57 protein-coding genes (1 of these 57 running past the window's edge) are annotated in these 55,510 nt (G+C 63.7%); 35 read left to right on the top strand and 22 right to left on the bottom strand.

Translation table 11 applies throughout. The annotated features are described in order from the left end of the window. The 3 genes from XH88_RS11775 to XH88_RS11765 form a co-directional block, all read right to left on the bottom strand. A protein-coding gene (locus tag XH88_RS11775) for a chloride channel protein (protein WP_271615520.1) crosses the window boundary here: on the bottom strand, positions 1 to 948 show its 5' portion. The gene continues 840 nt to the left of window position 1, outside the view; the window shows 948 of its 1,788 coding nt (coding positions 1-948); its start codon is at positions 946 to 948; its stop codon lies off the left edge, out of view. Between the two features lie 8 nt (positions 949 to 956). Further along, complete coding sequence (locus XH88_RS11770) at positions 957 to 1,610, bottom strand: L-fuculose-phosphate aldolase (RefSeq protein ID WP_271615519.1); 654 nt, start codon at positions 1,608 to 1,610, stop codon at positions 957 to 959. Between the two features lie 171 nt (positions 1,611 to 1,781). After that, positions 1,782 to 2,408 carry a MarC family protein gene (locus tag XH88_RS11765; RefSeq protein ID WP_271615518.1) on the bottom strand — a complete coding sequence of 209 codons (627 nt, stop codon included), beginning with the start codon at positions 2,406 to 2,408 and terminating at the stop codon, positions 1,782 to 1,784. A gap of 149 nt (positions 2,409 to 2,557) precedes the next feature. Here XH88_RS11765 and XH88_RS11760 point away from each other — a divergent pair, with 149 nt between their 5' ends. The 4 genes from XH88_RS11760 (at position 2,558) to XH88_RS11745 (ending at position 6,260) form a co-directional block, all read left to right on the top strand. Beyond that, positions 2,558 to 3,127, top strand: coding sequence for a YciE/YciF ferroxidase family protein (locus XH88_RS11760; RefSeq protein ID WP_271615517.1), 570 nt, complete (start codon positions 2,558 to 2,560; stop codon positions 3,125 to 3,127). 186 nt (positions 3,128 to 3,313) lie between these two features. Next, on the top strand, positions 3,314 to 3,697 hold the full coding sequence (locus XH88_RS11755) for an Hsp20/alpha crystallin family protein (RefSeq protein ID WP_092299959.1): 384 nt from the start codon (positions 3,314 to 3,316) through the stop codon (positions 3,695 to 3,697). A gap of 8 nt (positions 3,698 to 3,705) precedes the next feature. Beyond that, positions 3,706 to 6,099, top strand: a complete 2,394-nt coding sequence (lon, locus tag XH88_RS11750; RefSeq protein WP_271615516.1) for an endopeptidase La — start codon at positions 3,706 to 3,708, stop codon at positions 6,097 to 6,099. Between the two features lie 5 nt (positions 6,100 to 6,104). Further along, positions 6,105 to 6,260 (top strand): hypothetical protein, encoded by a 156-nt coding sequence (locus XH88_RS11745; RefSeq protein WP_271615515.1) that lies wholly within the window; start codon positions 6,105 to 6,107, stop codon positions 6,258 to 6,260. Between the two features lie 71 nt (positions 6,261 to 6,331). Here the strand turns inward: XH88_RS11745 and XH88_RS11740 are convergent, their stop codons facing one another. From XH88_RS11740 to XH88_RS11715, 6 genes are all read right to left on the bottom strand, one after another. Then, on the bottom strand, positions 6,332 to 6,634 hold the full coding sequence (locus XH88_RS11740; protein WP_008139488.1) for an HU family DNA-binding protein: 303 nt from the start codon (positions 6,632 to 6,634) through the stop codon (positions 6,332 to 6,334). Between the two features lie 333 nt (positions 6,635 to 6,967). Further along, positions 6,968 to 8,200 (bottom strand): acetyl-CoA C-acetyltransferase, encoded by a 1,233-nt coding sequence (locus XH88_RS11735; RefSeq protein ID WP_271615514.1) that lies wholly within the window; start codon positions 8,198 to 8,200, stop codon positions 6,968 to 6,970. A 162-nt stretch (positions 8,201 to 8,362) separates the two neighbouring features. Beyond that, positions 8,363 to 9,826, bottom strand: coding sequence for a GH1 family beta-glucosidase (locus tag XH88_RS11730; protein ID WP_271615513.1), 1,464 nt, complete (start codon positions 9,824 to 9,826; stop codon positions 8,363 to 8,365). 157 nt (positions 9,827 to 9,983) lie between these two features. Continuing rightward, complete coding sequence (locus XH88_RS11725; RefSeq protein WP_271615512.1) at positions 9,984 to 10,391, bottom strand: hypothetical protein; 408 nt, start codon at positions 10,389 to 10,391, stop codon at positions 9,984 to 9,986. A gap of 187 nt (positions 10,392 to 10,578) precedes the next feature. After that, positions 10,579 to 13,017, bottom strand: a complete 2,439-nt coding sequence (locus tag XH88_RS11720; protein ID WP_271615511.1) for a TonB-dependent receptor — start codon at positions 13,015 to 13,017, stop codon at positions 10,579 to 10,581. Between the two features lie 176 nt (positions 13,018 to 13,193). After that, the gene (locus XH88_RS11715) at positions 13,194 to 14,552 is read right to left on the bottom strand and encodes a histidine kinase (RefSeq protein WP_271615510.1); all 1,359 of its coding nucleotides are present in this window, start codon (positions 14,550 to 14,552) and stop codon (positions 13,194 to 13,196) included. Positions 14,553 to 14,747: 195 nt separating this feature from the next. Here XH88_RS11715 and XH88_RS11710 point away from each other — a divergent pair, with 195 nt between their 5' ends. Both XH88_RS11710 and fghA read left to right on the top strand, forming a co-directional pair. Continuing rightward, positions 14,748 to 15,368, top strand: a complete 621-nt coding sequence (locus XH88_RS11710) for a response regulator (protein WP_271615509.1) — start codon at positions 14,748 to 14,750, stop codon at positions 15,366 to 15,368. Between the two features lie 71 nt (positions 15,369 to 15,439). Continuing rightward, the gene (fghA, locus tag XH88_RS11705) at positions 15,440 to 16,285 is read left to right on the top strand and encodes an S-formylglutathione hydrolase (RefSeq protein ID WP_271615508.1); all 846 of its coding nucleotides are present in this window, start codon (positions 15,440 to 15,442) and stop codon (positions 16,283 to 16,285) included. Positions 16,286 to 16,480: 195 nt separating this feature from the next. Here fghA and XH88_RS11700 read toward each other — a convergent pair whose 3' ends face one another. Beyond that, positions 16,481 to 17,050, bottom strand: coding sequence for a DUF3280 domain-containing protein (locus XH88_RS11700; protein ID WP_271615507.1), 570 nt, complete (start codon positions 17,048 to 17,050; stop codon positions 16,481 to 16,483). 59 nt (positions 17,051 to 17,109) lie between these two features. On the opposite strand from XH88_RS11700, the gene XH88_RS11695 reads away from it, so the two are divergent. The 6 genes from XH88_RS11695 to XH88_RS11670 all read left to right on the top strand — a co-directional run bounded on the left by XH88_RS11695 (position 17,110) and on the right by XH88_RS11670 (position 21,953). Then, on the top strand, positions 17,110 to 18,291 hold the full coding sequence (locus XH88_RS11695) for an ABC transporter substrate-binding protein (RefSeq protein ID WP_271615506.1): 1,182 nt from the start codon (positions 17,110 to 17,112) through the stop codon (positions 18,289 to 18,291). Then, positions 18,276 to 19,259 (top strand): YVTN family beta-propeller repeat protein, encoded by a 984-nt coding sequence (locus XH88_RS11690; protein WP_271615505.1) that lies wholly within the window; start codon positions 18,276 to 18,278, stop codon positions 19,257 to 19,259. Before XH88_RS11695 ends, XH88_RS11690 begins: the two co-directional genes overlap by 16 nt. After that, positions 19,256 to 20,062 (top strand): ABC transporter ATP-binding protein, encoded by an 807-nt coding sequence (locus XH88_RS11685; protein ID WP_271615504.1) that lies wholly within the window; start codon positions 19,256 to 19,258, stop codon positions 20,060 to 20,062. The genes XH88_RS11690 and XH88_RS11685 overlap by 4 nt, the downstream gene beginning before the upstream one ends. Beyond that, entirely contained in the window at positions 20,059 to 20,907 is an 849-nt protein-coding gene (locus XH88_RS11680; protein WP_271615503.1) for an ABC transporter permease, read from the top strand. Before XH88_RS11685 ends, XH88_RS11680 begins: the two co-directional genes overlap by 4 nt. Then, complete coding sequence (locus XH88_RS11675) at positions 20,904 to 21,515, top strand: hypothetical protein (RefSeq protein ID WP_271615502.1); 612 nt, start codon at positions 20,904 to 20,906, stop codon at positions 21,513 to 21,515. Before XH88_RS11680 ends, XH88_RS11675 begins: the two co-directional genes overlap by 4 nt. Before the next feature lie 135 nt (positions 21,516 to 21,650). Next, positions 21,651 to 21,953 carry a copper-binding protein gene (locus XH88_RS11670; RefSeq protein WP_271615501.1) on the top strand — a complete coding sequence of 101 codons (303 nt, stop codon included), beginning with the start codon at positions 21,651 to 21,653 and terminating at the stop codon, positions 21,951 to 21,953. A gap of 63 nt (positions 21,954 to 22,016) precedes the next feature. On the opposite strand, the gene XH88_RS11665 is transcribed toward XH88_RS11670, so the two are convergent. Then, the gene (locus XH88_RS11665; RefSeq protein WP_271615500.1) at positions 22,017 to 22,568 is read right to left on the bottom strand and encodes a PQQ-dependent catabolism-associated CXXCW motif protein; all 552 of its coding nucleotides are present in this window, start codon (positions 22,566 to 22,568) and stop codon (positions 22,017 to 22,019) included. Continuing rightward, positions 22,565 to 23,443, bottom strand: coding sequence for a substrate-binding domain-containing protein (locus tag XH88_RS11660; protein WP_333909246.1), 879 nt, complete (start codon positions 23,441 to 23,443; stop codon positions 22,565 to 22,567). Before XH88_RS11660 ends, XH88_RS11665 begins: the two co-directional genes overlap by 4 nt. Positions 23,444 to 23,705: 262 nt before the next feature. Here XH88_RS11660 and XH88_RS11655 point away from each other — a divergent pair, with 262 nt between their 5' ends. Then, the gene (locus tag XH88_RS11655) at positions 23,706 to 24,497 is read left to right on the top strand and encodes a quinoprotein relay system zinc metallohydrolase 2 (RefSeq protein WP_442868437.1); all 792 of its coding nucleotides are present in this window, start codon (positions 23,706 to 23,708) and stop codon (positions 24,495 to 24,497) included. Between the two features lie 52 nt (positions 24,498 to 24,549). After that, positions 24,550 to 25,368 (top strand): quinoprotein dehydrogenase-associated SoxYZ-like carrier, encoded by an 819-nt coding sequence (locus XH88_RS11650; protein ID WP_271615497.1) that lies wholly within the window; start codon positions 24,550 to 24,552, stop codon positions 25,366 to 25,368. 185 nt (positions 25,369 to 25,553) lie between these two features. Here the strand turns inward: XH88_RS11650 and XH88_RS11645 are convergent, their stop codons facing one another. Beyond that, positions 25,554 to 25,913, bottom strand: coding sequence for a hypothetical protein (locus XH88_RS11645; RefSeq protein WP_271615496.1), 360 nt, complete (start codon positions 25,911 to 25,913; stop codon positions 25,554 to 25,556). A gap of 86 nt (positions 25,914 to 25,999) precedes the next feature. Here XH88_RS11645 and XH88_RS11640 point away from each other — a divergent pair, with 86 nt between their 5' ends. The 5 genes from XH88_RS11640 to XH88_RS11620 are packed head-to-tail and all read left to right on the top strand — an operon-like array spanning position 26,000 to position 29,656. Beyond that, positions 26,000 to 26,974 carry an ABC transporter substrate-binding protein gene (locus XH88_RS11640; protein ID WP_271615536.1) on the top strand — a complete coding sequence of 325 codons (975 nt, stop codon included), beginning with the start codon at positions 26,000 to 26,002 and terminating at the stop codon, positions 26,972 to 26,974. Between the two features lies 1 nt (position 26,975). Further along, positions 26,976 to 27,713, top strand: a complete 738-nt coding sequence (locus tag XH88_RS11635) for an ABC transporter permease (RefSeq protein WP_271615495.1) — start codon at positions 26,976 to 26,978, stop codon at positions 27,711 to 27,713. Next, positions 27,703 to 28,431: an ABC transporter ATP-binding protein gene (locus tag XH88_RS11630; RefSeq protein WP_271615494.1), complete on the top strand. Its 729-nt coding sequence runs from the start codon at positions 27,703 to 27,705 to the stop codon at positions 28,429 to 28,431. Before XH88_RS11635 ends, XH88_RS11630 begins: the two co-directional genes overlap by 11 nt. 47 nt (positions 28,432 to 28,478) lie before the next feature. Continuing rightward, complete coding sequence (locus XH88_RS11625) at positions 28,479 to 29,282, top strand: pentapeptide repeat-containing protein (protein WP_271615493.1); 804 nt, start codon at positions 28,479 to 28,481, stop codon at positions 29,280 to 29,282. 26 nt (positions 29,283 to 29,308) lie between these two features. Then, positions 29,309 to 29,656 carry a hypothetical protein gene (locus XH88_RS11620; RefSeq protein ID WP_271615492.1) on the top strand — a complete coding sequence of 116 codons (348 nt, stop codon included), beginning with the start codon at positions 29,309 to 29,311 and terminating at the stop codon, positions 29,654 to 29,656. 4 nt (positions 29,657 to 29,660) lie between these two features. Here XH88_RS11620 and XH88_RS11615 read toward each other — a convergent pair whose 3' ends face one another. After that, complete coding sequence (locus tag XH88_RS11615; protein ID WP_271615491.1) at positions 29,661 to 29,870, bottom strand: hypothetical protein; 210 nt, start codon at positions 29,868 to 29,870, stop codon at positions 29,661 to 29,663. A 230-nt stretch (positions 29,871 to 30,100) separates the two neighbouring features. On the opposite strand from XH88_RS11615, the gene XH88_RS11610 reads away from it, so the two are divergent. Both XH88_RS11610 and XH88_RS11605 read left to right on the top strand, forming a co-directional pair. Further along, the gene (locus XH88_RS11610) at positions 30,101 to 31,165 is read left to right on the top strand and encodes an efflux RND transporter periplasmic adaptor subunit (RefSeq protein ID WP_271615490.1); all 1,065 of its coding nucleotides are present in this window, start codon (positions 30,101 to 30,103) and stop codon (positions 31,163 to 31,165) included. Further along, the gene (locus XH88_RS11605) at positions 31,155 to 34,289 is read left to right on the top strand and encodes an efflux RND transporter permease subunit (RefSeq protein WP_271615489.1); all 3,135 of its coding nucleotides are present in this window, start codon (positions 31,155 to 31,157) and stop codon (positions 34,287 to 34,289) included. Before XH88_RS11610 ends, XH88_RS11605 begins: the two co-directional genes overlap by 11 nt. 230 nt (positions 34,290 to 34,519) lie before the next feature. Here XH88_RS11605 and pqqA read toward each other — a convergent pair whose 3' ends face one another. The 3 genes from pqqA to XH88_RS11590 all read right to left on the bottom strand — a co-directional run bounded on the left by pqqA (position 34,520) and on the right by XH88_RS11590 (position 35,671). Further along, complete coding sequence (pqqA, locus tag XH88_RS11600; protein ID WP_012029362.1) at positions 34,520 to 34,600, bottom strand: pyrroloquinoline quinone precursor peptide PqqA; 81 nt, start codon at positions 34,598 to 34,600, stop codon at positions 34,520 to 34,522. Positions 34,601 to 34,834: 234 nt separating this feature from the next. Next, positions 34,835 to 35,164, bottom strand: a complete 330-nt coding sequence (locus XH88_RS11595) for a hypothetical protein (protein WP_271615488.1) — start codon at positions 35,162 to 35,164, stop codon at positions 34,835 to 34,837. A gap of 114 nt (positions 35,165 to 35,278) precedes the next feature. Continuing rightward, entirely contained in the window at positions 35,279 to 35,671 is a 393-nt protein-coding gene (locus XH88_RS11590) for an EF-hand domain-containing protein (RefSeq protein ID WP_271615487.1), read from the bottom strand. A gap of 346 nt (positions 35,672 to 36,017) precedes the next feature. Here XH88_RS11590 and XH88_RS11585 point away from each other — a divergent pair, with 346 nt between their 5' ends. Genes XH88_RS11585 through XH88_RS11575 form a run of 3 tightly spaced genes read left to right on the top strand, consistent with a single transcriptional unit; the run spans position 36,018 to position 38,971 of the window. Next, positions 36,018 to 37,682 (top strand): methanol/ethanol family PQQ-dependent dehydrogenase, encoded by a 1,665-nt coding sequence (locus XH88_RS11585; protein ID WP_271615486.1) that lies wholly within the window; start codon positions 36,018 to 36,020, stop codon positions 37,680 to 37,682. Between the two features lie 12 nt (positions 37,683 to 37,694). Then, entirely contained in the window at positions 37,695 to 38,048 is a 354-nt protein-coding gene (locus XH88_RS11580) for a c-type cytochrome (RefSeq protein WP_271615485.1), read from the top strand. After that, positions 38,045 to 38,971, top strand: a complete 927-nt coding sequence (locus tag XH88_RS11575) for a substrate-binding periplasmic protein (RefSeq protein WP_271615484.1) — start codon at positions 38,045 to 38,047, stop codon at positions 38,969 to 38,971. The genes XH88_RS11580 and XH88_RS11575 overlap by 4 nt, the downstream gene beginning before the upstream one ends. 60 nt (positions 38,972 to 39,031) lie before the next feature. Here XH88_RS11575 and XH88_RS11570 read toward each other — a convergent pair whose 3' ends face one another. Next, a complete protein-coding gene (locus XH88_RS11570; protein ID WP_271615483.1) occupies positions 39,032 to 40,000 on the bottom strand; it encodes a helix-turn-helix domain-containing protein in 969 nt (322 codons plus the stop codon). Between the two features lie 514 nt (positions 40,001 to 40,514). On the opposite strand from XH88_RS11570, the gene xoxF5 reads away from it, so the two are divergent. From xoxF5 to XH88_RS11535, 7 genes are all read left to right on the top strand, one after another. Next, a complete protein-coding gene (gene xoxF5 / locus XH88_RS11565; protein ID WP_271615482.1) occupies positions 40,515 to 42,320 on the top strand; it encodes a lanthanide-dependent methanol dehydrogenase XoxF5 in 1,806 nt (601 codons plus the stop codon). Positions 42,321 to 42,430: 110 nt separating this feature from the next. Beyond that, a complete protein-coding gene (locus tag XH88_RS11560; protein ID WP_271615535.1) occupies positions 42,431 to 42,919 on the top strand; it encodes a c-type cytochrome, methanol metabolism-related in 489 nt (162 codons plus the stop codon). A gap of 61 nt (positions 42,920 to 42,980) precedes the next feature. Then, entirely contained in the window at positions 42,981 to 44,090 is a 1,110-nt protein-coding gene (locus tag XH88_RS11555; RefSeq protein ID WP_271615481.1) for an S-(hydroxymethyl)glutathione dehydrogenase/class III alcohol dehydrogenase, read from the top strand. A gap of 31 nt (positions 44,091 to 44,121) precedes the next feature. Then, positions 44,122 to 44,685, top strand: coding sequence for an S-(hydroxymethyl)glutathione synthase (gene gfa, locus XH88_RS11550; RefSeq protein WP_271615480.1), 564 nt, complete (start codon positions 44,122 to 44,124; stop codon positions 44,683 to 44,685). Between the two features lie 607 nt (positions 44,686 to 45,292). Next, positions 45,293 to 45,745, top strand: a complete 453-nt coding sequence (locus tag XH88_RS11545) for a (2Fe-2S)-binding protein (RefSeq protein ID WP_271615479.1) — start codon at positions 45,293 to 45,295, stop codon at positions 45,743 to 45,745. Between the two features lies 1 nt (position 45,746). Next, positions 45,747 to 48,059: a xanthine dehydrogenase family protein molybdopterin-binding subunit gene (locus tag XH88_RS11540; protein WP_271615478.1), complete on the top strand. Its 2,313-nt coding sequence runs from the start codon at positions 45,747 to 45,749 to the stop codon at positions 48,057 to 48,059. 53 nt (positions 48,060 to 48,112) lie between these two features. After that, entirely contained in the window at positions 48,113 to 48,370 is a 258-nt protein-coding gene (locus XH88_RS11535) for a hypothetical protein (RefSeq protein WP_271615477.1), read from the top strand. Positions 48,371 to 48,463: 93 nt separating this feature from the next. Here the strand turns inward: XH88_RS11535 and XH88_RS11530 are convergent, their stop codons facing one another. From XH88_RS11530 to XH88_RS11515, 4 genes are all read right to left on the bottom strand, one after another. Beyond that, on the bottom strand, positions 48,464 to 50,188 hold the full coding sequence (locus XH88_RS11530) for a methanol/ethanol family PQQ-dependent dehydrogenase (protein WP_271615476.1): 1,725 nt from the start codon (positions 50,186 to 50,188) through the stop codon (positions 48,464 to 48,466). A gap of 117 nt (positions 50,189 to 50,305) precedes the next feature. Beyond that, a complete protein-coding gene (locus XH88_RS11525; protein WP_271615475.1) occupies positions 50,306 to 50,962 on the bottom strand; it encodes a QcrA and Rieske domain-containing protein in 657 nt (218 codons plus the stop codon). A 263-nt stretch (positions 50,963 to 51,225) separates the two neighbouring features. Then, a complete protein-coding gene (locus XH88_RS11520) occupies positions 51,226 to 51,690 on the bottom strand; it encodes a group III truncated hemoglobin (RefSeq protein ID WP_271615474.1) in 465 nt (154 codons plus the stop codon). Positions 51,691 to 51,819: 129 nt separating this feature from the next. After that, positions 51,820 to 52,671, bottom strand: a complete 852-nt coding sequence (locus XH88_RS11515) for a 3-hydroxybutyryl-CoA dehydrogenase (protein ID WP_271615473.1) — start codon at positions 52,669 to 52,671, stop codon at positions 51,820 to 51,822. 795 nt (positions 52,672 to 53,466) lie between these two features. Between XH88_RS11515 and XH88_RS11510 the strand changes: the two genes are divergently transcribed. From XH88_RS11510 to XH88_RS11495, 4 genes are read left to right on the top strand one after another with little or no spacing between them, the layout of a single operon-like run. Continuing rightward, positions 53,467 to 53,811 (top strand): ArsR/SmtB family transcription factor, encoded by a 345-nt coding sequence (locus tag XH88_RS11510; protein WP_271615472.1) that lies wholly within the window; start codon positions 53,467 to 53,469, stop codon positions 53,809 to 53,811. A gap of 11 nt (positions 53,812 to 53,822) precedes the next feature. Further along, positions 53,823 to 54,320: an ArsI/CadI family heavy metal resistance metalloenzyme gene (locus XH88_RS11505; protein WP_271615471.1), complete on the top strand. Its 498-nt coding sequence runs from the start codon at positions 53,823 to 53,825 to the stop codon at positions 54,318 to 54,320. Positions 54,321 to 54,337: 17 nt separating this feature from the next. Continuing rightward, positions 54,338 to 54,748, top strand: a complete 411-nt coding sequence (gene arsC / locus XH88_RS11500; protein ID WP_271615470.1) for an arsenate reductase (glutaredoxin) — start codon at positions 54,338 to 54,340, stop codon at positions 54,746 to 54,748. Beyond that, on the top strand, positions 54,748 to 55,434 hold the full coding sequence (locus XH88_RS11495; RefSeq protein ID WP_271615469.1) for an aquaporin: 687 nt from the start codon (positions 54,748 to 54,750) through the stop codon (positions 55,432 to 55,434). The genes arsC and XH88_RS11495 overlap by 1 nt, the downstream gene beginning before the upstream one ends. Positions 55,435 to 55,510 lie beyond the last annotated feature (76 nt).

Genomic DNA, 55,510 nt, shown 5'->3' with positions numbered 1-55,510 from the left:
GTCGTGGAAGAGATCGAGCACCATAGCGCCGTGGCCGGCCGCGAGCACCTGCGGCGTGACGAGGGCGAAGCTGCCGACGATGAGACCGCCGAGCACCGGTCGCAGCCAGACCGGCAGCCAGGCGAACAGCCGTTCGAACGCCGGAGAGGACCGCATCACGGCGATGCCGACGCCGCTGGTCGCGAGAGCCAACCCGATCAGGGCCAGATATTGCTCGACGCCGACGGCGCTGACCTTGGGGATTTCGAGCGAGTAAGGCGCGCCGCCGAGCCATTGCGCGGTGAGCGCGCCCGCCAACGACGCCGCCAGGATCGGCGCGGCGCTGCCGACCGCATAGACGCCGACGATCAGCTCGCAGGCGTAGAACGCGCCGGTGATCGGCGCGCCGAAGGCCGCCGCGATCGCCGCCGCAGAGCCGCAGCCGACGACCAGGCGGAGGTCGTTGCGGCGAAGATTGAAGAATTTCCCGAGCAACGAGGCGATACCCGAGCCGATCTGGGTATAGCCGGCCTCGAGGCCGACCGAGGCGCCGCAGCCGTTCGAGATCAACGTCTGGCTCGACACCACGACGCTGTCGCGCATCGACAGATTGCCGCCACGCAGCGCATTGGCCTCGATCGGGTCGACCGCGCTGGAAATCTTCAGCCGTCGCCGCCACCATTCCATGACGCCAAGCGAGAGGCCGCCCATCGCCGGGGCGATCATCGCTGCCCAGGGACTGATATAGGTGTTGGCCGACAGACGCACGTCGATCGGGATGCCATAGATGATGACGTGGGCGATCTGCGCGATCTCGGCCATCAGCGTCACGATCGCGCCGGCCAGCGTGCCGATCACGAGCGCGAGCGGGATCAGGTAGAACTCGTTGCTACGCAACAGCGCGCGCAGCCGCACCATGGTACGGTTGGTGCCCTTGCCGTCGACGAAATATCTGATCCGCGCGAACACTGCCCGCCCTAGCCTTCCGATAGGCCGTAGCCGGCCATGCGCTGGCGGACTCGTTCGATCTCGGCGCTCGACAAGAGCGGCGGTTTACCGATCTGGAGACAGCCGTGATATTGCCGCGCCAATGTCTCGACCTCGACGGCGAGCCACATCGCCTTGTCGAGCGTCTTGCCGACGGCGATCATGCCGTGATGGTCGAGCAGGCAGGCGAGCCGCCCCTCCAGCGCGCGCACCGCATGCTCGGACAGTTCCGCCGTGCCGAAAGTGGCGTAGGGTGCGCAGCGGATGCTGTCGCCGCCGGCGGCCGCGATCATGTAGTGCACCGGCGGGATCTCCACGCCCATGATCGCCAGGATGGTGCAATAGGTCGGATGGGCGTGCACGACGGCGCCGATGTCGGCACGCGCCTTCAGAATGTCCAGATGGAAGCGCCACTCGCTGGATGGCTTCTGGTCGGCGGCATGCGAGCCGTCCAGCCCCATGAAGACGATCTGGTCCGGCGTCATGGTGTCATAGGGCACGCTGGTCGGCGTAATCAGCAGCCCATTGCCAAAACGCACGCTGATATTGCCTGATGTCCCCTGGTTGATGCCGAGCGCGTTCATGCGACGGCAGGCGTCGATGATGGCCTGTCTCTTGCCGAGCTCGTCCCCTGTCATCGACATCTCGATCTCGTCTCCACCTTCTTCGCGATGGGCGCTTGTTAGAGGGGAAGTACGTCAAAGCAATGTGGCAGCGCAAGCGAAAGCGGACCTGTTCGGGCGCGGCCTTGCCTGCGCCCTCGTCGCACCATGAAATCGAGTGTAAAATCAATGGATTAACAGTTCGTCACAGTCCTAGGAGAGGCTGGCCCGGACGGCCGCGACCCCATTGATCACGAACTGAACCGAATAGGCCGCGAGCAGCATGCCGAGCACGCGCGAGAGCACGGCATTGCCGGTGCGCCCCAGCGTCCGCGCGATCAGGTGCGCCGAGACGAAGCAGAGCATGCAGAGCAGGCTGACGGAGAGGACGACGGCCATGATGATGGCGAGCCTGGCGCCATAGCCGGCATCACCGGCCAGCAGCAGCGTGGTCGCGATCGCCCCGGGACCGGCCATCATGGGGATGGTGAGCGGAAACACGGCGACGTCGGAGGCGTGCTCCGCGGTTGCCTTGTCGGCCTCCCGCGCCTCGCGATGCGGCCGGTCGCCGAAGATCATCTGATAGGAGACGCCGAACAGCAGCAGCCCTCCGGCGATCTGAAACGCGGGGATGCCGATCCCGAGTTGGCGCAACAGCCAGTTTCCGACCAGCGCGATCACGACCAGGATCGAGGCCGCGATGAACGGCGCCCGCAGCGCGGCCGTCCGCTTGATCTTGTCCGGCATGCCTCCGGTCGCGGCCAGAAACGCCGGTGCCAGGCCGACGGGATCGACCACCAGCAGCAGCGTGACGAAGGCGGACAGGGCGAAGTCGAGCATGGGTCAGGTGTCTCGGCGAGCGTGGTTGTGGCGGCCAGCCATAGCGGCTCGCGCGGGCCTTCGCGAGGAACATTTGCTTGCCCCGGCTCTTGATCGCGTGAGGATTGAGGAAGCGCATGCCTTCCCGTGTCGCCTCATGAGGAGGATTTATGGCTAAGCAAGCAAAGAAACGTGCATCCAGGAAAAGGACCGCATCGCGCCGCCCGCGTCAGGCGCCCAAGATGCTGAGCGACCTGTTTCTGGAAACGCTGAAGGACATCTATTTCGCGGAGAACAAGATCATCAGGACCCTGCCCAAGATGGCCAAGGCCGCGAACTCAAAGGACCTCGCGGCCGCCTTCAACAAGCATCTGCGGGAGACGCAGGGCCAGGTCAAACGTCTCGACCAGATCTTCAAGATGCTGGGCAAGCCGGCACGCGGCAAGCCCTGCGAAGCGATCAACGGCATCACCGAAGAGGGCGCCGAGATCATGAAGGACTTCAAGAACGCTCCTGCCCTCGACGCCGGCCTGCTCGCCGCGGCACAGGCCGTCGAGCATTACGAAATCTCCCGCTACGGCACGCTACGCACCTGGGCCGAGGAACTCGGCATGCAGGACGCGGCAAGTCTGCTTCAGGAGACGCTGGACGAGGAAGAGGCGACCGACCACACGCTGAGCGAACTCGCCACATCGGTCATCAATCTCGAGGCGGAAGCAGACTACCCGGCTGCCGCCTGATTTCAGGGCCCGTCCAATTGTTGCCTTCGACGCCGCGGAACATCTCCGCGGCGTCGATGCGTCTGACTGCAAGGGGTCTCCCCGCCTTCGAGGACCAGGCATGCTGCAAGCGCGCGATGCTGGAATTTGCGGGAACCATCCCCATATCCCCGTTTTCCAACCGCAGCGCCTTCCCCGAGTCTTGCCATGCAACCCAAAAACCCCTTCGACTGGATGCTGTCCGAGGCCCTGGACCAGCTGACCCGCGGCGAACGCATGCGCCAGCAGTTCGGCCGTCAGGAAGCGTGCTGGGAGCCGCCGATCGACGTGCTCGAGACCGAGCATGAGCTCCTGATCCTGGTCGCGCTTCCCGGCGTCAATCCCGACAATGTCGAGACGGTGATCCATGACGGCGTGCTTATCATCTCCGGCCAGCGCACGCTGCCGCCAGAGCTTCGCAACGCCCGCATCCATCGGCTCGAGCTGCCGCAGGGGCGCTTCGAGCGGCGCATCGCGCTTCCCCTTGGCCGCTACGCCATCAGCCGCTTCGTGATGGACGGCTGCGTCGCACTGCGCCTTGCCAAATCCTGAGGTCGATCATGACCACCGAACAGATGAATACCGCACAGCCCAATTCCCAGAACGGTTCCGACGTGAAGATTCCCGAAGACGCACTGATCATCATCCCCGTGCGGGAGATGGTGCTGTTTCCCGGCGCCATCGCGCCGATCGCGATCGCACGGCCGAAGTCGGTCGCCGCCGCACAGCAGGCGCTGCGCGAGCAGCGGCCGATCGGCATCGTCATGCAACGCAGCCCCGAGATCGACGAGCCCGGTCCGGACGATCTCTATCGGGTCGCAACCATCGCCAACATCGTGCGCTACATCACCGCGCCCGACGGCACCCATCACATCGTCTGCCAGGGCGTGCAGCGCGCGCGGATTCTCGACTTCCTGCCGGGGACGCCGTTCCCGGCCGCGCGCATCCAGCAGATCCCCGAGCCGACCACGTCCTCGCCGGAGATCGAGGCGCGGGCGCTGAACCTGCAACGCCAAGCCATCGAGGCGATCGAGCTGCTGCCGCAGGCGCCGCCCGAGCTGGCCGCGATGTTCCAGGGCACGACCGCGCCCGGCGCGCTGGCGGACCTGGCGACGTCGTTCATGGACATCAAGCCGCAGGACAAGCAGGAGGTGCTGGAGACCATCGACCTCGCTCTGCGCGTCGAGAAGGTGTCGAAGCACCTGGCCGAACGGCTGGAGGTGCTGCGCATCAGCAATGAAATAGGCCAGAAGACCCGCGCCAGCTTCGACGAGCGGCAGCGCGAGGCGATCCTGCGCGAGCAGATGGCAACCATCCAGCGCCAGCTGGGCGAAGGCGACGGCAAGGCCGCCGAGGTCGCCGAGCTGACGGCTGCGATCGCCAAGGCCGACATGCCGCCGGAGGCGGACGCGCATGCCAAGAAGGAGCTGCGCCGCTACGAGCGCATGCCGGAGGCCGCAGGCGAAGCCGGCATGGTCCGCACCTATCTGGATTGGCTGATCGAGTTGCCCTGGGCGCTGCCCGCGGAGAAGCCGATCGACATCAAGGAGGCGCGCGCCATCCTGGATGCCGACCATTTCGGCCTGGAGAAGATCAAGAGCCGGATCATCGAATATCTGGCGGTGCGCAAGCTGGCGCCGCAGGGCAAGGCTCCGATCCTGTGCTTCGTCGGTCCACCCGGCGTCGGCAAGACCTCGCTCGGCCAATCCATCGCACGCGCGATGGGGCGCCCCTTCGTGCGCGTCAGCCTCGGCGGCGTGCATGACGAGGCCGAGATCCGCGGTCACCGCCGCACCTACATCGGCGCGCTGCCCGGCAACATCATCCAGGGCATCAAGAAGGCTGGCGCAAGGAACTGCGTCATGATGCTGGACGAGATCGACAAGATGGGCCGTGGCGTGCAGGGGGATCCCTCGGCCGCCATGCTGGAGGTGCTTGACCCCGAGCAGAACGGGACGTTCCGGGACAATTACCTGGGCGTGCCCTTCGACCTGTCGCGCGTGGTCTTCATCGCGACCGCCAACATGCTGGACCAGATCCCGGGTCCGCTGCTGGACCGCATGGAGCTGATCAGTCTCGCCGGTTACACCGAGGACGAGAAGCTGGAGATCGCACGGCGCTACCTGGTGCGGCGGCAGCTCGAGGCCAACGGCCTCACGGCCGAGCAGGCCGAGATCGAGCCGGAGGCGCTGAAGCTGGTGGTCAAGGGTTACACCCGCGAGGCCGGCGTGCGTAATCTTGAGCGCGAGATCGGCAAGCTGTTCCGCCATGCCGCGGTGCAGGTCGCCGAAGGCACGGTCGCCAAGATCGTGGTGACGACGAAGGACATCGCCACCGTGCTTGGCCAACCACGCTTCGAGGGCGAGATCGCCCAGCGCACCAGCATTCCCGGCGTGGCCACCGGCCTTGCCTGGACGCCGGTCGGCGGCGATATCCTGTTCATCGAGGCCTCGCGGGTGCCCGGCAAGGGCGGGATGATCCTGACCGGCCAGCTCGGCGACGTCATGCGCGAGAGCGTTCAGGCGGCGATGACGCTGGTGAAGAGCAGGGCCACGCAGCTCGGCATCGATCCCCAGCTGTTCGAGAAGAGCGACATCCACGTTCACGTCCCGGCGGGCGCGACCCCGAAGGACGGGCCGAGCGCGGGTGTGGCGATGTTCACGGCGCTGACGTCGCTGCTTACCAATCGCACGGTGCGCAGCGACACGGCGATGACCGGCGAGATCTCGCTGCGCGGCCTGGTGCTGCCTGTTGGCGGCATCAAGGAGAAGGTGGTGGCTGCGGCCGCCGCCGGATTGAAGCGGGTGATGCTGCCGGCGCGCAACAAGCGGGACTACGACGACATCCCGAAGAGCGCGCGGGACAACCTCGAATTCATCTGGCTGGAGCGCGTCGACGAAGCCATCGCCGCCGCGCTCGAACCGGTCGCAGCCAAGGTCGAAGCGGCGGAGTGAATGCGATGAAGAAACTGCTGGAAGATGCGAGGAAATCGCGGAAAGCGCAGCGGCTGCGCCGGCTGCTCGATCGTGCCATCGACCGGGTGCACGATGCGCTCGCGGGACCGGAGCCACGGTTTGCGCCGATCCCGGTCCGGGTGAAGCGCCGCAAGGGTTGAGCCCTCCGTCTCAGGCCCTCGCGGCTGCCCCAGACAAAAGGCCCCCTCCATACGAGGGGGCCTTTGCGTTATCAGGCCACGGCGTCCTTGGCGGCCTTGACCGGGCGGGCGCGGACGATCTTCCGGGCCGGCTTGGCCTTGAACATCATCTCTTCACCCGTGAACGGGTTGGTGCCCTTGCGCGCCTTGGTCGCGGGCTTCTTGATGACCACGAACTTGGCGAAGCCCGGCACCAGGAACAGGCCGTTCTTCTTGAGCTCCTTGTGGCCGACGTCGGTCAGCGTCTCCATGACGCTCTTGACGTCGCGCTTGGAAAGCTCGGTGGCGGTCGCAATCTTTTCGATCAACTGCGATTTGGACATTTGGGCTGGCATCGTGTCTCCTCTGATTCGTTGCCGGTTGCATATTAGACCAACCGGCGAAGGCCTATAGCCTTCTGCACAGTTTTGTCGCGATTTTACGGGCTTTTTTGGCCCCTCGTGACAAAAACCCCTGCATTTTAGCGGCTTCCGGAGCGGAAGGCAGCTTCGGCAACGGTTTTTGCCTTGTTTCAAAGGCCCGCAAGCAGCCTTGCTAAAGCTGATTCGATGCTTTCGACAAGCGACGACCGGCCTCTTTGCCGGACGAGGAACGCGATTCACCCTGAAAAATAAGGCTGGATCGTCGCACTGCGGCGCTTTCTCCCTGTTTTTCCGCGGTTCGGCGAGCTAGATGCGCTCGATGATGATCGCTGGCGCCATGCCGCCGGCCGCGCACATGGTGACGAGACCGCGCCTGAGGTCGCGCCGTTCGAGCTCGTCGAGCACGGTCCCGATCAGGATCGAGCCAGTCGCGCCGATGGGGTGGCCGAGCGCGATCGAGCCGCCATTGACGTTGACCTTGGCACGGTCGAGCTTGAGATCACGGATATATTTTTCCGCCACGACCGCGAAGGCCTCGTTGATCTCGAACAGGTCGATGTCGTCGATGGTCAATCCCGCCTTCGCCAGCACCTTGCGCGTGGCCGGCACCGGCGCGTTCAGCATCAAGGTCGGCGAGTCCCCCATATTCGCCATCGCAACCACGCGGGCGCGGGCTTTAAGGCCATGCGCCTTGGCGTAAGACGGTGACGCCAGCAGGATCGCCGCGGCGCCGTCGACGACGCCGGACGAGTTGCCGGCGTGATGCACGAAATCGATGTCGAGATCGGGATATTTCTGCAGGATCAGGCCGCGATAGGTCGTGCCCTTGTCGTCCAGCGCATAGTCGGCGATGGCCGGGAACGCCGGCTTCAGCGCAGCGAGCCCTTCCATCGTGGTTTGCGGCCGCGGATATTCTTCGTGGTCCAGTGCGAGGCTGCCGTCTTCGCGATGCACGGGCACGAGGCTCTTTTTGAAGTGGCCTGCGGCAATCGCCTGCGCGGCGCGCTTCTGGCTCTCCAGCCCGAGCGCGTCGACGTCCTGCCGCGTGATGCCTTCCAGCGTCGCGATGGCATCGGCGCAGACGCCCTGATGCGACTGCGGATGCCGCGCCCGAAGCCGCAAATTGCCGGAGTCCATCATCATCGGACCGCCGCCGCGGCGCCCTTCCATCGACATCATCTCGCAGCCGCCGGCGATGACGAGGTCTTCCGCGCCCGCCATGATCGAGCTTGCCGCCATGTTGACGCTGGTGATGCCGGAGCCGCAAAAGCGATCCAGCGTCACGGCGCTGGCGCGCACGTCATAGCCGGCATCGAGCGCCGACATGCGGCCGAGATCACCACTTTGCGTCGCAACCTGCGCGCTGCAGCCCCAGACGATATCGTCGACATCTGCCGTGTTGATGCCGGTGCGATCGGCGAGCGCGCGCAGCACGGTGGCACCTAACTGCTGCGGATGAATTCCGGAGAGGGCTCCCTTGCCCGCCTTGCCGACGCCGCGAGGCGTGCGGCAGGCATCGATGATCAGCGCGTCGGTCATGGGCGTGTCCCCTTGTTATGAGTGTTGGTGGCGGTTTTGAATCAGGGGCATGACGGAGTCAATGCGCGGCGTTTACGCCCCTCGCGTGCATTTTCCGCGACGCGAAAGCATTCGCCACGTCATGGCCGGCCGGGCATGACGGCCTCTGCATTGTTGAAGCGACTACGCCCCCGCCGCGTTGTTCGCGATCACGTTGCGATAGAAGCTCGCACTCAGCTTTGGCGTCCGCACCTGGGTTTCGAAATTGACATGATAAAGCCCAAAGCGCTTGTTGAGCCCGAACACCCATTCGAAATTGTCCATCAGGCTCCATAGAAAGTAGCCGCGCACCGGAACGCCCTCGGCGGTGGCGCGCTGGAGCTGGGCGAGATAGTTGCGCAAGTACATGATACGGTCCGTGTCACAGATCTTGCCGTCTTGCATGACCTGGTCGTCGCCGGAGGCGCCGTTTTCGCTGATATAGATCTCATTCGTCTTCCAGATTCTGGCAGCCAGCTTCGGCACCCAGTAGATCGTCTCGGGGCCGACGCGCAGCCAGTCCGAATTCATGTGCGGAAACGATTTCGGGATCGGCAGCGGCATGAAGCCCGCGCCCTGGTCGGTCGCGACGATGTAATGCTGCGGCGCGTAGATGTTGAGGCCGAGGAAGTCGACCGGCGAGGAGATGATCTTCAGTTCCGCGTCCGTGTATTTTGGTGCATTGGCGCCGGCATATTTCAGAAATGCGTCGGTGTAGCGGCCGGTCATGATGACGTTGAGATAGCCGGCATTCAGCTCGCGCAACGCGATCTCGGTGGCACGCACATTCTCCGGCGTATCGATCGCGGGAATGCAGGCATCGACGTTCTCGGCCGGGCCGACACGCGTGCCGGCGCGGCCATGGGCGCGCACCGCCTGCACCGCGAGCCCGTGCGCGAGCGCGGTGTTGTGCCTGATCTGGTTCACGTCGGCTTGCGGCAAGGTGAGGCCCGGCGCGTCGATGCCGATGCCATAGCCGAAATAGACGAAGCGGCCGCTCTCGTTCAGCGTGAACACGTTCTTGACGCGATCGGTCAGCTGCTCGGCGACATAGGCCGAATAGTCGCCGAAGATCTTGCAGGTCTCGGTCGAGCGCCAGCCGCCGAACCGGTCCTGGAGCGATTGCGGCAGGTCCCAATGATAAAGCGTCAGCCACGGCTCGATGCCGTTCTTCAGGAGCTCGTCGACCAGGCGATTGTAGAAGTCCAGTCCTTTCGGATTGGGCTTGCCGTCACCGTCCGGGAACACCCGCGGCCATGCCACCGAGAAGCGATAGGCCTTGCAGCCGAGCTCCTTGATGCGTGCGATGTCGTCCTTGTAGCGATGATAATGCTCGACGGCGCGATCGCCCGTGGTGCCGTCCTCGATCTTGCCGGGGATGCGGACGAACTTGTCCCAGATCGAGGCCCCCCGCCCGTCCTCATTGACCGCCCCCTCGACCTGATAGGACGACGTCGCCGTACCCCAGACAAAGCCCGTCGGGAAACTTGCCACGTTGCGCGACTCCGTAGCCGGCCTGGCGTCGGCGACCTCAAGCGGGCCCGTCATTGCAGCTGCCGACACCCCCGCGATTTTCGCGAACTGGCGACGCGAGACCTTGTCCGACATTGACGCTGCCTCGAATTGATTGATGCGGCGGCACAATGACGGGACGCAGGCGGTTTGAGAAGCGCCGGCACCAAATTTTTGAGGATGCAGAATTGCGCTGCTCCCGGGCGCGACATGTCGAAGCAGGCGATGCGGCCGGCCGCGCCGGCTCCTGCGCTCAGCGCGATCGTTTCGGCAGCTTTGGCAGCTTATCGGGATTGAAGACCGGAATCTGCGTTGCCCGTTCGGATGCCGCCGCCGGCTGTTCCGTCAGAATGAGCGTTCCCTGAAGGATGACTCCCCGCGCCTGCCCTGATGTCGCCGTATAGGTCGCAATCTTGCCGGGGCACGTCCCCTCGATGTCCAGCGTGAGCTCATCATAGACGCCGAAGACCGTGTCACGTCCCTCAGTATGACGCTTCGTGGACACGGTCGCGGTGAAGCGATCGCCATCGATCTTACAAGAGCCGTGATACGTCATCAGGCTGTCGCGGCCCCAAATCTGGCCGTCTGCGACATGGACGATGCCGGTGCCTTGGTCGAGCGGCGTCTGGAACCATGCCGCATAGGTACCGTCCTTCAGCATGGGAGCAGTCTCCCTTGGTCTTCCTGTGCTGATCATCGGCACAACTAGCGCTAAGAAACCATTAATTGCACAGCCCGTGCCAATCCGGGGACGTGGACAAACCGTTACTCCATTCGTCCAGACCCGCGGCAACTGCCGCGCCTTGCGCCCAATCCGCGGTGGAGGGCGCCCGCACTCCCGACCTGCCTCAGAATGTCACCCGCATCCCGGCATAGAACGCGCGCGGCCGTGCCGGGCTCAGCGAGCGCGGGTCGGTGAAGGGGGCTCCGCCATTGCTGAAATTGGGCACCGCGGTGGTGTCGAAGAAGGTGCCGTAGGTCGCGTAGCGGTTATCGAAGATGTTGTCGACCCTGCCGTAGACCTGCACGTTCTTGGCGACCTGGTACGACGTGTGCAGGTTGAACACGGCGTAGGACGGCAGCTTGGCCTCGACATTGGCTTCATCGCCGACCAAATACTGGCTGGAAACCCATAGCGCCTCGCCACCGATCTTCCAGACGTCGGTCACGGCATATTCGACACCGGCCTTGATGCGGTGGCGCGGCACGGCCGGAATCTGGTTGCCGGGCACGACCTGGATGAGGCCGCCATTGGGCTTGGCCGTCGGGCTATTGGACGACAGCTCGAGAGCGTCGAGAAAACGCGCGTCCACGAAGGCGTAGCTGGCATGAAACTGAAGCGCTTCCGATTTCAGATTGACCTCGGCCTCTAAACCCTGCCGGCGTGTCGCGCCGACGTTCTGGAAGAAGCCAAACCCCTGCCGCCCCGCCACGGGCAGACCCATGATGTCGTCATAATTGGTGGCGCGGAAGCCGCCGACCTTCCAGCCGAGCGTGCCGATGTTCAGTTCCTTCGTGCCGCGCAGGCCAGCTTCGACCGTCTTGGACACCACCTGCTTCAGCGGCGGATCGGAGACCAGAAAGGACGCGATGAGGCACGGATTATTCGGATCGGCGCAACCGAGCTCGAGCGGGGTCGGCACCCGGTTGGCCTCGGAGTAGCCGGCATAGGCGGTGAGCTCCGGCGTGATCTTGTAGGTGCCGCCGATCACAGGGTTGAAGCGGTCATAGGTGTGATCGCCGTTGAGATCGATGCCGAGCTGGTCCTCCAGCGTGACATGGGCGTGGTTGAAGCGGCCGCCGCCGGTGATGGCGAAGGCATCGGTCACGTTGAAGGTGTCGAGCGCATAGAGGCCGGTATATTGATTGACAGTGCGCAGCGACACCGGCCCCATTTCGCCGGTCGCGGGCGTGCCGGATTTGCCGAGAAGAATTCCGCTGCCGGTGACGACGAAGTCCGAGCCGATGGTCCCAAGTTCGGCCGTGGCGTTGAATCGCGTGACGCTGGCATCGAAGCTGGCGCCGAGCACGAAACGGTTCTCATGATCGAACAGCCTGTCCGTGTTGGTCGCCTGGCCGGAGACGCCTGACGTGGTCGACCGTGTCGTCGTTCGGTCGAGCTCGCCGAGCAGTGTTCCCGAGGGGAAGGGATTGGTGAGCTGGGCACCATTGAGACCGTTCGCCGGCGTCGTATTGTCGTCAAAGCAGAGCAAGCTGGCCACGGCGCATTCCTGCACATTGGTAGGGTTGCCGTCGGCCACGCGCTGCTCGAACACGCGCGCATGCGCGGTGCCTTCGAACGTCCAGGTCGGCGTGGCGTCGACCTTGCCGGTGAGGTTGACGTAGCCGACCCGGTTGTTGGTGGTCTGGGGGTTGGTGTAGATCGCGCCCCAATATTGCTGCAACAGCTCGGCGGGAACGGTGGCGGACGCGCCGAAATTGTTGTTGGCGAGCCCCATATTGACGTGGAATTCGCTGTCCCCACCCTTGTAGCCGACATCGCCGTAGAAGCGTCGCACGTCCGATTGCGAGGAGGTGCGGAAGCCGTTGTCGTGCAGGCCTTCGAGCGCGGCATAGACGCCGTAATTGGCGTCGACCTGCTTGCCCCATTGCGCCGAGCTCTGGATGCGCCCGAACGAACCACCCATCGTGTCGATCTCGGCGCCCTGGTAGGTAAAGCCGTCCTTCATTTGCAGATTGACGGCGCCGCCGAGTGCATTGAGCCCGAAGGCCGGATTGTTGGTCACCACGGTGACCGACCGGATCGCAGCGGTCGGGATCAGGTCCCAATTGACGCTGTCAGTAAACGCCTCGTTGATGCGCACGCCATTCTGGTAGACAGCGAGCCCTTGCGGTGTACCTGTGATCGGCGAGGCGACAAAGCCGCGAAACTCGACATTCGGCTGGAACGGATTACCGCTCACCTCGGTGATGTTGACGCCGGCGACGTTGTCGCGCAGCGCATCCGTCACGTTCAGCGAGCCGGTCCGCTTGATCTGGCTGGCATCGACCGCATTGATGCTGGAGGGAATCTTGTCGACGTCGAGGCCCTTCGCATTGCCGGGCGCCGTTGGATAGACGTAGATGCGACTTTTGGGTTTGCCGGAGTTCACGACACGTGCCGCCGTTCGCGGCGCGCTTCGTCGCGCAGCTGGCTGCGGCGCCACCACCTCGACCGCGGGCAAATTCTGGACGTTGGTGTCTTCATCCGTCGCGGCCATGCCCGCGTCGGTCCAAAACACCAGCCCCGTCGACATAGAAGCGATCAAAAGCTTTCGCGCGCCCATCCCCTGCCCGTCCCCATTCCCACGCGTCGGCTGTTTTGAACGTCGCCGATTGCCTGGAGAAGTGTAGTCGCCCCTTACGGATGCACCAGCCACAAAAGGTCGGGCAATATCCGCACCCATTTTCCCGACCAAATCGGGAATTCTTCCCGATTTGAAATTTTCCTCATCGGACATGGTCAGGCCTCTGCAGTCGGAACCAGTGCCTCGATGGTGACGCCGCCCTCGCCCGACACCACGTTGAGCGTGCCGCCCAGCGCCAGGATGCGCTCGCGCATGCCGACAAGACCGAAGCCGAGTTTCTGGCCGGGCTCCATACCGTGACCGTTGTCGCTGATCCGCACCCGGGCACAGAAGCGGCCGTCGCGACCCGGCTGCTCCGCCGGCTCGATCACCACCTTGATCGCGGTCGCGCCGGCGTGGCGGAATGCATTGGTGAGCGCCTCCTGCACGACGCGGTAGATGGTGAGGTCGGCGGTCTCCCCCATGACGCCGAGCGCTGGCGAGACTGTGGTCTCGATCCTCACGTCGGGACGCGATTCCCGCCACAGCCGCGACAGCGATTCCAGCGCCTTGCCAAGACCAAGCTCGGCAAGGCCGACCGGCCTCAAGCGCTCCAGCACGCGACGGGTGAACTGCTGCAGCGCATTGATCTGCTCGAGCAGTGCGCCACCGTGCTTTCGCACGGCCTCTGCACTTGGCGCCCGTCCGTCGGACAGCTTCGCCAGCGCGCTGGCATGCGCGCGCAGCGAGAACAGATACGGTCCAAACTCGTCATGCAGCTCGCGCGCGATCTCCTTGCGCTCGACGTCCTGGAGCGATACCGCGCGCTCGGCAAGCCGCCGCTTGTCCTCGACCGCCTCGCCAAGGGTTGCCGCCAGATGATTGAGTTTTGTGCAGATCGCCGCGAGCTCGGGCGCGCCGCCAGGCGTGACGCGCGCATCGTAGTCGCCGTCCTCGATCTCGGCCATGGTTTGCGCCAGCGACTCGAGCGGCGCGAGCGCCCGGCCGACCACATTCATCATGACCAGAAACAGCACCAAAGCGATCACTGATCCGACCTCGAGCTGCGTGAGAATCGCATCCCAGATCTCGGCGATCTCGTCATTGGGATGCGAGGTGATGACGAGCGAGCCTGACCTGCCATGGACAGAGACCGGCACGCTGACAGCGGTCTGCTCGGGATGAACCAGGTTGACGAACCAGGCCGGCGGCCCGGGCGTGTCATCATCGGTCTCGGGCCGCGGCGGCGTCAGCGGGTTCCCGCCGGCATCCCGGAGCGCGATGCTGACATGGCGCAGGCGATTGAGGTCACGCGCGATCTGGTTCAGCCGGGCATCGGGATCCGGCGCCTCGTTGAGATCGGCAACGATCATTTCGATGAATTCGCGCGCCAGCCGGATCACGCTCTGGTCCTCGGCCTGCACGCGGGGAGCGGCCTCCGCAACCTGGCGGGCGATGTTGACGGCGAGCCCGAGCGCAAGCAGCAGCGCCAGCAGAAGGTTGATGCGCCCGCGCAAGGATAGATTTTGCCACATTGCTTTCGTCTGCCCTACCCAAGGACCGCGTGCGCCTGTCCGATAGCGTTGACAGAGGCAAAGCGCCCGATATCTAATCGGAAGCGTACAGCAATCCCGGCCGGGTTGCATGACCGGAGACACTTCCTCGTTCGGCATCATGCGGCGCGAAAACAGGCAAGTTCGACCGGAACGCGCTGTCACGGGGAAACGCCTATGCGCATTCTGATCGTCGACGATCATCCCATTGTCGCCTCCGGCTGCCGCGCCGTATTGGCCGACGAAGGCGAGATCGAGATTCTGGAAGCCGCCGATGCCGAGGATGGCGAGAGCATCTTCATCGTCGAGCGCCCCGACCTTTGTGTCATCGACATCAACCTGCCGACCGTTTCCGGCTTCGAACTTGCGCGCCGCATCCTCGAGCGCGCGCCGGAAGCGCGCATCATCATGTTCAGCATGAACGACGACCCCGCCTTCGCCGCCCGCGCGATCGAATGCGGCGCCAAGGGCTATGTTTCAAAGACTGGCGACCCCGATGATCTGGTCGAGGCGATCCGCACCGTCGGTGGCGGCAGCACTTATCTGCCGAGCGAGATCGCGCGCAGCATCGCTTTCGCTGGTCCCACGTTGGCCCAGAGCCCGCTCTCGAAGCTGAACGCACGCGAGATGGAGATCCTGCGGCTGCTGAGCGCCGGAAAAAGCCTGTCCGAGATCGCCTGGCTGGTGCAATCGTCCTACAAGACGGTCGCCAACACCTCCTCGATCATGCGCCAGAAGCTCGGAGTGAAGACCTCGGTCGAACTGGTGCGGCTGGCGATCGACAGCGGCGTGGCGTAACAAGCGCGCCACAATTTCGGTCACACAAGCATTGCATTCTCGATGTGGTGAGATGCCAGGGAGCTAACGGCATGACGATCCAGACTGTCTCGACCAATCGATCCTACGGCGGCGTGCAGGGCGTGTATCGCCACGCGAGCCAAGTCACCGGAACCGACATGGTGTTCTCGGTCTATGTTCCCCCGCATGCCGACGGCGCCAAGCTGCCTGCGGTCTGGTACCTCTCCGGCCTCACCTGCACGCATGCCAACGTCACCGAGAAGGGCGAATTCCGCCGGGCCTGCGCCGAACTCGGCCTGATCTTCGTCGCGCCCGACACGAGCCCGCGCGGGCCCGACGTGCCTGGTGATGCCAACAATGCCTATGATTTCGGGTTAGGGGCCGGCTTCTATGTCGATGCCACACAAGAGCCGTTCGCGCGCAACTACCGCATGTGGAGCTATGTCACCGACGAATTGCCCAAACTCGTAGCGGGACATTTTCCCGTCGATGCTAAGCGCCAATCGGTGATGGGCCATTCGATGGGCGGCCACGGCGCGCTGACGGTGGCGCTGCGCAACCCGCACCGCTATCGCGCGGCCAGCGCCTTCGCCCCGATCGTGGCGCCGTCACAGGTGCCATGGGGGATCAAGGCGCTGACCGGCTATCTCGGGCCGAACAAGGATGCCTGGCGCAGCCACGACACGGTGGCGCTGATCGAGGACGGCGCCAAGTATTCAGGCTTCCTGGTCGATGTCGGCGAGGCCGACAACTTCCTCAAGGAGCAGCTCAAGCCCGAATTGCTCCAGGCCGCCTGCACCAAGGCCAACATCCCGCTGACGCTGCGGCGTCAGCCGGGCTATGACCACAGCTATTATTTCATCTCGACCTTCATGAGCGATCATCTGCACTGGCATGCGGAGCGGCTGAAGGGGTGAAGGCTGCTCGATGCTTTCTTCCTTCTCCCCTTGTGGGAGAAGGTGGCGCGAAGCGTCGGATGAGGGGTCTTCCACCGCGCATTCAATGAGAGTTGGACTCGCGGAGAGATAGTCGCTCACCCGGCTTCGCTTTGCGAAGCCACCCTCTTCCACAAGGGGAGAGGGTGGAGCGGCGCTCGCCGAGAGAATATCCTACTACGGCTTGCCGTAGTTCGGCGCGAGCAGGCGATTGCGGATCAGATAGCTCATCGTGCGCAACCAGGTTTCATCCGTATTGCCGCGCATGTCGGCGCTTGCCGCCGTGATCATATTGCCGGTCTTCACGTCGCGTAGATAGATGTTCAGGTTGATAATCAGGTTCGAGACCTTCTGCACCATGCCGGTGATTTCGACATCGGCGCCCAGCTGAGCGGCAAGCTTGAGATCGCAGCCGCCGCAGGCTTGCAGATTGCTATGACGGGCAGCATCCCTGACAGGCGCAATATCGAGCACCTGGAACTTGCCTGAATCGGCCAGTTCCTTGCGCAGCTGCTCGCTGATGCGAGCAAGGCGTGCCTCCTCGGGCTTGGAGCCGTAGAACTCGCCGGGCAGGCTGGTGTCGACCAGCTCGAAATCGAACACGGCAAGTTTCGGCGGATCGGCGAACGCGGCCGATCCCGTCGAGAGCAATGCGGCGAAACACAGCAGCGCTCGCACGATCGTGATTCCGGCGCTTGCGCGCGTGCGGACGAAATGCGGGGTTGCAAGCCTTGCCAAATCGGTCATGCTTCCAGCAGAAACAATTCTCCACCGGCGGTCAAGCCGGGAGGATTTTTGGAGGAAACATGATCCGGTGGATGGTCGGCCTGATTGGCCTCGCATTTGCGGCGACGCAGGCGCTGGCGGCCGACCCCATTGAAATCGGCGTCGGCTATCTCGGCGTCGCCGGCAGCAGATCGACGCTGTCCCTGGTCGAGCAGCCGGCCGAGAATGACGGCGTCGCCGGCGCCAAGCTCGCCATCGAGGACAACAACACCACCGGAAAATTCCTGAACCAGCATTTCACGCTGGAGGAGCGTCGCATCAAGGCGGGCGAGGACCCGGTCCAGGCCGCGAGCGCACTCGCCGAGAAGGACGGCTTTATCATCGTCGACCTGCCCGCCGACGCGCTGCTGAAGGTCTCCGATGCCTTGCGCGATCGCGGCACGCTGCTGTTCAATGCCGGCGCCATCGACGAACGGCTGCGCGAGGCCGATTGCCGCGCCAATGTCATCCACTCCGCGCCGACACGGTCGATGCTGGCGGATGCGCTCGGCCAATATCTGGTGTGGAAGAAGTGGTCGCGCTGGCTGCTGGTGGTCGGCTCGCACGACGAGGACAAGCTCTACGCCGATGCGCTGAGGCGCGCCGCAACGCGGTTCGGCGCCAAGATCGTGCAGGAGCGCACCTTCGAGGACACCGGTGGGGCGCGCCGCACCGACTCCGGCGTGACGCTGATCCAGCGCCAGATGCCGGTGTTTACACAACAGGCGCCCGCCTACGATGTGCTGGTCGCCGCCGACGAGAGCGAGGTGTTTGCAGCCTATCTGCCCTACCGCACCTGGGATCCGCGGCCCGTCGCAGGCTCGGCTGGCCTGGTCCCGCGCAGCTGGGACGCGGCGCAGGACCAGTGGGGCGCGACGCAGATGCAGAACCGCTTCATGAAGCTGAACTCGCGCCGCATGACCGCGCTCGACATGCAGGCCTGGACCGCGGTGCGGATGATCGGCGAGGCCGCGTCACGCACCAATTCCGGCGATGTCAAGAAAGTCACCGACTTCATCAAGGGACCGAATTTCGAGATTGCCGCCTTCAAGGGCACGAGGCTCACCCTGCGCGACTGGAATCTCCAGCTGCGCCAGCCAATTCTCCTCGTCGACGGCCGCATGGTGGTGTCGGTGTCGCCGCAGGAAGGATTTCTGCACCAGGTCTCCGAGCTCGACACGCTCGGCTACGATCGCCCGGAGAGCAAATGCAAGCTGAAATGAGGGTTCGGATGTTGCGTGCGGGATTGCTATCCGCGCTGATGCTGGCGGCGGCGCCAGCGCATGCCTTCATCGCCTATGTCTCGAACGAGAAGAGCAACACCGTGTCGGTGATCGACACCGACAGCTGGACGGTGACCAAGACCATCAAGGTCGGCCAGCGTCCGCGCGGCATCGAGTTCACCCGCGACGGCAAATTCGTCATGGTCGCGGTCGGCGACGACGACACGATCCAGATGATCGACGCCAAGACGCAAGGCATCGTGGACACCCTGCCCTCCGGTCCCGACCCCGAATTGTTCACCCAGGACGCAGCCGGCAAGACGCTCTATGTCGCCAACGAGAACGACAACACGGTGACTGTGATCGATCTGGAAAAGCGCGCCCGTCTCGGCGACATCCAGGTCGGCGTCGAGCCCGAGGGCATGACCATCAGCCCCGACGGCAAGACCCTGATCAACACGTCGGAAACGACCAACATGGCGCACTTCATCGACACTGGCTCACGCCAGCTCGTCGCCAATGTGCTGGTCGATGCGCGGCCGCGCTTTGCCGAATTCAAGCACGACGCGTCCGAATTGTGGGTGTCCTCCGAGATCGGCGGCACCGTGTCGATTATCGATCCGCAAAAGCATGTGGTGATCGGCAAGGTCACTTTCGAGATTCCGGGCTTGCGGAAAGAGGCGATCCAGCCGGTCGGCATCGGCATGACCAAGGACGACAAGACCGCCTTCATTGCGCTTGGCCCCGCCAACCGCATCGCCGTGGTCGATACCGCCACGCGCAAGGTGACGAAATATCTCCTGGTCGGCCAGCGCGTCTGGCACATGGCATTCACGCCGGACGAAAAGTATCTGCTCACCACTAACGGCGTCTCCAACGATGTGTCCGTCATCGACGTCGCCGCGCAGAAGGTCATCAAGACCATTCAGGTGGGCGAATTGCCCTGGGGCATCACGATCGCGCCATGACCAGCCCCGTCCCCATCGCAGAGCAACGCGAGACATTGAAGCCTGATCCGGTCGCGGTGCCGGCGCTGTCGATCGACGGCGTCAGCCATTCCTACGGCCCGCGCCGCGCGTTGATGAACGTGTCCTTCAACGTGCAGCCCGCAAGCTTCACCGCGCTGCTCGGCCTCAACGGCGCCGGCAAAAGTACGTTGTTCTCGTTGATCACGCGGCTGTTCGGCATCCAGTCCGGCCGCATCGGCATTTTTGGCCACGACATCAGCCGTTCGCCCGGTGAGGCGTTGCGGCTGCTTGGTGTCGTGTTCCAGCCGCGCACGCTCGATCTCGATCTGTCACTGACGCAGAATCTGCTCTATCACGCAGCCCTCCACGGCATCATCAGGCGCGAGGCGGCGGCGCGCAGCGCCGAGCTGCTGGCACGCATTGGCCTCACCGAGCGCGCCGGCAGCAAGGTGCGCGATCTCTCCGGCGGCCAGATGCGACGACTGGAGATCGCTCGCGCGCTGCTGCATCGGCCGCGGCTGCTCTTGCTCGACGAGCCGACCGTCGGCCTCGACGTCAAGGCGCGGGCCGACATCATCAGCCATGTCCGCCAGCTCGTCACCGAGCAAGGCATCGGCGTGCTCTGGGCGACGCATCTGTTCGACGAGATCATGGCTGGCGACGACCTTGTCGTGCTGCACCAGGGCAAGGTACTGGCGCAGGGATCGATGAGCCGCGTCATCACCGAGGCCGGCGCGCAGGACGTCAACACCGCCTTCATGCGCCTGACCGGCGCGCAAGTGATGCCCGGGGGCGGCGCATGAGCAGCATCACCACACGCGATGTGCCGCGCGGCTTCTCGGCCTCCGAGTACATGACCTGCCTCACCGGCATCGTCTGGCGCGAGGGCCTGCGTTTCCTGCATCAGCGCGAGCGCTTCGTCTCGGCACTGGTGCGGCCGTTGGTGTGGCTGTTCATCTTCGCCGCCGGCTTCCGCCAGGTGCTCGGCATCTCCATTATCCCGCCTTACGAGACCTATATCCTCTACGAGGTCTTCATCGCGCCGGGACTGATGGCGATGATCCAGCTCTTCAACGGCATGCAATCCTCGCTCTCCATGGTCTATGACCGCGAGATGGGCAATATGCGCACGCTGCTGGTGAGCCCGCTGCCGCGCGGCTTCCTGTTGTTCTGCAAGCTGCTCGCGGGCACCGCGGTGTCGCTGCTCCAGGTCTATGCGTTCCTGCTCATCGCCTGGTTCTGGGACATCACCCCGCCCCCGATCGGCTATCTCACCGTGCTGCCGGCGCTGATCCTGTCCGGGCTGATGCTGGGCTCGCTCGGCATGCTGATCTCCTCCGGCATCAAGCAGCTCGAGAACTTTGCCGGCGTGATGAACTTCGTCATCTTCCCGATGTTCTTTGCATCCTCGGCACTCTATCCGCTCTGGCGCGTGCAGGAGGGCAGCCCCTATCTGTACTATGTCTGCCAGGCCAATCCGTTCACCCATGCGGTCGAACTGATCCGCTTCGCGCTGTATGGGCAAATCAACTGGATCTCGCTGGCGGTGGTCGGAGGCTGCACAATCGTCTTCATGATCGCCGCGATCTATGCCTATGATCCGTCGCGCGGGCTGGCACGACGCGGGCCCGCGGGAGGCGAAGGATGATGCTTCGGACACTTGCCATGGCGGCCCTTGCATTCCTGGTCGCAGGCTCGGCCGCCCGCGCAGCCGATCCGCGCTATCCCAACTGGCCCTGCGCGCAGGCCAAGGTTCCTGACATTTCGCTCGCGGCTGTCTGGGCTGGTCCCCCGCTCGATGATGCCGAGAACAAGTGGAAGGACGACAGCAAGGTCAGCGCGCTGGTGTCCAAGCTCGCGGCGCGCAAGACGCCGCTGGACGAGGCCGAGAAGTCGGTGAAGGAATTCCTGGCGGGCTCCGCCGACAAGATCGCCAATGCCAAGCTGTTGTTTGCCGGCCTGTTCGACACCCTGAACGCCCAGCGCGCCCAAGTCATGAGCGGTCTTGAACGCATCAGCCACAAGCAGCGCGAGGCCGCCGACAGGATCCGCGAGGACACGGTCCAGCTCCAGACGCTCCAGGACGCAACGCCGCGCGACGACGGCAAGGTCGACGCCATGAGCAACCAGTTGATCTGGGAGACCCGCATCTTCGAGGACCGCCGCAAGGTTGTGCGCTTCGTCTGCGAGGTTCCGACCACCATCGACCAGCGCCTGTTCGCGCTCGGTCGCGTTATCCAGCAGGAAATGGAATAGCGTCAGCCTTGCTGACGGCTTTCATGAAAGTTCCCACGATATCAAAGCGATCCTGGATGTTGGCGCGCTATCTGCCGGAACCAAATCGATCTAGGATGGCTTGTCGATGTGAATCTCCAACGCCGGGAGGCCTCGATGGGAACAGCAAAATTCATCCTCGTGGGCGCTGCAGCCATCACCATGCTCGCATCCAGCGCCTTTGCTGACGACATGACCGGTATGGTCACCAGCATCAACAGGCTCAACAACACCATCTCAATCCAGGAGATCCAAAAAGGCACAGTGGGCAGCGGCACCGGTGGAGCAGCCGGCGCGCTCCAGCAGTACAAGGCCAAGGACGCCGCGATGCTGGATGCCGTTCATGCCGGCGACAGGGTGACCTACTCCGCGACCGACACCGACGGCACGGGCACGCTGACGAAGTTGCAGAAGCAGTAGGGCCGGGTCGATTCCTTCGACCCTTGCAATATTGCATCGAGATCGTCATTGTGAAGAGTTTGCCTACTGCTCGGGCCGCGGCTCCGGCTGCGCCTCCTCCGTGGGCAGCTTCGCGCGCTCCCAGCCGTCGGTCCCGTCAGGGTACCAGGCGACATTGGAATAGCCGTAAGTCAGCGCGCGCTTGGCAGCGTTCCAGGACATCCAGCAATCGGCGAGGCAATAGATCACGAGCAGCGCGGCTTTGTCGCCGTGCGAGGCGCGCGCGAGGCCGCGCTGGAGATAATCGTCCATCGCCGGCGGCAGCGCGCCGTAGCCGGTGTCCGGCAGCCAGATGCTCCCCGGAATGTTTTTCCGCGGCATGTCGCGCCAGACCGTGCCGGCTGGAAGGTTCTTCGGCTTCGGCGCACGCGGCAATACGTCGATGAAGGCGCCGCTCTTGCCGCGCCAGATCGTCTCGGCATCCGCCGTCGTGAGCACGCGCGCGCCTTCCAGCGTCGCCGGCACCGGCGCCCGGTAATTGTCGGTGCGATAGCCCTCCGGCTCGAACGGCTCCTGCTGCTGCGCCAAAGCGGGCGCCGCCAGTGCGGCGGCGACGAGCGCAGCGGCAAGTCTCATGGCGACTTCTTGGCCGTCTCCGCACCGAGCGGCCGGTCGTTTTCGTCGAGCAGCGGCACGCCGAAATCGAGCAGGATCTTGTTGATCTCGCCCTGGTTCTCCTGGATCAGCTTGTTGAGCTGCCGCTTCCAGTTCTGGTCGGCAGCGCGCACGCCCATGCCGATGCGATAGACCAGCTTGGGACCGGTCGTTTCCTTCACCAGCGGGGTCACGTGCAGCGAGCCGGCCTTCTTGGCGTAGTATCCCGCCATCGGTCCCCACAACACGCCAGCTTCGATCTTGCCCGCGGTGAGATCGTCGATCATCGCCTGCGCCGAATTGTCGTAGCGGGTGTCGATCATCAGTGGATAGGGTTTTGCGTCGCTCATCAGCCCCGCAATGGCCATATTGGTCGCCGGCGGCGTGCCGGCGATGATGCCGACGTGCTTGCCCTTCAATCTGGGATCCTCGAGCGTATCGACATCCTCAAGGCCGCTCCCGATCTTCGCGACCAGCGCGTAGGTCGTGCGGTAGTAGGGATTTGTACCCTGCACGAGCTCGTCGCCTTGCGGAAATCCCATGATGACGTCGCAACGATGGGCGCCCAGCGTCATGCGCACGAAGCCGGTGGCCTGCGGGAAGAACACGTAGTCGAGCTTCTTCTGGAGCTTCTCCGCGAACAGCTCGGCGAGCTTGTTCTCGATCCCCTCGCCCTTCTCGTTGGAGAACGGCATGTTGCGCGGGTCGGCGCAGACGCGCAACACCTTCGGATCGACCAGCTCGAACGAGAGGTCACCACCATCGGTCGTCTGCGCGCGGGCGACGTTGCCGATCGCACAGGACGCCACGATCAGACAAAGTGAAAATAACCAGCGACGATGTCGTCCGGCCTCCATCGCGCTTCCTCCTCGTTTCATTCGAATGCTATCCATACACCGCATGGACGCATCATGTTTTGCCAAGCTTTGCGTTGGCTTGTCGTGCTGCAGTGCAAAGCAGTGAACCCTGAACTGAGGCGAAAGAGTGTCTCATCTCGCGTCAAAGATCGCCGCCTTGACCCTGCTGGGCGTCATTACGGTAGCACGCGCAGGCCCGCCCGAATTGCCTGTGAGCGAAGTCGCGCCCGGAATCTTCGTGCACTCCGGGACCATCGCGCTGATGACGCGCCAGAATGAGGGCGACATCGCCAATGTCGGCTTCATCGTCGGCGAAGAGGCAGTGGCCGTGATCGATACTGGGGGCAGCCTTCGCGAGGGCGAGGAACTGCTGGCCGCAGTGCGGGCCCACACCAGCAAGCCGATTCGTTACGTCATCAACACCCACGGCCATCCCGACCATGTCTTCGGCAATGCCGCCTTTGTCGGAGCCGGAACCAGCTTCGTTGGCCACAGCAAGCTGCCGCAGGCGCTGGCGACGCGCGGGCCTTATTATCTCGACAATTTCCGGCGCATCATGGGCGCCGAATTGATCGATCCCGTGAAGATCGTGCCGCCCACCCTGCTCGTGAAAGACACGATGACGCTCGACCTCGGGTCCCGCCAACTCACTTTGCGGGCCTGGCCGCCCGCGCACAGCGACAGCGACCTGACGGTGTTCGACGAAACCACGAAGACGTTGTTCGCGGGCGACCTCGTCTTTCTCCGCCATATCCCGGTGATGGATGGCAGCATTCGCGGCTGGCTCACTTTGCTGAAGGAGCTGGAAGCCGTCCCGGCGGTCCGCGTCGTTCCCGGTCACGGTCCTGTGAGCGATTGGCCAGCGGCGCTGGCCGATGAGCGGCATTATCTTTCGACGCTGCTGTCGGACGTCCGCAACTCGAACAAGAAAGGCGAGCCGATCCGAACCGCCGCCGAAAAGGCTGCGGCGACCGAGCGATCGCACTGGGAACTGTTCGATGATTACAACGCCCGCAACGCAACCGCAGCATTTTCTGAAATTGAATGGGAGTAGCGGGCGCGCTACCTTAGTCAGGTAACTGCGTCGTCCGCCGAGCACCTTGACCATGACGGGATGCACACGCCGCCTGCCCCTGATCGCCGCCTTGCTCGGCATCGCCTTCGCGCTGCCTGCCAGCGCGGAAGAGGCCTACGATCCCTGGCCGGGTCTGGTGCAGGACATTTTCAGCAACCGTCCGATGAACGACGGCAACGGCGTCATCGCCATCGAGATGCCCTATCGCGCCGAGGATGCGGCCATCGTACCGGTGACCCTGCGCAGCAAGCTGTCGCCGGCAGATAGCCGCCGCATCCGATCGATCACGCTGGTGATCGATCGCAATCCGGCGCCGATGGCGGCGAAATTCGAGCTTGGCGCGGACGCCAACGTCACCGAGATTTCCACGCGCGTGCGCGTCAACAATTACACCGACGTCCATGCGGTCGCTGAGCTCAGCGACGGCCAGCTCTACGTCTCCAAGACCTACGTGAAGGCATCAGGCGGGTGCTCGGCACCGGCCGGCAAGAATGCCGAGGAGGCCAACAATCGCCTTGGCCAGATGCGCTATCGGCAATTCGCGCGCGAGGACGCGCCGGCAAGCCGCATCCGCGAGGCGCAGATCATGATCGGCCATCCCAACAATTCCGGCCTTCAGATGGACCAGGTCACGCAGCTCTATATTCCCGCCTTCTTCATCAACCAGCTGAAGCTGACGCAGGACGACAGCCCCGTGCTGTCGATGGAAGGCGGCATCTCGATCTCGGAAGATCCCAATCTGCGCTTCACCTATGTTTCCAATGGCGCCAAGCGCTTCCGTGCGGAAGCCAAGGACACGGAGGGGCACGTGTTCCGCCATGAGTGGGACGTGGAGAAGCCGGGGACGTGAGACGCTCTGTTTCCCTCTCCCCTTGTGGGAGAGGGTGGATCGCCGCGATAGCGGCGAGACGGTGAGGGGTATGTCTCAGCACACACTTCCCTCGCCGGAATTTGCCGACATAACCCCTCATCCGGCGCTTCGCGCCACCTTCTCCCACAAGGGGAGAAGGGATTGTACCTTCTATGCCGTAACAGCTAGAAACACCTCACCTCGGCCTCAGCCTGCGCCCGGCGCAAATCATTCACGGCCGCATTCGCCTGCTCCGACGTCCTGAACTGGGTGCCGAGATTGCCGCGGACCTGGGACATGCTGAGCGCCGTCTCGGCAGTGACATATCTTTCATAGGGCACGATCGAGGCGACCACGTCGATCGAACAGGAGCATTGCTCAATCGCCTGCCGCGTCTCGCCATTGGCCTTCATGCAGCCATAGACATATTCCGCGCGCGCTGATGTCGGATAGTCGTTTGCCTCCTCGGCCCACGCCGCGGTGACCGCCGCCGCGAGCACGACCCCGGCGGCGACAATCGGTCGTACCCGTCCCGCAAAACTCATGAGCGTCCTCCCGCTGGTTGCGATGGAAGCTATGCTATGCGTATTGTCCTGAAAAGCACTCCGTCAGAGGAAATGGCTCACAAGTGATGAGAGTTTTGGCACGGACATTGGCGCTCGCGATCGGGCTGGCGTGCGGCACGGCGGCCCAGGCTGCGGACACCATCCGTCTGGCCGTGCAGAAGACCGGAACGTTCTCCTGGGAACTGGCGACCATCCGGCAGGCCGGACTCGACAAGGAGGCCAACCTTTCGCTCGAGGTCACTGAGCTTGCGAGTCCCGAGGCCGGCAAGATCGCGCTCCGCGCCGGCAATGCCGACATTATGCTGTCGGACTGGCTCTGGGTGTCGCGCGAGCGCGCGCTGGGCGCCAAGCTGACCTTCTATCCCTATTCCAGCGCGCTCGGCGCCGTGATGGTGCCGGCAGCCTCGCCGATCAAGACGCTGGCCGATCTGAAGGGCCGCAAGCTTGCCGTCGGCGGCGGGCCGATCGACAAGAGCTGGCTGCTGCTGCAAGCGCGGATGAAACAGGATGGCATCGACCTGAAGACGGATGCGACCATCGTCTATGGCGCTCCGCCCCTGATCGCGGCCAAGGCGCTCGACGGCGAGATGGATGCAAGCCTCAATTTCTGGAATTTCTGTGCCCAGCTCGAGGCCAAGGGTTTCAGGCGCCTCGTCGGCATCGAGGAAATTCTGCCCAAGCTCGGCGCCAAGGGCGCGGTGTCCGCGGTCGGCTATGTCTTCGACGAGGGCTGGGCCGCGAGCCATCGCGACGCCGTGGCACGTTTCATCGCCATGACGCGCAAGGCCAAGCAACTGCTGGTCAGTTCGGATGCGGCCTGGGACAAGATCGCCGCACTCACCGGCGCGACCGATCCGGCCATGCTGAAGACCTATCGCGACCGTTATCGCGATGGTATTCCGCGCCGGAGCATCAGTGACGAAGAGGCCGATGCACGCGTGCTCTATCGCGTGCTCGCCGACATTGGCGGCCGGGACCTTGTCGGTCCGGCAGCCGAGCTCGATCCCGGCACGTTCTATCACGCAGGTTCCGGAGACTGAGGTGCTGCGGCTTCTCTCTTTCGCCCTGTTTCTCGCGATCTGGTGGACAGCCGCGCTGTTCGTCGGCGGCGCGAAGCTGCCGTCCCCGCCCGCGGTGCTCAATGTCATCATCGCTGAAGCCGCGAGCGGCGCGCTGTTCCTGCATCTCGGCGCAACGCTGGCGCGCGTCGCGCTCGCTTTCGTGCTGGCGATGTCGCTCGGCAGCGCCATCGGCTATCTGATGGGACGGGTCAAGCTCGCCGACCGGCTCGGCGATCCCTGGCTGATCCTGCTGCTCAACCTGCCGGCGCTGGTGGTGATCGTGCTGGCCTATATCTGGGCCGGGCTCACCGAGGCCGCCGCGATCGCGGCAATCGCCATCAACAAGTTGCCGACGGCGGTCGTCACCTTGCGCGAGGGCACGCGCGCGCTCGACCGCTCGCTGGACGAGATGGCGAGCGTGTTCGCGATGCCGCGCTGGCGCGCGTTCCGCCATGTCGTGCTGCCGCAGCTTGCGCCCTATATCGCGGCCTCCGCCCGCTCCGGCCTGTCGCTGGTGTGGAAGATCGTCCTGGTTGCCGAGTTGCTGGGACGTCCGAATGGGGTCGGTTTCGAGATCGGCGTCGCCTTCCAGCTGTTCGACACGCCGCGCCTGCTCGCTTATTCCCTGACATTCGCGGCGGTCGTGCTCGTGATCGAGACGGCGCTGGTGCAGCCGTTCGAGGCCCGCGCAACGCGGTGGCGGCCCCGTGCGGCTTGAGGTCGATATCACAGGCAAGACCTACAGCAGCGCTGCGGGCGGCACGCACGAGGTGCTGGCACCGGTCAGCTTCGCGCTGCAATCCGGCGAGGTCGGCGTGCTGATCGGGCCGTCCGGCTGCGGCAAGAGCACGATGCTGCGTATCATTCTCGGGCTCGATCGCGACTTCGACGGCCATGTCGCGCGCCCGCCGCAGGCGCGCATCGGCATGGTCTTTCAGGAGCCGCGACTATTGCCGTGGCGCTCGGTCGAGCAGAATGTGCGGTTAGCTGCGCCTGACGTCACCGACGCGAAGCTGTCGGAGCTGTTCAAAATCCTCGAGCTGGAAGCGCATCGCAGCCATTTTCCCGGCGAGTTGTCGCTGGGTCTCGCCCGCCGCGTCGCGCTCGCCCGCGCTTTCGCCGTCGAGCCGGATCTTTTGGTGCTTGACGAACCGCTCGCATCGCTCGATGACGCCCTCGCCGGACGCCTGCGCGACGAGATCGCGACGCTGGTTGCGAGCCGGCCGGTGATGACGCTTTTGGTGACACACAGCCTGGACGATGCAGTGCGGCTGGGCGATCGGCTGTTCTTCCTGTCGCCACGGCCAGCACGGATCGTGGCTGAGGTGCCGATCGACATCCCACGCGATACACGCGGCGAGGCCGAAATTGCCGCGATCAAGGCCAGCCTCGCCCAGCGAATTCAAGACGGCCGCGCCGAGCGCGATATCTCTTAGGCGCTCGCTCGGCGAACGTGCTAGAAAGGCCGGCGGCGGAGTTGATGATGACGCGGACGGTCGCCCTCGCAACGCTTGCAGCGCTTGGTCTTGCACTCGTCACGATGACGGCGGGCGCGCAGGACATGATGCGTGGCGTCGACCTGACCTCCCCCGCGATGGTCTCGGCCGAAATGACCAGGCCGGAGGTCGAGGCCGTGCTGGCCAAAGCGAGCGCTGCGCAGCCTGCCGATTTCACCGGCAAACGCCTCTCGGGCCTCGATCTCTCGGGACTCGACCTGTCCAACGCAGTTCTCCGCGCCGCGCGGCTCAACAAGACCAAGCTCCGAAACGCCAAGCTTGACCGTGCAATCCTCGATCAGGCGTGGCTGCTGGATGCGGATCTTACCGGCGCAAGCCTGAAGGGCGCCCATCTGTTCGCATCGCAAATGGCCCGCGCGCGTTTCGACGGCGCGAACCTGTCGGGGGCGCGCATCGCCGCCGATCTCACCGGCGCAAGCATGGTCGGCGCCTCGATCGCGGACGCCAATCTCGGCGCCGATATGCGCAACCAGTCGATGGGGCTGATGCGCGCGGTGCTGAGATCCGCCAATCTGGAGCGGCTGAACGCGCGCAACGCCGATTTGTCGCGCGCCGACCTCGAATTCGCGGTCCTCAGGGACGCCGACCTCAGCGGTGCATCACTGAAAGGCGCCGAGCTCGGCGGAGCCGATCTGACCGGCGCCATCGTCATCGGTGCCGATTTCGACGGCGCCGACCTCGTCTCAGCGAAGCTGATCGCACCGAACGGCCTTGACCGCGCCAAGAATCTCGACAAGGCAAAGAACCGCGAGCGCCTGATCAGGAAATGACGGCCCGCCTTTGGGAGGACTGGCTGATGCGTTGGATTGCAGCTTTGATCGCGTTGTTGACGCTTGCCGGCGAAGCCGCCGCGCAGACCAAGGGCAAGGGCATCCGGCTTTGGAATCTGACGAGCGAGACGATCTCCGGCTTCCAACTCGCCCCCTCAGGCAAGACCGATTGGGGCCCGAACCAGTGTCTGAACGACAAGGACAAGGAGGTCGACCATGACGAGCGGCTGCGCATCACAGGCGTCGAGCCCGGCCGCTACGACGCCAAGGTCAGCTATCCCAATTCACGGCAATGCGTCGTTCGCGACATCGAGATCAAGGCGGATGCGGTGTTTTCGATCGCCGACAAGGATCTGAAGGACTGCACCAAGTAGCGGCTTACGCCTTGTCATGCGTGTGCGGATACTCGCAGCGCCAGCGCACCGCCTGCCATTTCGGATGCTCGCCGACCCATTGCGCAATATAGGGCGGCGCGGCCATGGAGCACTGCGCCGGCGACCCGCCAAAGTTGAGCACCAGACGTTGTTCCTCGCAGGTCGCAGGCGAGAGCACCGCACAAACGGTCACCACCAGGTCGATCGGGTTCATGCCGAGAATCCTTCAGGGATCGCCAGGAAACTATCATATCGCCACGAAACTATCACAAGGAGCTACGCCTCAGGCCGCCGGAAGTTTCAAACAGGCGTGAGCCAAGCGGGCACGATCGCGGCGTCGCAGCCACGCACACCAACCATCGCAGACGTGGCGGAGGTGCAACCGGCGCCTTGCCGCCTGCCATTTTGGTCAATAAGCTGGTTCCGACAACTGCTAACAGGCTGATGACTCTTACGGAAACCTCCCGGCGCGGCGTAGCGACCGCAGTCTGCGTGCTGGTGCTCGTCGCCGGCACCTGTGCCGTCACGGGCTCTGTCCAGCGAGCTGCTGCAGAGACACAGCCGGACAAACCGAATTCGGGCCGCACTGAGCCTTCCCGCACCGCAAACAGCGACCAGCCGGTGGTCAAGCTGACGCCGAGCCAGCAGGCTCAGGTCGGGCTCGAAACCGCAGCTCTGCAAGCGGCTCCCCATCCCGAGCAATTCCGCGCCTATGGCGCCGTGCTCGATATCTCGCGCATTACGGAGCTGGCCAACAGCTACGCCAATGCGCAAGCCCAACTCCAGACAGCGCAGGCCAAGCTCGAAGTCGCAAAGAGCGCATACGACCGGACCAAAAATCTCGTCGACTCCGCCGCCCTCCCAAAGAAGGAAGCCGAGACCGCAGAGGGAACATGGCGGGTCGACAAGGCGGCGCTGACCGCGGCGGAATCACAGCTCAGGACGCTGGCGGCAACTGCACAGCAGGAATGGGGGCCGGTCATCGGCCGGGGAATCGTCGAGCGTTCGCCGGCCGTCGTCAGGCTGATCGAACGTGATGAGTTTCTGGTGCAGGTGACGCTGCCGCCCGGCACGACCGTCACCGGCACTCCGGGAACGGCGCTGGCGCAGGCGCCGACGCGGAATGCGAATATCGATCTGCAGTACATCTCTCCGGCAACGCGCACCGACCCTCGCATTCAGGGATTGAGCTATTTCTTCTCCGTGCCGGGCGGCAGCGGCCTGCTGCCCGGCATGAACACCACGGTCTATGTGCCGTCGGGCAACACCTATGATGGCGTGTTCATCGAGGACACCGCCATCGTGCGATGGCAGGGCCGGTCGTGGGTCTACCTGCGTGTAAGCTCCGACAGCTTCCGACGGCATCCGATCAGCACGGACCAGCCGGTCTCCGATGACGATTACGTCGTCCGGGACATCCCATCCGGGTCCGAAATCGTCATGCGGGGCGCGCAGGTCCTGTTGTCCGAGGAGGCCAAGAGCGAGCTTCGGGGCGGCGATGACGATTGATGGCACCGGCTCCGGCAAGTCAGGGCCGCAAGCCGCTCTCGTCGACTTCGCCATCCGCTTCCGTGGCATCGTGATCGCGCTTTCGTTTGCGCTGCTGGGCTACGGCCTGTCCGCCCTTGGTGAAGCCAAGTACGGCGTCTTCCCCGAATTCGCGCCACCGCAGGTCACGATCCAGACCGAAGCGCCGGGCCTCAGCCCCGAGCATGTCGAGATCCTGGTCACGCAACCGATCGAAACGTCGATCAACGGCCTGGCCGGGGTCGAGAGTCTGCGCTCGTCGTCGATCCAGGGGCTCTCGGTCGTGACCGTCATCTTCCAGCCGCGCAGCGATATCTATCGGGCGCGCCAGTTGGTGACCGAACGTCTCGCGGTCGTGGCCGCGCGGCTGCCGCAAGGCGTTCAGCCACCGTCGATGACGCCGTTAACTCCGCTGGCCGGCACGGTGCTGGTCATCGGCTTGACGTCCGACCAGCGTTCGCTGATGGATTTGCGCACGATTGCGGACTGGACCGTGGCGCGACGGCTCCTGGCCGTGCAGGGCGTGGCACAGGTTTCGACTTACGGCAAGGACGTCAGGTCTCTGCAAGTGCAGGTCCGCCCCGACGATCTGATCCGCTTCCGCGTCGGCCTGAACGACGTTTTGGCCGCCGCGCGCAAAGCCACCGGCGTGCGCGGTGCCGGCTTCATCGACACCGCCAATCAGCGCATCACGCTGCAAACCCAGGGACAGTCGCTGACGCCCGACCAGCTGGCCCGCACCGTGCTTCTGCACGAAGGCAGTGCAAGCGTGGTTCTCGGCGACGTCGCGACCGTCGTGACGGCTCCCGAGCAGCCGATCGGAGCCGCCCTCATCGACGGCGTGCCTGGCATCATGCTCATGGTCAGCCAGCAATATGGCGCGAATACACGGGATGTCACCACGCGCACGGAAGCCGCACTGCAGGAGCTGCGACCCGGCCTCGAAGCCGACGGCGTCAAGCTTCATGCGGACATATTTCGTCCGGCCAATTTCATCGATGCGGCGACCGAGAACGTCCTCAACGCCCTGTTGATCGGCGGAGCTCTCGTGGTCGTCGTTCTCTTCTTGTTTCTGTTCGACTGGCGCACGTCCATCATCAGCTGCATCGCGATCCCCCTGTCGTTGATTGCTGCCGTGCTCGCATTGCAATGGATGGGGGAAACTCTCAACACGATGACTTTGGGCGGCCTCGCAATCGCGATCGGCGAAGTTGTCGATGACGCCGTGATCGGGGTCGAGAACGTGGTACGCCGGTTGCGCGAAAATCGCCGGGCAACGGTACCGAGAGCCGAAGCCCGCGTCGTGCTCGACGCTTTCCTCGAGGTACGCACGGCGGTCGCCTACGCGACGTTTGCGGTGTTGCTGGTGTTCTTTCCGGTCCTGACGCTTTCCGGCATTGCCGGCCGTCTGTTCGGCCCGCTGGGCATCGCCTACATCTTCGCGGTGATCGCATCGCTCGCGGTCGCTCTCACGGTGACGCCGGCGCTCTCCATGCTGCTTCTCGTCGGAAGAAGCGGCGGACAGCGCCTGCATGAACCGCCGGCGGTGCGTTGGTCCCGTCGCTACTACCAGGCCCTGCTGCGCCGCATCGGCCGCTTCCCGAACCTGGTGATGACGACAGCCGCAGCCGTCACGATCGCCGGCCTCGCAATGCTGCCTTTCTTTGGCGGGACCTTCCTCCCCGACCTCAGGGAAGGCCATTTGATTCTGCACGTCTCGGCAATCCCCGGCACCTCGCTCGACGAATCTCTTCGCATCGGCAAACTGATGACGGACGCGCTCCGACAGATCCCGGGTGTCCGCACGGTGGCGCAGCATGCGGGCCGGGCCGAGGCCGGCATCGACACGGTCGGTCCGCATTCCAGCGAATTCGAGGTCGATTTGGCGCCTGATCTCTCGGGTCAGGCCCAATCCGAAGCCGAAGCGCGCATCAGGGACGCCCTCGCCGACTTCCCCGGGGTTTCCTTCTCCAGCAAGACCTACCTCACCGAGCGCGTGGAGGAGACCGTCTCCGGCTTTACCGCGGCCGTGGTCATCAACATCTATGGCTCTGATCTCGACTCGCTCGACCGCGCTGCGCGCGACGTCGCGCGCGAGCTCGACGAAGTCGGGGGTGCCGCCGACGTGCAGCGACGCTCACCGCCCGGCATGCCGCAGGTCAATGTGACGCTTCGGCCGACCGATCTGCAGCGGTGGGGCCTCGATGCGGTCGAGGTGCTCGAGCTGGTGCGCACCGCCTATCAGGGCGATATCGTCGGCCAGGGGTATGAAGGCAATGCCGTCTTCAACATCATCGTCATCCTCGATGCGCCCGCCCGCGCCCGGCTCACCCAGATCGGCGACCTGCCGGTGCGCACGCCGAGCGGCGCCTACATCCTGCTGAAGCAGATCGCTGACGTCTATGAAACGTCGGGCCGCTACCAGATCCAGCACCAGAATGCGCAGCGCGTTCAAACCGTAACGGCGAATGTCAGCGGACGCGATCTCGAATCCTTCGTGGCCGCCGCCAAACGTAAGCTTGCCCGCGAAGTCAAACTCCCATCCGGCGCTCACATCGAATTCGCCGGGGCGGCCGAGGCTCAAGCCCGGTCGCGGCGCGATCTCATCGTCAATTCCCTGCTGGCCGGGACGGGCATCGTCGTTCTGCTTGGGATGGTGACGGGTCATTGGCGAAATCTGCTGCTGGTGATGATCAACCTGCCGTTTGCATTGGTCGGTGGCGTGCTCGCGCTCGCGTTGACGGGGGGCCTGCTTTCGCTCGGATCGATGGTCGGCTTCGTCACGCTGCTCGGAATCACGCTGCGGAATTCGATCCTCATGATTTCGCACTACGAGCACCTCGTCCTCGTCGATGGTCGTGTATGGGGACCCGAAACTGCGATCGAGGGCGCGGCGGATCGACTTGTCCCGATCCTGATGACGTCTCTCGTGACTGGCCTGGGATTGCTGCCGCTGGCCATAGGCGCAGGAGAGCCAGGCCGTGAAATCGAGGGTCCGATGGCGATCGTGATCCTCGGGGGTCTCATGACCTCGATGGCACTTAGTCTGCTGGTCTTGCCGACCCTTGCGCTTCGTTACGCGCGGTTCAAGGTCCGTGCCGAATGAACGCAAATCTGCCTTGCGGCCTGAACCAGATAGGTAACGAAACGGCAGCAAACGCCGGGCGGGCGGCGGACGAGGCACAAGCCGACAATTGAGATTTCGCGCGCGTTGCTCGTTTGATGTCGGTCGAGCATCGGGAGAGTAAGCATCGGGAGAGTAAACGACGTTGAACGCCGAAACACTGCCACGGCTTCGACAGCGTCCGCCATCGAAACCGTGGCAGGTCGTCAGTCTTACTTGCGCGCAGCGCAGGCGTACATGTTGATTTCCATGCCGACCGGCACTTCCACGATCTTCGGAGCTTTCCAGGCCATTCGGGTCTCCCCAAGTATTTGAGCCAAGTATGAGCGCGACATCGCGCGGGGCAAAACCTAGGGCTGCGCCCCGCGCAGTTCAAGCTTCGATTCCAACGCCGAGCGACTCTGTGCCGATTCTTCGCGCCTGCATTTCGCTCTCGGACAAAGCTACTTCTCTCTTGATCAAACGCCGCGTGTAACGAGCGCCTTGCGCGACGCCGCGAACCTCTCGATCGGCGTTACGCTTTGCCGTCAGCAGCCCTTGTCGGCCGTCATCGCATTCGGCTTGGCACCTTGGGCACGCTGAGCCGCCGTCGGCTGACCTTGCATCTGACGCTGCGCGTCCTCGGACGAGGTCGGTGTTTCGCCGCTCGCGCGATTCATCGTACTGGTCGGCGGATGCTGGCTGGTATTGCTCGCCGAGTCGGATGGATGGGACTGCGCCGAGCCCACCGTGACAGGACCAGAACCAGCGTCCTTGTCGCTGGCGGTGCCACCGGTGTTGCAGGGGCCCGCCATTGCCATGCCCGCGCTCAGCGTCAGGGCTGTGCACGCAAGAAGAATGGATCGCTTCGTATTCATCTGCTTCGTCTCCTCAATCCTTTCCGCCGCGGGTTCCCGACGCCGGGCGGGACGTTGAGGAGAACAGGTCGAATCGGCCGATGTTCCGAATTTCAGGGCAGAATTGAGCCCCGCTTATCGCAGCAGCCGCAGCAGTGCGCGGCCAGCGCGCGATTTCAGTTCCTTCGCGTCCAGCGTTCCATCCTTGTCGGGATCGGCTGCGTTGAAGCGCTGCTCCACCACGGCAAGATACTCTTCAAGCGTCAAGGTCCCATCATGATCGGGATCCGCGGCCGCGAGTTCCTTTGCGGTTAGACGTCCGCGCAATTCGCGCACGTCGAGCGTCCCGTCATGGTCTGGATCGAGCTTTGCGAACAGCGCGGCTGCGGCCTTCTTCACCTCGGCGAGATCGAGCGTGCCGTCATTGTCCGTGTCGAACATCTTGACGGCGCCGCCGGATGCCGACCAAGCCGGCCCCGCCAGCAGTGCAATCGTGAGTGCAAGCGCAACTGACCGACGCGACATCATTTGAGACCTCCCTGACCAACAGCTCCGATTCGATCGGAGCTCGAGAACTACATAAATGCACAAGCCTGCTCCGGTTCAAGGCCGGAATTGCAACCTGCACGCCGCACAACTCACGGAACTCCACGGCCCCGATTGCAACGCCCACGCCGACACAACTTCGCGCCGCGGAATTATTTCAGCGTCTGCGCACAAGTTAAGGACTCGATCGTCAGGTTTCCCCGAGGTGACCGGCATCCGGCATCCAACATATCGGCAAGCCACTTTCGACTTTCGTATTGACGCGTTTTGGTTTCCGACGGAGTGTTGCAATCGCAGCGTCAAGAGGCGCGCATATTGGGAGGAACGGATGAAACGTTTTGCGATGGCCGCGAGCCTCGTCATATCCGCATGCTCGGTTGCGAGCGCACAAACGACCGATCAACTGGTCAAAGGCGCAACCGATACGTCGAACGTTCTCAACTACGGAATGGGCTACAATCTCCAGCGCTTCTCGACGCTGAACCAGATCAACAAGGACACCGTCAAGAACCTCGTCCCGGTCTGGAACTACTCCTTCAACGACGATCGCAGCGAGGAATCGCAGCCGCTGGTGTATCAGGGCGTGATTTACGTGACCTCGCACAACGCGACCATGGCGGTCGACGCCAAGACCGGCAAGCAAATCTGGAAATCCAAGATCGAATATCCCGCCGAGACGCCCCGCATCGTCTGCTGCGGCATCATCAACCGCGGCGCCGCGCTCTATGAAGGCAAGCTGTTCCGCACCACGCTCGATGCCAACGTGATTGCACTCGACGCCAAGGACGGCAAGGAGCTGTGGCGGCAGAAGGCAGCCGACATCAAGGAAGGCTATTCGATGACGGTGGCCCCGCTGGTCGCAGACGGCGTCGTCATCACCGGCATCTCCGGCGCCGAGTTCGGCACCCGGGGCTTCATCGACGGTTGGGACCCGGCGACTGGCAAGCATCTCTGGCGCACGCATTCGATCCCCTCGCCGGACGAGCCCGGCGGCGACACCTGGAAGGGCGACACCTGGAAGCTCGGCGGCGGCTCGACCTGGATCACAGGATCCTACGATCCGGAGCTGAATACGATCTATTGGGGCATCGGCAATCCGGGCCCATTCAATTCGGCGGTGCGGCCGGGTGACAACCTCTACACCTGCTCGGTATTGGCCATGGATCCCAAGACCGGCAAGATCAAGTGGCACTACCAATTCTCGCCGAACAATCCGTTCGACTATGACTCAGTGGCCGAGATGGTCCTCGCCGACATGAACGTCGAGGGCAAGCCGACCAAGGTGCTGATGGACGCCAACCGCAACGGCTTCTTCTACGTGCTCGATCGCACCAACGGAAAGCTGCTCGCAGCCAATCCCTACGTGAAGGTGAATTGGGCGACAGGCGTCGACATGAAGACGGGCCGCCCGATCGAGACCGACGTCGCCAAGGATGCGCGCGAGGGCAAGAAGGTCACGGTCTATCCGTCGATCCTCGGCGGCAAGAACTGGGAGCCCATGTCGTTCAATCCGCAGACCGGATTGGCCTACGCCAACACGCTCGCCTTCGGCGGCAGGTACAAGACGGAGCCGGCCACCTTCAAACAGGGTGAATGGTATCTCGGCATGGACCTGACCGATCCCTGGGAATGGGGTGACGGACCGCGCGGTCACCTCAAGGCCATCGATCCGATGACCGGCAAGGCGAAGTGGGAGGCAGCGAGCGACATTCCGCGCTTCTCCGGCGTGCTCTCGACCGCAGGCGGGGTCGTGTTCACCGGCGCGTTGACCGGCGAGTTCGAGGCCTTCGACGCCGACAGCGGCAAGAAGCTGTGGCAGTTCCAGACCGGCTCCGGCATCGAGGGGCAGCCTGTGACCTGGCAGCAGGACGGCGTGCAGTACGTCGCCGTCACGAGCGGCTATGGCGGCGTCTACTCGCTGTTCTCCGGCGACGAGCGGCTGGCCAAGGTGCCGCCCGGCGGCTCCCTTTGGGTCTTTGCGGTGAAGCAGTAACGGCAAGAGACGTTGAGGGACATATCACACAGGACGGTGGCGATCGTCGCCACCGTCGCGGCGCTGACGGTCGCGCTTGCGGCGACCGTTCGTGCTGCGGACGATTCGAACGGCAATCCGCTGCAGGCGCAGATCGACCACGGCAAGTCGACCTATGCCGAAAGATGCTCGCACTGCCACGGCCCCAACATGATGAATTCCGGCACCATCACGCCGGACCTGCGCACCTTTCCCGACGACAAGACGCGCTTCGTCACCACCGTGAAGAACGGCAAGAATAACAGGATGCCGCCCTGGGGTGACATCCTGAGCGACGACGACATCGGCAATCTCTGGGCCTTCATCTCGAGCCGGAGGAAGCCATGAGGCGGCGGCTTGCGGCGCTTGCGCTCTTGATGATGCTCGCAGCTCCGGCGACGGCGGCGTGGGCGGCAGATCCCCTCAGCATCTGCCTCGACGAGGACCGCCCGCCGCTCTCGGCGCATCACAAGGGCAGGCCGGATTCGGGCTTCGATGTGCTGCTGGCGCAGGCGATCGCCGACCGGATGGGACGACCGCTCAAGATCCAGTGGTTCGAGAGCAAGCTGGACGAAGATTCGAGCCCGCAGCTCGAGGCCAATGCATTGCTCTCCGACGGACGCTGCTCGCTGATCGGCGGCTACGCGCTGACGGCGGATTCGCTCGCCAAGCCCGGCGTGAAGACGGCGCGCCTGCCGGATTTCACCGGGGCCACGCGCGACGACCGGCGCCGACGCGTTGCGCTCGGCGAACTCGCGCCGACCAGGCCTTACGTCTATGCGCCGATGACGGTCGTGCTCGGGCCGAAGGCACGCGGCCGCAAGATCGGGGACATCGGCGATCTTGCCGGGCTTCGCCTCGCAGTCGAGAGCGGCTCATTGGGTGACGCGATCCTGATGAGCTTCGACAAGGGACGGCTGATCGACAACATCACCCATCTGGTCCCCGGCCGCCACGACCTCCTGGGTGCACTGGATCGTGGCGACTACGACGCCACCTTGATCGATCTCGCCCGCTTTGACGCCCATCGTGCCGCGCATCCGGATACGGCGATCGCCGCCTCCGGCTATTATTATCCAATCGGCGCCAATCGCGGCTATGTCGGACTTGCCAGCGACGCCCCCCTGGTCGACGCCGTCAGCAAGGCCCTGACGGATCTTGCCGCGCAGGGCAAGATCGCCGAATTCGGCAAGCAGGCGGGCCTGACCTACCTGCCGCCGCACGAGCCTGCAATCCTTGGCGACGTGTGGACCAAGATCATTCAGCGGTGAGCCCTGGCCGTGGAGGGGACGCTCTGGCGGCAGCGAGACGAGCCGGCGGCCGGCGCGCGCCTAGTTCTCGTCCGCCGCCACGGCGCCCTGCTGCGCCTTGTGGATGGAGGACGGCACCACGCCGAAATATTTCCGGAATACGCGGCTGAAATGCGATGAGCTCGAGAAGCCCCAAGAGAAGGCCACATCGGTAATGGTCTTGCCGGCGTGAGCCTCAAGCTCCTGGCGGCAGTTCTGGAGGCGCGCCTGCCAGATGTAATCGCTCACCGTCGTGCCGCGCTCGGAGAACAACATGTGCAGATAGCGCTTGGAGCAGCCGAGCTCGGCCGAGATCTGGTCGATGCACAAATCGGGATCGCGCAGATGTTCACGGATGAAAAATTGGGCACGAACATACATCGCTTCGGGCCCGACCCGATCGAACATCGTGTCGGCCTCGCGCAACGGCAGCAACAACAAGTCGATCAGGGAATCGGCAACACCGACCGCACTGTTGGCCGAGAGCTTCGCTGCTTCGTCAAACGTGGCATGGACGAAATCGTGAGCGATCCGCCCCGTCCCAGTCTTCGCCGACAGCTTGCAGGCCGGCATGCGCTGCGACGGGAAGCCGCGATCGCGCAGCAGCGCTTTCGGCACGATCACCACGTCGTGGCGCGTGAAGGCGGGACTGACGATCAAATGCGGACATGAGACATCGTAGGCAAGGATATCGCCGGGGTTCAGCTCGATATGGCGGCCTTCCTGTTCGAAATAGGACACGCCGTAGGTCTGGAAGTGGATCTTGATGTAGGGGTGTTCGTTTGACTTGGCACGCGCCAGCGTATGCGCGATGCGATGCTGGCTCACCTCGATCTGGCAAAGCTTCAGACGCGAGACCGTAGTGTAGTCGATGCGCCCTTCAAGCGAGGACGCTTCCAGCGGATCGACATCGAAGTGACCACACAGACTCGTGAGCCCGTCGATCCAGCTCTGGATCTGGCGCTTCGGCGTCAGTCCGGTCGTCGAGAGCGTATGAATTGTGTCGGACATTAATCCAGCCACTGGTGTGTCCCCGGATTCGACGCGAATCGCGACCAGTGCCTGCTGGAGCCCTCAGCCGTGATTGCGTGGCGTTTACCTCAAATTCGGGCGGTCTTTGAGAACGAGCGTCATCACTCCGTTGCCACCCTTGAAGTTCAATCCTCCGCCTTAGTTGCACCGCCGTCAAGGGGAACCTGAGCGTCGAACGCCGCACTGCGCCAGCGCCGAAGCCGCTGAATTCGCTACTGCAAAATCAAAAACTTCGCATCCGTGCGCTATCGAGCAAACCAGCTTCTCTCTTGGGCAAGTTTCCCGTTGACGAAGTCGTTAGGAATTGCGGCAGGAAACAAAAAACGGGCCGCTCCTGCACGCGGACCTGTAGCTCTCATCAGGAGGAGGAAACAGCACAGCATCGTTTCTGGTCCCAATCGTGACCGCCCTGCACGAGCAGACGCCGGACGAGAAGCCCGGTGACTACGCAATGCTTCGGAAACAATAAACGAGACCAACGGAGGAAATAACTATGCGCAAGGTGCTACTGGCGACTTTCCTTGGCTCCGCGGCGGCTCTTGCCGTCGGGACCGCGTCAGCCAATGACGAGCTGAACAAGATGTCGCAGAACCCGAAAGACTGGGTGATGCCAACCGGCGACTATTCCAATCATCGCTATTCCAAGCTGAACCAGATCAACGCGCAAAACGTCGGCAAGCTGCAGGTCGCCTGGACCTTCTCGACCGGCGTGCTGCGCGGCCACGAGGGCGGCCCCCTGATCATCGGCAATACGATGTACGTCCACACGCCGTTCCCGAACAAGGTCTACGCCATTGACCTTTCCAACGAGAACAAGATCATCTGGAAGTACGAGCCGAAGCAGGATCCGAACGTCATCCCGGTGATGTGCTGCGACACGGTTAACCGTGGCCTCGCCTACGGCGACGGCAAGATCTTCCTGCATCAGGCTGACACGACCCTCGTCGCGCTCGACGCCAAGACCGGTCAGGTTGCATGGACCGCGAAGAACGGCGATCCCAGCAAGGGCGAGACCGGCACCTCGGCCCCTATGGTCGTCAAGGACAAGGTGCTGATCGGCATCTCCGGTGGTGAGTTCGGTGTCCAGGCTCACATGAGCGCCTATGATATCAAGACCGGCAAGCTGGCCTGGCGCGGCTATTCGGAAGGTCCTGATGACCAACTCCTGGTCGACGACAAGACCACCGCGCTCGGCAAGCCGATCGGCAAGGATTCGAGCCTCAAGACCTGGCAGGGCGATCAGTGGAAGATCGGCGGCGGCGCCACTTGGGGCTGGATCTCCTACGATCCCGAGCTGAACCTGATCTACTACGGATCGGGCAACCCCTCGACCTGGAATCCGAAGCAGCGTCCCGGCGACAACAAATGGTCGATGACGATCTGGGCGCGTAATCCGGACACCGGTGTCGCCAAGTGGGTCTATCAGATGACGCCCCATGACGAATGGGACTATGACGGCGTCAACGAGATGATCCTGTCCGACCAGTCGATCAACGGCCAGCCGCGCAAGCTGCTGACGCATTTCGATCGTAACGGCCTCGGCTATACGCTCGATCGCGCCACGGGCGAGCTGCTGGTCGCTCAGAAATATGACCCGAAGGTGAACTGGACCTCCGGCGTCGACATGGACAAGAACTCCCCCACCTATGGCCGCCCGAAGGTGCTCGACGCAGCTTCGACGGACAAGGCCGGCGAAGATCACAACGTGAAGGGCATCTGCCCGGCCGCGCTCGGCACCAAGGACGAGCAGCCGGCGGCCTACTCGCCGGACACGCAATTGTTCTACGTTCCGACCAACCACGTCTGCATGGACTACGAACCGTTCAAGGTGAGCTACACCGCGGGCCAGCCCTATGTGGGCGCGACGCTCTCGATGTATCCGCCGCAGGGCGATACCAACATGGGTAACTTCATCGCCTGGGACGGCAAGACCGGCAAGATCGTCTGGTCGAACAAGGAGCAGTTCTCGGTCTGGTCGGGCGCGCTCGCAACCGCCGGCGGCGTGGTGTTCTACGGCACGCTCGAAGGCTACCTGAAGGCGGTCGATGCCAAGACCGGCAAGGAGCTCTACAAGTTCAAGACTCCCTCCGGCATCATCGGCAACGTCACCACCTACGAGAACAACGGCAAGCAGTATGTTGCCGTGCTCTCCGGCGTGGGCGGCTGGGCCGGCATCGGTCTGGCAGCGGGCCTGACCGATCCGACCGCTGGCCTCGGCGCTGTTGGTGGCTACGCCGCGCTCAGCAACTACACGGCACTCGGCGGCACGCTGACCGTGTTCTCGCTGCCGTCGAACTAACTCTAACCGTATCGCTCCGGCGCGTGGATCAAACTCCACGCGCCGGCTCGTCTCCACCGAACGCCTCTGAGGAACACCTCTTGCGTAAAATATGCTCTGTCATTGCTGCGATGATCTTCGTTGCGTCCGGAGGAATTGCTGTCGCGGACGGCTCGGGCGACCCCACCGCCGTCAAGCAGAACGAAACTGGTGAATGGCTCGATAAGGAGGGTAATCCGACCTACAAGATCACCGATGGATCGGTGGACTGGTACACCTATTCCGGATACCGCCGCTACCACTCGGATTGCCACGTCTGCCATGGCCCCGACGGCATGGGTTCGACCTATGCGCCGGCGTTGAAGGATTCGCTCAAGACCATGAGCTATTCCGATTTCCTCGGCGTCGTCGCCTCCGGCCGCAAGAACGTCTCGACCGCGCAGGAGAACGTGATGCCAGCGTTCGGCGATAATCCGAACGTCGCCTGTTACATGGACGATCTCTACGTCTACCTGCGCGCCCGCTCCAACGAGGCCTGGGGCCGTGCCCGTCCGAGCAAGCATGAGGACAAGAACGACGCTTACACCAAGAACGAAGACTCGTGCATGGGCAAGAAATGAACGTTTGCAGCCCGGCTGAGACTCAACTCTTGGCATCCTGCGAGAATTTGAGGAGTTACCGATGAAGACACGTGCCGCTGTCGCTTTCGAAGCCAAGAAGCCGCTCGAAATCGTCGAGGTCGATCTGGAGGGGCCGAAGGCCGGCGAAGTGCTGGTCGAAATCAAGGCAACAGGCATCTGCCACACAGACGCCTACACGCTCGACGGTTTCGACAGCGAAGGAATCTTCCCGTCGATCCTTGGCCATGAGGGCGCGGGCATCATTCGCGAGATTGGCGCGGGCGTGACGTCCGTGAAACCGGGCGATCACGTTATTCCGCTCTACACGCCGGAATGCCGGCAGTGCAAAAGCTGCCTGAGCCAGAAGACCAACCTCTGCACCGCGATCCGCGCGACGCAGGGCAAGGGCGTCATGCCTGACGGCACCAGCCGCTTCTCCTACAAGGGCAAGCCGATCTACCATTATATGGGCTGCTCGACCTTCTCGAACTTCACCGTGCTGCCCGAGATTGCGGTGGCGAAGATCCGCGAGGACGCGCCCTTCGACAAGAGCTGCTATATCGGCTGCGGCGTCACCACTGGCGTCGGCGCCGTCGTCAACACCGCGAAGGTCACGCCGGGCTCCAACGTGGTCGTGTTCGGGCTCGGTGGCATCGGGCTGAATGTCATCCAGGGCGCCAAGATGGCCGGCGCCGACAAGATCATTGGCGTCGACATCAACGACTCCAAGGAGGAGTGGGGCCGCCGGTTCGGCATGACCGACTTCGTCAACCCCAAGAAGATCACCGGGGACATCGTGCCGCATCTCGTCAGCCTGACCGATGGTGGCGCCGACTACACGTTCGACTGCACCGGCAACACCACGGTGATGCGCCAGGCGCTGGAAGCCTGCCATCGCGGCTGGGGCACCTCGATCATCATCGGCGTCGCCGAAGCCGGCAAGGAAATCGCCACCCGTCCGTTCCAGCTCGTGACCGGTCGCAACTGGCGCGGCACCGCCTTCGGCGGCGCCCGCGGTCGCACCGACGTACCGAAGATCGTCGACTGGTACATGAACGGAAAGATCCAGATCGACCCGATGATCACCCACACGCTCAAGCTCGAAGACATCAACAAGGGCTTCGATCTGATGCATGAGGGCAAATCGATTCGTTCAGTCGTCGTGTTCTAGCTCAAGCGTCACACCCAAGGAGGATCGACCCATGACTGTTGCACTCCATCCCTCGATCGACAACGGCCTCAAACAGGGCAGCGGGCACTTTGCCGGCGGCACCCTCGTCTGCAAATGCAAGGACCACCAGGTCAAGGTCGGCATCAAGGGCGACGTTGCGCACAACCACGCCTGCGGCTGCACCAAGTGCTGGAAACCGGAGGGCGCGACCTTCTCGGTCGTTGCGGTGGTGCCGCGCCAGAACCTCACCGTGCTCGAGAACGGCGACAAGCTCCAGATCGTCGATCCTTCCGCGGTGATCCAGCGGCACGCCTGCAAGGCCTGCGGCACCCACATGTTCGGTCGCATCGAGAACAAGAACCATCCGTTCTACGGTCTCGATTTCATCCATCCGGAGCTGTTCCAGGAGCAGGGCTCGCAGGCGCCGCAATTCGCCGCCTTCGTCTCCTCGGTGATCGAATCGGGCGTGAAGCCAGAGCAGATGGCCGGCATCCGGGCGCGCCTGAAGGAAATTGGGCTCGAGCCCTATGACTGCCTGTCACCGGCGCTGATGGACGCGATCGCGACCCACGTGGCGAAAGCCAAGGCCGCCTGAGCAAGGCCGTTCGCCATCGCCCGTCCGCCCGCCGGTGATCCGCGAGCGGACGGGTGCCGTTATCGAATGATCGCGGCGAGTTTGCCGCCTGTGCACATTGCGTATGCGAGCGCGTTCCGCTCCCTCAGTCCTGGTCTCTGAATGGCTGCGCGGTGCCGCCCTCTTCCTGCTTGAAGTAGGCGCGCCCTGCGATTCTCCCTCCCTCGACTGAGGACTACTGCTTCGTCCGCGCAGTCCCTCTGGCGGACGAAGCTTTTTTCGTCGCCTCAGATCCGTAGCCGTGCAGCAAGCGTCCTGTTGCCGCGCCCTGCTTTTGACAAACCCCGGATGCAATCTGTTCACGTCAAGTACACCCGGCTGTGAACGCCGGTCCGACGCGATGTCTGCTACGGTCGCGTCGTCACGATGCCGCGCGAATTCAATTAATCAAGAAGAACACGGGAGGTATCGAGCACATCCAGACATCGCGATTCGCATTCCAGCTTCCCGCCGGGACTGCTCGCGCAGGACAACGGGCTGAAATGCGGTCACATGAGGCAACGGACATTGCGCCGATCAAGATCGGCAATGTTGAAATCAGCAAGCTTATGAAGAGCGAGGGACGATCATGATCAAGGTGAAGATCAACGGGCAGGAACAGAGCTGGGACGGCGACCCGGACCTTCCGCTACTCTGGTTCCTGCGCGATGAAGCCGGACTGACCGGTACCAAATTCGGCTGCGGCAAGGCGCTGTGCGGGGCGTGCACCGTCATCGTCGACAAGGAGGCGGTGCGTTCCTGCATAACATCGATCAACGACGTCGCCGGACGCGAGGTCACCACGATCGAGGGGCTGCATCCGGAGGGCGATCATCCGGTCCAAAAGGCCTGGCGCCAGGTCAATGTTCCCCAATGCGGCTTCTGCCAGGCCGGCCAGATCATGCAGGCCGCAGCGCTGCTGATGGACAATCCGAAACCGTCGCACGACCAGATCCGCGAAGCGATGGCCGGCAACATCTGCCGCTGCGGCTGCTATCAGCGCATCGAGAACGCGGTCCATCTCGCATCGACGGGAGTGTGACATGAATTTCATCGAGAATCCCCGGAAGCTTCACAGCTTCGAAAAGAATCTGAAGGTCGAGAAGATCTCGCGCCGCAGCATCCTGAAGGGGCTCGGCATCACCGGTGGTTTCGTGCTCGCCGCACCCGTGATGACGCGCCAGGCCTTTGCCTACGAGACCGGCGCCGGCAAGATGCCGCATGGCGTCGTGGTCGACCCCCGCGTGTTCGTGGCGGTCGCGCCCGACGGCACTGTCACCATCGTCGCCCACCGCTCCGAGATGGGTACCGGCGTGCGCACCAGCCTGCCGCTGATCGTGGCGGAGGAGATGGAGGCTGACTGGGCCAAGGTTAAGGTGCAGCAGGCGCATGGCGACGAAGTCAAGTTCGGCAATCAGGATACCGACGGCTCGCGCAGCACGCGGCATTATCTGCTTCCGATGCGCCAGATCGGCGCTGCGGCGCGCACCATGCTGGAGCAGGCCGCGGCCAAGCGCTGGGGCGTGCCGGCAACCGAAGTGAAGGCGGTCAATCACGAGGTGGTCCACAACGCGAGCGGACGCAAGCTCGGCTTCGGCGAGCTTGCAGCGGATGCCGCCAAGGAATCGGTGCCTGCGATCGAAGGGCTCAAGCTGAAGGACGCCAAGGACTTCCGCTATCTCGGCAAGGGCCAGGTTGGCATCGTCGATCTCCACGACATCACCACCGGCAAGGCGCGCTACGGCGCCGACGTGCGCCTTCCGGGCATGAAATATGCCGTGATCGCGCGCCCGCCGGTGACCGGCGGCAAGCTCACCTCATTCGATCCGGATGCGGCGCTGAAAGTGCCCGGCGTCGAGAAGGTGATGCAGGTCCGCGGCTGGCCGTGGCCGTCGAAATTCCAGCCGCTCGGCGGCGTCGCGGTGATCGCACGCAACACCGGCGCGGCGATCAAGGGCCGCGACGCGCTCAAGCTGGTCTGGGACGACGGCGCCAACGGCAAATACGACTCGGTCGCCTATCGCAAGGATCTCGAGGAGGCCTCGCGCAAACCGGGTCTCGTCGTGCGCAAGGAGGGCGATGCGGACGCCGCCTTGAAGAGTGCCGACAAGGTCGTCGTGGGCGAGTACTACATTCCTCATCTTGCCCATGTCAGCATGGAGCCGCCGGTCGCGGTCGCCGACGTCAAGGGCGACAAGGCTGAGATCTGGGCACCGGTGCAGAGCCCCGGCGGGACTCGCGAGGACGTTGCCAAGACGCTCGGCATCCCCGAGGGCAACGTCACGGTGAACGTGACGCTGCTCGGCGGCGGATTCGGCCGCAAGTCGAAGTGCGACTATGCGCTCGAAGCCGCTCTGCTGTCGAAGGAGCTCGGCACGCCCGTCAAGGTGCAATGGACGCGCGAGGACGACATCCATAACGGCTTCCTGCACACCGTCTCGGCCGAGCGGATCGAGGCGGGACTGGACAAGGACGGAAAGGTAATCGCCTGGCGCCACCGCAGCGTGGCTCCCAGCATCGCTTCGACTTTCGCCGCCGGCACGGTTCACCAGGCGCCGTTCGAGCTCGGCATGGGCCTCGTCGACATGCCCTTCGAAATCGCCAACATCAGTTGCGAGAATCCGGAAGCTGCCGCGCACACCCGCATCGGCTGGTTCCGATCGGTCTCGAACATCCCGCGCGCCTTCGCGGTGCAATCGATGGTCGGCGAGATCGCGAATGCGACCGGACGCGACCAGAAGGAGACGCTGCTCGCGCTGATCGGCACACCCCGCATCGTCAAGCCCGCCGTGAAGGACATGTGGAACTACGGCGAGCCCTATGACAGCTACCCGATCGACACCGCGCGGCTGCGCAGGGTGGTCGAGTTGGTCGCCGAGAAGGGTGAATGGGGCCGCCAGGTCCCGAAGGGCCACGGTCTCGGCATCGCCGTGCACCGCAGCTTCGTCAGCTACATCGCCACGATCGTCGAGGTCGCCGTCGACGAGAAGGGCAAGCTGACGGTGCCACGGGTCGACACCGCGATCGACTGCGGCACCTATGTGAACCCCGAGCGCATCGCCTCGCAGATCGAAGGTGCCGCGATCATGGGGCTCAGCCTCGCCAAATACGGCGAGGTCACGTTCAAGGACGGCAAGGTGCAGCAGAATAATTTTGACGACTTCCAGGTCGCCAGGATCGACGAGGCGCCGCTGGTGACCAACGTCCACATCGTGCCACCGGCACCCGATACGCCGCCGAGCGGCGTCGGCGAGCCCGGCGTGCCGCCCTTCGCACCGGCGCTGATGAACGCGATCTTCGCGGCGACCGGCAAGCGCATCCGCACGCTTCCGATCGGCAAGCAATTGGAAGTGTAACGGAACACAAGCGGCCTCGCGCCGTTTCTCATCGATCTGACAGGAGCAGCTCGATGACCAACATCTCAAGGGCGCTCGCAGTCTCGCTGTCGAGCGCCTTTCTTTTGACCGCTGCGGGCGCCTCCGCCCAGAGCAACACGACGCCCCCGACCACGGCGACGCGCCCGACCGCATCGGACCAGAGCTCGCTTCCCAACGCCAGCACCCCTCCCGCCTCGACCACCCAGACCACCGGGCAGAGCAGCACCGATCCGAAGGTTCGGGAGATGAATCAGGCGGAGAAGGACAAGGTCGACCGCCAGGGTAAGTAGGCCCCAGTCGCACATGCAAGATGCGGCGGACGTTGCCGTCCGCCGCTCTCGCCACCCCCCGCTGCTCCGCTTCTCTCGATCCGCCTGCGGAGCTTATTTCTTCAGCGCGAACACCCAGATCACGCCGCCCTGCGGCACGTTGGATTCGATGCCGATATTATTTGTCGCAAGCGCGTCCTGGATGCGCTGCGCGTCCACACCCCAGCCCGACTGGATCGCGATATATTGCGTGCCGTCGATTTCATAGGACACCGGCATGCCCATGATGCCGGAGTTGGTCTTCTGCTGCCAGAGCAGCTCACCGGTCTTGGCATTGAAGGCGCGGAAGTCGCGGTCGTTGGTGCCGCCGGCGAAGACGAGATCGCCCGCGGTGGCCGTGACCGAGCCGAACATCTGCGACTTCGGGAAGTTGTGCTGCCACACCTTCTTGCCGGTCGCAGGGTCCCAGGCCTGGATCTCGCCGAAATGGTCGGCGCCCGGCTTGGTCTTCAGGCCGATATCCTCCGGCTTGGTGCCGAGCCAGAGTTCGCCGGGCTTGAGCGGGATCTTCTCGCCGGTGAAGCCGCCGCAGAAATTCTCGTTGGCGGGCACGTAGACGAGGCCGGTCTTTTGGCTGTAGGCCGCCGATGGCCAGTCCTTGCCGCCCCACAATGAGGGGCAGAACTCCACGCGCTTGCCCACCACCGGCTTATGCGCGGGATCGAGGATCGGCTTGCCGCTCTCGTCGACGCCCTTCCAGACGTCGGTCGAGACGAATGGCCAGCCGGCGACGTAGTTGATCTTGGTCGGCGTGCGCTCGAGCACCCAGAAGATCGCGTCGCGCCCTGGATGGACCAGGCTCTTGATGCTGCGGCCATCGCGCTGGAGATCGATCAGCATCGGTGCGTCGACCTCGTCCCAGTCCCAGGAATCGTTCTGGTGGTACTGGTGATAGGTCTTGATCTTGCCGTTGCCCGGATCGAGCGCGATCACCGACGAGGTGTAGAGATTGTCGCCGGGATGCATCTCGCCAGGCCACGGCGCGGCATTGCCGACACCCCAATAGATCGTCTTGGTATCCTTGTCATAGGTCCCGGTCATCCAGGCCGAGCCGCCGCCGTTCTTCCAGTCATCACCCTGCCAGGTGTCATGGCCGGGCTCGCCCTCTCCAGGAATGGTGAAGGTGCGCCACAGCTCCTTGCCGTCCTTGGCATCGAAGGCAGCGACATAGCCGCGCACGCCGAACTCGCCGCCGGAGCCGCCGACGATGACCTTGCCATCGACGATCAGCGGCATCAGGGTCATGTACTGACCCTTCCTGTAGTCCTGCACCTTGGTGTCCCACACCACCTTGCCGGTCTTGGCATCGAGCGCGACGACGTGGTCGTCGGTGGTGGCGAGATAGAGCTTGTCCTCCCACAGGCCGACGCCGCGGCTGGTCGGATGCAGCTGGAACAGATCGTCGGGCAACTGCCGCTTGTAGCGCCAGTATTCGTCGCCGGTCTTCGCGTTCAGCGCGATCACCTGGCCCATCGGGGTTGCCACGAACATCACGCCGTTGTTGACGATCGGCGGCGCCTCGTGACCTTCGACGACGCCGGTGGCGAAGGTCCAGACCGGCGTGAGATCCTTGACGTTAGAGGTGTTGATCTGGTCCAGCGGGCTGTAGCCCTGCCCGTCATAGGTGCGCCGATAAAGCATCCAATTGCCGGGCTCGGGATTTTCGAGACGTTGTGAGGTGACGGGGCTGTAGTTCTCGATCGGGCCGCCGATGGCAGCAGTCGAGACAACACATGTGAAGGCGACGAAGCCGGACAATAGCCATTGCTTCCTGGTCATGGACGTTTCCCCTATTTCATCCGCTTGAATTCTTTTTTGAATTGTTGTCGTTCGTCCCGTCGTCCGCCCCTCGGCGGACGCGGCCTCCCGTGAGGCGGGCACATCCCGCACCGTCCATCATCCCGGCTGCGCGCCACCTACCTTTCCGATGAAGCCACCGGCGACCGTGAGCGAACCTTCGCTTAACGACAGCGGCAATGCCGCGAGGCGTCGCGGCGCGGGCCCGAACACGACCTGTGCGCCCTGGCGTGGATCATATTCGGAGTTGTGGCAGGGACACTTGAAGACGGTCATGTCGCCTCCCTGATCCGCCTTCACCCATTCCGTAACCGGACAGGCGGCATGAGCGCAGACCGCCGAATAGGCAACGATGCCGTCGGCTGCGCGTGCACGCGTGATCTCATCGAGCTCGTTCGGATCGAGCTTCACGACAAGAACCTCGTTCAGGCGTGAGCCGCTGCGAACGACAGAGCTCTTCGGATCCTTCGGCCAGGCGCGGACCGGGGGGCCGCCCAGCTTGAGGTCGTCAGGCTTGATGAGCTGACCTTCGTTGTCGCCCTCGGAGAGGACGAGCAGATCGCCTTGGTGCGGCCGCTCGTCGGCACCCGGCTGATCGTCGTCGGCCCTTGCTGGTGCGCAACAGCCGAGGCAGGCGGTGGTCGCGAGCGCACCGAGCAGCAGCTCTCGACGGGTTTGCTCCGCACTCACACCGGCTTCGGGTTCCGCAGTGTTGTCGGAGGATGACGGGGAGGTACTGAATGATGCGCGCGACATGCACAGTAGCAGGCACTGGAACTCTGCCGAAATGAAGGCGAAGGATTGGCGCCGCAGTGCATCAATATGGCTTTACTCGCTTTGAGCGAATGCGGTTGCGCGCATTCAAACATGTTTTTGCCTTTGCAACGTCATGTCACGCGATCGGCATGATGATTTTGCAGATCAGACCGATGATGCAGGAATGCTGCGGCGCGCTCTGAGCGAGGCGGAGCAACCTCAACGCGATTCAACTGCACGTTTTGCCGGCAGACGCGTCGTCCTCAGGACCTCAGCAGGTGACGCGGCACCGCGATACGGCCGGCGATCGTTGCCGACGCCATCTCAAAGCTGTCGGCGATGCGACGGGCCTTGTCGATAAATAACGCAGCTGCCGGCGGCGGGCAGACTTCGCGCGCCGTCTGCTCGAACAGGTCGAGCCAGCGGTCGAAATGATCACCGACCAGGCTGAGCGGCATATGCGCCCGCATTGGCGAGCCGTGATAGCGGCCGCTCATCAGCACGACCGACGACCAGAAATCCCTCAGCTTGGCGAGATGCTCGTCCCAATTCTGCACGATCGCGAACACCGGCCCGAGCAGCGCGTCCTCACGCACGCGGCCATAGAAACGGATGACGAGTTCCCCGATCATCTCCTCGGTAATCCCGGTCCGCTCGATCGCGTCTTGGGTCAGCAAGTTCCGCCGTTCGGCCGCAGCTTGCCGCTCGGCCTTCAGTCGATCCGACATGTCCTTTGTGTTCCGTTTTCGTTGTCCCGCACAGCCGGATATTGTCCGGCCCATTGCGCGCGACGTCTTTGTCGCAGCGCAAATTGCGGGATTGAGCGGCGGGCGCGACACCCGCCGCCTGCACCTTGATCAGGCGCCGTAGGTGTAAAAACCCTGCCCGGTCTTGCGGCCGAGATGGCCGGCATCGACCATTTCCTTGAGCAGGGGAGCTGGACGGTACTTAGGGTCGTTGAAGCCCTTGTAAAAGACCTCCATCACCGAAAGCATCGTATCGAGACCGACGAGATCGGCCAGGGCCAGTGGCCCGATCGGATGATTGCAGCCGAGCTTCATCCCGGCGTCGATTTCCTCGGCCGTCGCAATCCCCTCCTGGAGCGCGAAGATCGCCTCGTTGATCATCGGGCACAGGATCCGGTTGACGGCGAAGCCCGGGCTGTTCTTAGCCGTGATCGCCACCTTGCCGACGCGCTGGGCGAACTCGAGCGCCTTGGCGTGGGTGTCGTCCGAGGTCTGCAGGCCGCGGATGAGTTCCAGCAGCGCCATTACCGGAACCGGATTGAAGAAGTGCATGCCGATGAAGCGATCCGGACGATCGGTTGCGGCGGCCAGCTTGGTGATGGAAATCGACGAGGTGTTGGTCGCAACGAGCGTGCGCGGCGCCAGCGTGGCGCAGAGGTCCTTCAGGATCTTGACCTTCAGCTCCTCGTTTTCGGTCGCGGCCTCGATGACGAGATCGCAGTCGGAAAGCTTGGCGCGATCGGTGGTGCCGGTGATGCGCTTCAGCGTCGCCTCGCGATCGGCCGCCGAGATCTTCTCCTTCTTGACCAGGCGCTCGAGGCTGCCGCCGACGGTCGAAATGCCGCGGTTCACCGCCGCATCGGAAATGTCGACCATCACGACCGACAGCCCGGCCGCGGCGCAGATTTGGGCGATGCCGTTGCCCATTGTGCCTGCTCCGATGATGCCAACGGTATTGATCATGGAATGATGTCCTTCTTGTTGAGCGAGCCCAGCCTCTGGCGGCGTGCCCGGTTTGACCTGAATTTCGAGCCGCGGCCGCCATCGGTGCTGCACCGCATCCAGGCTCTTCCTTAGCGCATCCGTGGGGAGAATAAAGTCGCCTTTCCGCTGCCGAAGGGCATGATTTCGCGCTCTCGCGGCCTGATCGGCCCGAGTTTTGCGGCTGGGCTCGCCCCCGGATTGCCGAGGGCGCAGGGAAGGCCGGGAGCCGGCTGGCACCCGCGGTCCGCTGTGCGCGTGTAGCGCATTGGAAAACTGCACAGCGGCGTACAGGGCAGCCAGGACATCCCGACCTTCCCTGCGCGAGTGGTTTGACGGCTTATGCCGTGCCCTCCCCGGAGCCGAATTCCCTCTGGCCTCCGTCGCCTTGCGAAAAGCTGACGGCAACGGCCGGTTGGCCTCATGCCGCCTTCCGCAAGGCTTGACTGTAGCAACGACAGTCAGGACCACACGGTTTTGCCGTACGCAGCCCGCGCCGTTCGTCACACGCGGCGGAAGCTCACGAGGTTCGGCTCAATCCTCCGCTCGCCCTGCTTCCGGCCCTTGCGTGCCGACGCGCGCCCGCGTCCACCGCAACTCACCCACGTACCGGACGACTCGCGATCCGCCCCTCGTGCCGGGTGAGGTGAAAGACATATACGATATTTCCGAAATTCGGTAAAGCGGAATATTTTCATGGACGGGGCTTGACCTGGTGTTTCGCCGGCAGACCGGCGGAGCTTGACAGCCCGCCATTATTTCAATAATCGTTGAAATATGGAAAAGACAGATGCCGTCGCGGCGCTCGCCGCGCTGGCTCAGGACAACCGTCTCGACGTGTTCCGCCTGCTGGTGCAGGCCGGCCCAGCGGGCATGACCGCCGGTGCGATCGCGGAAGCGCTGGATCTGGCGCCCAACACGCTGACGTTTCACTTCGACCGGCTGCGGATGGCCGGCCTTGCCACGGTCCGGCGCGAGGGACGCTCGATGGTCTATGCGGCGCGGTTCGAGACCATGAACGCGCTGGTCGGCTTCCTCACGGAAAACTGCTGCGGCGGCGTGTCATGCGCGCCCGCCGCGTCTTCGAAACCCGCGCGAAAGCGCAGCAAGACTCCGGCCTGAAAGGACAGATCATGAAGCGCCTGCATGTTCACGTGTCCGTCGACGACCTTTCCCGCTCCATCGGATTCTATTCTGCCCTGTTCGCAAGCGCGCCTTCAGTGGTGAAGTCCGACTACGCCAAATGGATGCTCGATGACCCCCGCGTGAATTTTGCAATCTCGACGCGCGGACGCGCGCCCGGCCTCGATCACCTCGGCATCCAGGTCGAGACCGGCGACGAGCTCCAGGAGGTTTATGCGCGGCTGCGCCAGGCCGGCGGCAATGTCGTCGAACAAGGTCAGACCACCTGCTGTTATGCGAAGTCCGAGAAATCCTGGATCGACGATCCCGCGGGAATTGCCTGGGAAACTTTTCACACCACGGGCGAAAGCACCGACTATGGCGACGGCACCGGCGAGAATGGCGCGCGAGTTGCCCACGGGAATCGGCAAGAGAAGCAACCAGACAAGCAATCGGCCTGCTGCGCGCCGCAGTCCGTTGCGAAGCCGTCGTCATCGGCCTGCTGCTGATATCCGGGATCTGCACGATGGACGCCATCATCTACCACAATCCTGCCTGCGGTACTTCGCGCAACACGCTTGCGATCATCCGGCACGCCGGGATCGAGCCGCATGTGATCGAGTATCTGAAGACGCCGCCGTCGCGAGCGCTGTTGCAGCAACTCGTCGCCCGCATGGGTCTTTCCGTCCGCGACCTTCTTCGCGAAAAGGGCACGCCATATGCCGAACTCGGTCTCGACAACCCTGATCTGACGGACGATCAGCTCCTCGAGGCCATGATGGCGCATCCGATCCTGATCAACCGTCCGATCGTGGTCACGCCGAAGGGCGTCAAGCTCTGTCGTCCTTCCGAACTGGTGCTGGACCTCCTCCCCCCGCAGCAGGGCGAGTTCGTCAAGGAAGACGGCGAGCACGTGCGGCTGGATCGCGACGCCTGATGCCGGGCCTTGCACAGCGTGCTGTTGCCGAATGGCTTGGAACGGCGTTCCTGCTCGCTGCGGTGGTCGGCTCGGGAATCATGGCCCAACGGCTCGCGGGCGGAAACGTCGCGCTGGCACTCCTCTGCAACACGATCGCCACGGGCGCCATTCTCGTCGTGCTGATCCTGACGTTTGCTCCCGTCTCGGGCGCACACTTCAATCCGGCCGTGACGCTGGCCTTGGCGGTGCGCGGTGAGACGCCCTGGATCGAGGCGACGATCTACATCGCGGCACAAATCGCCGGCGCAATCGTCGGCGTGTGGATCGCACATCTGATGTTCGGGCTTTCCGTCCTCCAGGCCTCGCTGACGGAACGGGGCGGGATAGGACAGTGGCTCGCCGAGGCGGTGGCAACCCTCGGCCTGTTGCTGACGATTTTGGGCGTGGCATCGCGAGCCTCGGCAGCCGTTCCCTATGCGGTCGGCCTCTACATCACATCCGCTTATTGGTTCACGGCCTCGACGTCGTTCGCCAATCCAGCGGTCACCATCGCCCGGTCCTTATCCGACACCTTTGCAGGCATCGCCCCGGACGGCGTGCCGGCCTTCATCGCCGCGCAGCTCATCGGGGCGGCCGTCGCCATACCGCTTGCGAGCTGGCTGTGGGGCGAAGCAAGCGTGAAGCACGCTCCCAGCGACGAATGAAGAGAGTGTCCAAACCGCTCGTCCTCTGTATTCTCTGACTCCCGGCGGGGACGGCAGGAACCAGCGTGAAGCGACA

This window comes from Bradyrhizobium sp. CCBAU 51627 (genome assembly GCF_028128765.1).
GTDB lineage: Bacteria > Pseudomonadota > Alphaproteobacteria > Rhizobiales > Xanthobacteraceae > Bradyrhizobium.
This window is presented reverse-complemented; position numbering and strand designations above follow the sequence as displayed.

Bases quoted from the DNA above. Each gene is read 5' to 3' on its own strand.
- XH88_RS11730 (WP_271615513.1), bottom strand. From the start codon at position 9,826: ATGTCGGACAAGGTCTCGCGTCGCCAGTTCGCGAAAATCGCGGGGGTG.
- XH88_RS11570 (WP_271615483.1), bottom strand. From the start codon at position 40,000: ATGTCCGACACAATTCATACGCTCTCGACGACCGGACTGACGCCGAAG.
- XH88_RS11720 (WP_271615511.1), bottom strand. From the start codon at position 13,017: ATGGGCGCGCGAAAGCTTTTGATCGCTTCTATGTCGACGGGGCTGGTG.
- XH88_RS11510 (WP_271615472.1), top strand. From the start codon at position 53,467: ATGGAAAAGACAGATGCCGTCGCGGCGCTCGCCGCGCTGGCTCAGGAC.
- XH88_RS11680 (WP_271615503.1), top strand. From the start codon at position 20,059: ATGAGCAGCATCACCACACGCGATGTGCCGCGCGGCTTCTCGGCCTCC.
- XH88_RS11760 (WP_271615517.1), top strand. From the start codon at position 2,558: ATGGCTAAGCAAGCAAAGAAACGTGCATCCAGGAAAAGGACCGCATCG.
- XH88_RS11555 (WP_271615481.1), top strand. From the start codon at position 42,981: ATGAAGACACGTGCCGCTGTCGCTTTCGAAGCCAAGAAGCCGCTCGAA.
- XH88_RS11755 (WP_092299959.1), top strand. From the start codon at position 3,314: ATGCAACCCAAAAACCCCTTCGACTGGATGCTGTCCGAGGCCCTGGAC.
- XH88_RS11725 (WP_271615512.1), bottom strand. From the start codon at position 10,391: ATGCTGAAGGACGGTACCTATGCGGCATGGTTCCAGACGCCGCTCGAC.
- XH88_RS11495 (WP_271615469.1), top strand. From the start codon at position 54,748: ATGCCGGGCCTTGCACAGCGTGCTGTTGCCGAATGGCTTGGAACGGCG.
- XH88_RS11535 (WP_271615477.1), top strand. From the start codon at position 48,113: ATGACCAACATCTCAAGGGCGCTCGCAGTCTCGCTGTCGAGCGCCTTT.
- XH88_RS11610 (WP_271615490.1), top strand. From the start codon at position 30,101: ATGACTCTTACGGAAACCTCCCGGCGCGGCGTAGCGACCGCAGTCTGC.
- XH88_RS11715 (WP_271615510.1), bottom strand. From the start codon at position 14,552: ATGTGGCAAAATCTATCCTTGCGCGGGCGCATCAACCTTCTGCTGGCG.
- XH88_RS11625 (WP_271615493.1), top strand. From the start codon at position 28,479: ATGACGCGGACGGTCGCCCTCGCAACGCTTGCAGCGCTTGGTCTTGCA.
- XH88_RS11740 (WP_008139488.1), bottom strand. From the start codon at position 6,634: ATGCCAGCCCAAATGTCCAAATCGCAGTTGATCGAAAAGATTGCGACC.
- XH88_RS11640 (WP_271615536.1), top strand. From the start codon at position 26,000: ATGAGAGTTTTGGCACGGACATTGGCGCTCGCGATCGGGCTGGCGTGC.
- XH88_RS11665 (WP_271615500.1), bottom strand. From the start codon at position 22,568: ATGAGACTTGCCGCTGCGCTCGTCGCCGCCGCACTGGCGGCGCCCGCT.
- XH88_RS11765 (WP_271615518.1), bottom strand. From the start codon at position 2,408: ATGCTCGACTTCGCCCTGTCCGCCTTCGTCACGCTGCTGCTGGTGGTC.
- XH88_RS11615 (WP_271615491.1), bottom strand. From the start codon at position 29,870: ATGAACCCGATCGACCTGGTGGTGACCGTTTGTGCGGTGCTCTCGCCT.
- XH88_RS11695 (WP_271615506.1), top strand. From the start codon at position 17,110: ATGATCCGGTGGATGGTCGGCCTGATTGGCCTCGCATTTGCGGCGACG.
- XH88_RS11650 (WP_271615497.1), top strand. From the start codon at position 24,550: ATGACGGGATGCACACGCCGCCTGCCCCTGATCGCCGCCTTGCTCGGC.
- arsC (WP_271615470.1), top strand. From the start codon at position 54,338: ATGGACGCCATCATCTACCACAATCCTGCCTGCGGTACTTCGCGCAAC.
- lon (WP_271615516.1), top strand. From the start codon at position 3,706: ATGACCACCGAACAGATGAATACCGCACAGCCCAATTCCCAGAACGGT.
- xoxF5 (WP_271615482.1), top strand. From the start codon at position 40,515: ATGCGCAAGGTGCTACTGGCGACTTTCCTTGGCTCCGCGGCGGCTCTT.
- XH88_RS11525 (WP_271615475.1), bottom strand. From the start codon at position 50,962: ATGTCGCGCGCATCATTCAGTACCTCCCCGTCATCCTCCGACAACACT.
- XH88_RS11770 (WP_271615519.1), bottom strand. From the start codon at position 1,610: ATGTCGATGACAGGGGACGAGCTCGGCAAGAGACAGGCCATCATCGAC.
- XH88_RS11690 (WP_271615505.1), top strand. From the start codon at position 18,276: ATGCAAGCTGAAATGAGGGTTCGGATGTTGCGTGCGGGATTGCTATCC.
- XH88_RS11655 (WP_442868437.1), top strand. From the start codon at position 23,706: ATGACGCGCCAGAATGAGGGCGACATCGCCAATGTCGGCTTCATCGTC.
- XH88_RS11595 (WP_271615488.1), bottom strand. From the start codon at position 35,164: ATGAATACGAAGCGATCCATTCTTCTTGCGTGCACAGCCCTGACGCTG.
- XH88_RS11710 (WP_271615509.1), top strand. From the start codon at position 14,748: ATGCGCATTCTGATCGTCGACGATCATCCCATTGTCGCCTCCGGCTGC.
- XH88_RS11670 (WP_271615501.1), top strand. From the start codon at position 21,651: ATGGGAACAGCAAAATTCATCCTCGTGGGCGCTGCAGCCATCACCATG.
- XH88_RS11590 (WP_271615487.1), bottom strand. From the start codon at position 35,671: ATGATGTCGCGTCGGTCAGTTGCGCTTGCACTCACGATTGCACTGCTG.
- XH88_RS11515 (WP_271615473.1), bottom strand. From the start codon at position 52,671: ATGATCAATACCGTTGGCATCATCGGAGCAGGCACAATGGGCAACGGC.
- gfa (WP_271615480.1), top strand. From the start codon at position 44,122: ATGACTGTTGCACTCCATCCCTCGATCGACAACGGCCTCAAACAGGGC.
- XH88_RS11575 (WP_271615484.1), top strand. From the start codon at position 38,045: ATGAGGCGGCGGCTTGCGGCGCTTGCGCTCTTGATGATGCTCGCAGCT.
- XH88_RS11745 (WP_271615515.1), top strand. From the start codon at position 6,105: ATGAAGAAACTGCTGGAAGATGCGAGGAAATCGCGGAAAGCGCAGCGG.
- fghA (WP_271615508.1), top strand. From the start codon at position 15,440: ATGACGATCCAGACTGTCTCGACCAATCGATCCTACGGCGGCGTGCAG.
- XH88_RS11540 (WP_271615478.1), top strand. From the start codon at position 45,747: ATGAATTTCATCGAGAATCCCCGGAAGCTTCACAGCTTCGAAAAGAAT.
- XH88_RS11660 (WP_333909246.1), bottom strand. From the start codon at position 23,443: ATGGAGGCCGGACGACATCGTCGCTGGTTATTTTCACTTTGTCTGATC.
- XH88_RS11520 (WP_271615474.1), bottom strand. From the start codon at position 51,690: ATGTCGGATCGACTGAAGGCCGAGCGGCAAGCTGCGGCCGAACGGCGG.
- XH88_RS11505 (WP_271615471.1), top strand. From the start codon at position 53,823: ATGAAGCGCCTGCATGTTCACGTGTCCGTCGACGACCTTTCCCGCTCC.
- XH88_RS11700 (WP_271615507.1), bottom strand. From the start codon at position 17,050: ATGACCGATTTGGCAAGGCTTGCAACCCCGCATTTCGTCCGCACGCGC.
- XH88_RS11675 (WP_271615502.1), top strand. From the start codon at position 20,904: ATGATGCTTCGGACACTTGCCATGGCGGCCCTTGCATTCCTGGTCGCA.
- XH88_RS11585 (WP_271615486.1), top strand. From the start codon at position 36,018: ATGAAACGTTTTGCGATGGCCGCGAGCCTCGTCATATCCGCATGCTCG.
- XH88_RS11560 (WP_271615535.1), top strand. From the start codon at position 42,431: ATGATCTTCGTTGCGTCCGGAGGAATTGCTGTCGCGGACGGCTCGGGC.
- pqqA (WP_012029362.1), bottom strand. From the start codon at position 34,600: ATGGCCTGGAAAGCTCCGAAGATCGTGGAAGTGCCGGTCGGCATGGAA.
- XH88_RS11620 (WP_271615492.1), top strand. From the start codon at position 29,309: ATGCGTTGGATTGCAGCTTTGATCGCGTTGTTGACGCTTGCCGGCGAA.
- XH88_RS11735 (WP_271615514.1), bottom strand. From the start codon at position 8,200: ATGACCGACGCGCTGATCATCGATGCCTGCCGCACGCCTCGCGGCGTC.
- XH88_RS11545 (WP_271615479.1), top strand. From the start codon at position 45,293: ATGATCAAGGTGAAGATCAACGGGCAGGAACAGAGCTGGGACGGCGAC.
- XH88_RS11530 (WP_271615476.1), bottom strand. From the start codon at position 50,188: ATGACCAGGAAGCAATGGCTATTGTCCGGCTTCGTCGCCTTCACATGT.
- XH88_RS11605 (WP_271615489.1), top strand. From the start codon at position 31,155: ATGACGATTGATGGCACCGGCTCCGGCAAGTCAGGGCCGCAAGCCGCT.
- XH88_RS11645 (WP_271615496.1), bottom strand. From the start codon at position 25,913: ATGAGTTTTGCGGGACGGGTACGACCGATTGTCGCCGCCGGGGTCGTG.
- XH88_RS11685 (WP_271615504.1), top strand. From the start codon at position 19,256: ATGACCAGCCCCGTCCCCATCGCAGAGCAACGCGAGACATTGAAGCCT.